Annotated in this window: 40 protein-coding genes; 33 read left to right on the top strand and 7 right to left on the bottom strand. The window is 51.2% G+C overall.

Annotated features, from left to right (window positions below; genetic code table 11):
• The first annotated feature begins 108 nt into the window (after positions 1 to 108).
• Together A3849_RS25830 and A3849_RS25825 are read left to right on the top strand one after the other, a co-directional pair.
• Positions 109 to 1,089 carry a BadF/BadG/BcrA/BcrD ATPase family protein gene (locus tag A3849_RS25830; protein WP_143191900.1) on the top strand — a complete coding sequence of 327 codons (981 nt, stop codon included), beginning with the start codon at positions 109 to 111 and terminating at the stop codon, positions 1,087 to 1,089.
• A complete protein-coding gene (locus A3849_RS25825; protein ID WP_074113962.1) occupies positions 1,086 to 2,414 on the top strand; it encodes a 6-phospho-beta-glucosidase in 1,329 nt (442 codons plus the stop codon). Before A3849_RS25830 ends, A3849_RS25825 begins: the two co-directional genes overlap by 4 nt.
• Before the next feature lie 255 nt (positions 2,415 to 2,669).
• On the opposite strand, the gene A3849_RS25820 is transcribed toward A3849_RS25825, so the two are convergent.
• Positions 2,670 to 5,012: a UvrD-helicase domain-containing protein gene (locus A3849_RS25820; protein WP_074113961.1), complete on the bottom strand. Its 2,343-nt coding sequence runs from the start codon at positions 5,010 to 5,012 to the stop codon at positions 2,670 to 2,672.
• Positions 5,013 to 5,373: 361 nt separating this feature from the next.
• Between A3849_RS25820 and A3849_RS25815 the strand changes: the two genes are divergently transcribed.
• Positions 5,374 to 5,718, top strand: coding sequence for a hypothetical protein (locus A3849_RS25815; RefSeq protein WP_256700910.1), 345 nt, complete (start codon positions 5,374 to 5,376; stop codon positions 5,716 to 5,718).
• Positions 5,719 to 5,742: 24 nt separating this feature from the next.
• Here A3849_RS25815 and A3849_RS25810 read toward each other — a convergent pair whose 3' ends face one another.
• A complete protein-coding gene (locus A3849_RS25810; protein WP_074113969.1) occupies positions 5,743 to 6,192 on the bottom strand; it encodes an Imm30 family immunity protein in 450 nt (149 codons plus the stop codon).
• Between the two features lie 212 nt (positions 6,193 to 6,404).
• Here A3849_RS25810 and A3849_RS25805 point away from each other — a divergent pair, with 212 nt between their 5' ends.
• On the top strand, positions 6,405 to 6,572 hold the full coding sequence (locus A3849_RS25805) for an aspartyl-phosphate phosphatase Spo0E family protein (RefSeq protein ID WP_074113959.1): 168 nt from the start codon (positions 6,405 to 6,407) through the stop codon (positions 6,570 to 6,572).
• 196 nt (positions 6,573 to 6,768) lie between these two features.
• Here A3849_RS25805 and A3849_RS25800 read toward each other — a convergent pair whose 3' ends face one another.
• Complete coding sequence (locus tag A3849_RS25800; protein ID WP_074113958.1) at positions 6,769 to 7,008, bottom strand: hypothetical protein; 240 nt, start codon at positions 7,006 to 7,008, stop codon at positions 6,769 to 6,771.
• Between the two features lie 159 nt (positions 7,009 to 7,167).
• Here A3849_RS25800 and A3849_RS25795 point away from each other — a divergent pair, with 159 nt between their 5' ends.
• The gene (locus A3849_RS25795) at positions 7,168 to 8,409 is read left to right on the top strand and encodes a DUF445 domain-containing protein (RefSeq protein WP_074113957.1); all 1,242 of its coding nucleotides are present in this window, start codon (positions 7,168 to 7,170) and stop codon (positions 8,407 to 8,409) included.
• A gap of 115 nt (positions 8,410 to 8,524) precedes the next feature.
• Here the strand turns inward: A3849_RS25795 and A3849_RS25790 are convergent, their stop codons facing one another.
• The 3 genes from A3849_RS25790 to A3849_RS25780 all read right to left on the bottom strand — a co-directional run bounded on the left by A3849_RS25790 (position 8,525) and on the right by A3849_RS25780 (position 11,057).
• Positions 8,525 to 8,851: a P-II family nitrogen regulator gene (locus A3849_RS25790; protein WP_074113956.1), complete on the bottom strand. Its 327-nt coding sequence runs from the start codon at positions 8,849 to 8,851 to the stop codon at positions 8,525 to 8,527.
• Between the two features lie 204 nt (positions 8,852 to 9,055).
• Positions 9,056 to 10,156, bottom strand: coding sequence for a glycosyltransferase family 4 protein (locus A3849_RS25785; protein ID WP_074113955.1), 1,101 nt, complete (start codon positions 10,154 to 10,156; stop codon positions 9,056 to 9,058).
• Between the two features lie 82 nt (positions 10,157 to 10,238).
• Positions 10,239 to 11,057 carry a hypothetical protein gene (locus A3849_RS25780; RefSeq protein ID WP_074113954.1) on the bottom strand — a complete coding sequence of 273 codons (819 nt, stop codon included), beginning with the start codon at positions 11,055 to 11,057 and terminating at the stop codon, positions 10,239 to 10,241.
• Between the two features lie 293 nt (positions 11,058 to 11,350).
• Between A3849_RS25780 and A3849_RS25775 the strand changes: the two genes are divergently transcribed.
• From A3849_RS25775 to A3849_RS25645, 27 genes are all read left to right on the top strand, one after another.
• A complete protein-coding gene (locus tag A3849_RS25775) occupies positions 11,351 to 14,893 on the top strand; it encodes a PAS domain S-box protein (RefSeq protein ID WP_074113953.1) in 3,543 nt (1,180 codons plus the stop codon).
• Positions 14,890 to 15,501 carry a C39 family peptidase gene (locus A3849_RS25770; protein WP_074113952.1) on the top strand — a complete coding sequence of 204 codons (612 nt, stop codon included), beginning with the start codon at positions 14,890 to 14,892 and terminating at the stop codon, positions 15,499 to 15,501. Before A3849_RS25775 ends, A3849_RS25770 begins: the two co-directional genes overlap by 4 nt.
• Positions 15,502 to 15,632: 131 nt before the next feature.
• Positions 15,633 to 17,591, top strand: a complete 1,959-nt coding sequence (gene pulA / locus A3849_RS25765; protein ID WP_074113951.1) for a type I pullulanase — start codon at positions 15,633 to 15,635, stop codon at positions 17,589 to 17,591.
• 207 nt (positions 17,592 to 17,798) lie between these two features.
• Positions 17,799 to 18,125, top strand: a complete 327-nt coding sequence (locus A3849_RS25760) for a PadR family transcriptional regulator (protein WP_074113950.1) — start codon at positions 17,799 to 17,801, stop codon at positions 18,123 to 18,125.
• A gap of 6 nt (positions 18,126 to 18,131) precedes the next feature.
• Positions 18,132 to 19,097, top strand: coding sequence for a permease prefix domain 1-containing protein (locus A3849_RS25755; protein WP_074113949.1), 966 nt, complete (start codon positions 18,132 to 18,134; stop codon positions 19,095 to 19,097).
• Positions 19,098 to 19,357: 260 nt separating this feature from the next.
• A complete protein-coding gene (locus tag A3849_RS25750; protein ID WP_074113948.1) occupies positions 19,358 to 20,842 on the top strand; it encodes a glutamate synthase subunit beta in 1,485 nt (494 codons plus the stop codon).
• Between the two features lie 126 nt (positions 20,843 to 20,968).
• Positions 20,969 to 21,511 (top strand): phosphodiesterase, encoded by a 543-nt coding sequence (gene yfcE / locus A3849_RS25745; RefSeq protein WP_074113947.1) that lies wholly within the window; start codon positions 20,969 to 20,971, stop codon positions 21,509 to 21,511.
• Positions 21,512 to 21,761: 250 nt separating this feature from the next.
• Complete coding sequence (locus tag A3849_RS25740; protein WP_074113946.1) at positions 21,762 to 22,793, top strand: agmatine deiminase family protein; 1,032 nt, start codon at positions 21,762 to 21,764, stop codon at positions 22,791 to 22,793.
• A gap of 22 nt (positions 22,794 to 22,815) precedes the next feature.
• Positions 22,816 to 23,691, top strand: a complete 876-nt coding sequence (gene aguB, locus A3849_RS25735; RefSeq protein WP_074113968.1) for an N-carbamoylputrescine amidase — start codon at positions 22,816 to 22,818, stop codon at positions 23,689 to 23,691.
• A 349-nt stretch (positions 23,692 to 24,040) separates the two neighbouring features.
• On the top strand, positions 24,041 to 24,799 hold the full coding sequence (locus A3849_RS25730; protein WP_372237796.1) for a transporter substrate-binding domain-containing protein: 759 nt from the start codon (positions 24,041 to 24,043) through the stop codon (positions 24,797 to 24,799).
• A 99-nt stretch (positions 24,800 to 24,898) separates the two neighbouring features.
• The gene (locus tag A3849_RS25725; RefSeq protein WP_074113945.1) at positions 24,899 to 25,546 is read left to right on the top strand and encodes an amino acid ABC transporter permease; all 648 of its coding nucleotides are present in this window, start codon (positions 24,899 to 24,901) and stop codon (positions 25,544 to 25,546) included.
• Positions 25,547 to 25,561: 15 nt separating this feature from the next.
• Complete coding sequence (locus tag A3849_RS25720) at positions 25,562 to 26,284, top strand: amino acid ABC transporter ATP-binding protein (RefSeq protein WP_074113966.1); 723 nt, start codon at positions 25,562 to 25,564, stop codon at positions 26,282 to 26,284.
• Between the two features lie 154 nt (positions 26,285 to 26,438).
• Positions 26,439 to 26,885 (top strand): tellurite resistance TerB family protein, encoded by a 447-nt coding sequence (locus A3849_RS25715; protein WP_074113944.1) that lies wholly within the window; start codon positions 26,439 to 26,441, stop codon positions 26,883 to 26,885.
• A gap of 122 nt (positions 26,886 to 27,007) precedes the next feature.
• Positions 27,008 to 27,604: a TerD family protein gene (locus A3849_RS25710; RefSeq protein WP_074086628.1), complete on the top strand. Its 597-nt coding sequence runs from the start codon at positions 27,008 to 27,010 to the stop codon at positions 27,602 to 27,604.
• 29 nt (positions 27,605 to 27,633) lie between these two features.
• Positions 27,634 to 28,209, top strand: a complete 576-nt coding sequence (locus A3849_RS25705) for a TerD family protein (RefSeq protein ID WP_074086629.1) — start codon at positions 27,634 to 27,636, stop codon at positions 28,207 to 28,209.
• A 48-nt stretch (positions 28,210 to 28,257) separates the two neighbouring features.
• Entirely contained in the window at positions 28,258 to 28,839 is a 582-nt protein-coding gene (locus A3849_RS25700; protein WP_074113943.1) for a TerD family protein, read from the top strand.
• A 72-nt stretch (positions 28,840 to 28,911) separates the two neighbouring features.
• Positions 28,912 to 30,207 (top strand): TerD family protein, encoded by a 1,296-nt coding sequence (locus tag A3849_RS25695; RefSeq protein ID WP_074113942.1) that lies wholly within the window; start codon positions 28,912 to 28,914, stop codon positions 30,205 to 30,207.
• A gap of 25 nt (positions 30,208 to 30,232) precedes the next feature.
• Complete coding sequence (locus A3849_RS25690; protein ID WP_074086632.1) at positions 30,233 to 30,976, top strand: TerC family protein; 744 nt, start codon at positions 30,233 to 30,235, stop codon at positions 30,974 to 30,976.
• A 235-nt stretch (positions 30,977 to 31,211) separates the two neighbouring features.
• Positions 31,212 to 32,420, top strand: coding sequence for an HpcH/HpaI aldolase/citrate lyase family protein (locus A3849_RS25685; RefSeq protein WP_178382801.1), 1,209 nt, complete (start codon positions 31,212 to 31,214; stop codon positions 32,418 to 32,420).
• 76 nt (positions 32,421 to 32,496) lie between these two features.
• Entirely contained in the window at positions 32,497 to 33,792 is a 1,296-nt protein-coding gene (locus tag A3849_RS25680; RefSeq protein WP_074113964.1) for a phosphoribosyltransferase family protein, read from the top strand.
• Positions 33,789 to 34,943 (top strand): cysteine protease StiP family protein, encoded by a 1,155-nt coding sequence (locus A3849_RS25675; protein ID WP_074113941.1) that lies wholly within the window; start codon positions 33,789 to 33,791, stop codon positions 34,941 to 34,943. The genes A3849_RS25680 and A3849_RS25675 overlap by 4 nt, the downstream gene beginning before the upstream one ends.
• Positions 34,940 to 35,770: an HAD family hydrolase gene (locus tag A3849_RS25670; protein WP_074113940.1), complete on the top strand. Its 831-nt coding sequence runs from the start codon at positions 34,940 to 34,942 to the stop codon at positions 35,768 to 35,770. Before A3849_RS25675 ends, A3849_RS25670 begins: the two co-directional genes overlap by 4 nt.
• Positions 35,770 to 36,840, top strand: a complete 1,071-nt coding sequence (locus A3849_RS25665) for an ATP-grasp domain-containing protein (protein WP_074113939.1) — start codon at positions 35,770 to 35,772, stop codon at positions 36,838 to 36,840. The genes A3849_RS25670 and A3849_RS25665 overlap by 1 nt, the downstream gene beginning before the upstream one ends.
• Positions 36,841 to 36,864: 24 nt before the next feature.
• Positions 36,865 to 37,563: a hypothetical protein gene (locus A3849_RS25660; RefSeq protein ID WP_074113938.1), complete on the top strand. Its 699-nt coding sequence runs from the start codon at positions 36,865 to 36,867 to the stop codon at positions 37,561 to 37,563.
• A gap of 14 nt (positions 37,564 to 37,577) precedes the next feature.
• Positions 37,578 to 38,678, top strand: a complete 1,101-nt coding sequence (locus tag A3849_RS25655) for a toxic anion resistance protein (RefSeq protein ID WP_074113937.1) — start codon at positions 37,578 to 37,580, stop codon at positions 38,676 to 38,678.
• Between the two features lie 221 nt (positions 38,679 to 38,899).
• Positions 38,900 to 41,377 (top strand): S-layer homology domain-containing protein, encoded by a 2,478-nt coding sequence (locus tag A3849_RS25650; RefSeq protein WP_074113936.1) that lies wholly within the window; start codon positions 38,900 to 38,902, stop codon positions 41,375 to 41,377.
• 335 nt (positions 41,378 to 41,712) lie between these two features.
• The gene (locus A3849_RS25645; RefSeq protein ID WP_074102268.1) at positions 41,713 to 42,519 is read left to right on the top strand and encodes a formate/nitrite transporter family protein; all 807 of its coding nucleotides are present in this window, start codon (positions 41,713 to 41,715) and stop codon (positions 42,517 to 42,519) included.
• A 189-nt stretch (positions 42,520 to 42,708) separates the two neighbouring features.
• On the opposite strand, the gene A3849_RS25640 is transcribed toward A3849_RS25645, so the two are convergent.
• Complete coding sequence (locus A3849_RS25640) at positions 42,709 to 43,155, bottom strand: rhodanese-like domain-containing protein (RefSeq protein ID WP_074113935.1); 447 nt, start codon at positions 43,153 to 43,155, stop codon at positions 42,709 to 42,711.
• 118 nt (positions 43,156 to 43,273) lie between these two features.
• Here A3849_RS25640 and A3849_RS25635 point away from each other — a divergent pair, with 118 nt between their 5' ends.
• A complete protein-coding gene (locus tag A3849_RS25635) occupies positions 43,274 to 44,143 on the top strand; it encodes a LysR family transcriptional regulator (RefSeq protein WP_074113934.1) in 870 nt (289 codons plus the stop codon).
• The last annotated feature ends 165 nt before the right edge of the window (positions 44,144 to 44,308 follow it).

The raw sequence follows: 44,308 nt of genomic DNA, 5'->3' as shown, positions 1-44,308 counted from the left end.
ATTTAAAGATATATTCGTAATTATCATTTTGACTTCTGGTAATGTATGGATATTAAATGGCAAATGAATCTGAATCTTTGTAGGAACAAACCAATCAGGGGTGAAGATATGTACGTTGCGGGTGTAGATGGCGGTGGAAGCAAGACAATCGCAATGGTAGCGGATGAATACGGTACGGTTCTGGGAGCCGCTGTGTCAGGCTGCGGCAACCATCAGATCATTGGAGCCCAGGCGGCAGTATTGAACATCCGTGGTGCTTTGTTTGGTGCACTTGCCCAGGCGGGCATTGCCAAAGAAGAGCTGGATTATGTGCAATTTGGTCTTGCGGGAGCTGACCGGCGTATCGATATGGACATTCTCTGCCCGGAAATCGGCAGGCAACTATCCCTGCGGAGCTGGGATATTGTCTGTGATACGATGGAGGGATTGCGTATCGGAAGCCCGGACAATACGGGGGTGGTTCTTGTGTGCGGAAGCAACACGAACGCAGCCGGACGCAACCGGCTAGGACAGACGGTGCAGATTGGCGGTTTTGATTCGTTGTTCGGTGACCGGGCAGGCGGTTATTATCTGGCCGCACAGGCATTAAGCAGGGCGGTACGAAGCTGGGAGGGCAGGGAGCCTTACAGCGATCTGGTGGAGCGGATCCCGCTTAGGCTCGGATTCGCGAGCTTTGAGGAGATGCTTAACCGTTACCTTGACGAGGATATATCGGCAGCGCCGCTGGAACTCTCACTGATTGTTCACGAGTCTGCAGACTCGGGCGACTGGCTCTCCCGCCAACTGCTTACGGACATGGGCAGAGAGCTTGGCATTTCAGCGGCTGCGGTAATCCGTAAGCTGGGCAGTTTCGAAGAGGCGGGCGTGCCGGTCATCCTTACTGGAAGCATACTCCAGTCCGGAAGAAATCCGCTGCTGCTGGATGCACTGGCTAAAGAGGTGGAGAGGGAATATCCATCCTGCACGTTTGTGATTCCGGAAATACCGCCTGTATTCGGCGCACTGATGCTTGCAATGGACCAGCTTGGTATACCGGTGACCCCGGATATGTTAGAGCATTTCGAGAGAGACGGAGGAATTCGCAGATGAAGAAGAAGCAGTTGAAAATCGCAGTAATTGGTGGAGGTTCCTCCTATACGCCAGAGCTTGTCGAAGGCCTAATTCGTTATCATGATGTATTTCCGGTTGCTGAGCTGTACCTGGCAGATATCGAAGCGGGAGCGGAGAAGCTGAGGATTGTAGGCGAGCTGGCACAGCGCATGATTGACGCAAGCGGTAAGCCAATCAGGCTGCATACCACTCTGAACCGGCGCGAAGCGATCTCCGGTGCGGATTTTGTGGCCACGCAGATTCGTGTGGGCATGCTGGATGCGCGCTCAAGAGATGAGAAAATCCCGCTGGCCCATCATTTGATCGGCCAGGAAACGACAGGAGCGGGCGGCTTCGCCAAGGCGCTTCGCACCATCCCGGTGATTCTTGACATCTGCCGGGATATTGAGGAATTGGCTCCGGATGCATTTATGGTCAACTTCACCAATCCGGCCGGGATCATCACTGAAGCCGTCTCCAAGTATTCCAGGGTGAAGTCTGTTGGCCTCTGCAACCTTCCGATAAGCACGAAGATGCAGATTGCTGAGCTGTATGGGGTTCCACAATCCGAAATGTTCATTGAGATGGTCGGAATCAATCACCTGAACTGGACGACCCGTGTGCTGATCGAAGGGGAAGACATGACGGAGGATTTTCTGAATAAGCTGGCCGGGGCCAAAGGTCCAACGATGGCTAACATCCCCGATCTGGAGTGGGATTCCGAATTTATTCAGTCGGTAGGCGCACTGCCTTGCGCCTACCACCGCTACTACTATATGAAAGAAGAAATGTACCGCGAGATTGCCGGACACTACCAGGAGACTGGTAGGACCCGGGCCGATGATGTAAAGGAAGTGGAAGCCGAGCTGTTCGAGATCTATAAGCAGCCGGAAGTGAACAGCAAGCCGGCTCAATTGGAGAAACGCGGCGGTGCCTACTATTCCGAAGCAGCTGTTCAACTGATGAAGTCCATTTATAATGATACGGGGGATATTCAGACTGTTAATGTGCGCAATCAGGGGATGATTCCCGATCTTCCCAACGATGTTTCCATTGAGATCAACTGTGTCATCAAATCCGACGGTCCGCATGCACTGGCCCCTAGCAAGCCGCTCCCTCCCCAGATCAGAGGTCTCCTGCAGGTCGTGAAGGCTTATGAAGAGCTAACCATTGACGCTGCGGTGAGAGGCGACTATGCTTCAGCGCTGCAGGCGCTGACCATTCACCCGCTGGTAGGCGACGAACGGATTGCCAAGGCCGTGCTGGCCGACATTCTTGAGCAGAACGCAGATTATCTGCCCCAATTCCAGGTACGGGTACTCTAGACCGGGTACCAGGCAATAAGTTACTGTCCGGCAACTCTGGAAACAGAATCTACCGTAGCGGATTGTGCAGAGTCAATCCATATAGCCCCTTTCCGCAGCGTCTGGCTGATGCGGGAAAGGGGCTATTATGCAAATATAAGGATTTATATGTTTCACGCTAAAAATCATCCTTCTATTTCTCGCTGAAACGGATTCCGTCCCTTAAAAGGACGGCGAAGCCGTTTCCACTTGTGATTAGCAGGGAGCACATCCCCGTTACACAGGGACTTCCCGGCTGCTCTTCTCCATCGGAGAGCTGCACAGCGGACATGGCTTGGAGGACAGGTGCTCCTCGGCCCCGCCTGCCTTCATCCGTGTCCAGCCCGGACAGCTGCTGCTGGTGCAATTCCAGACGGGAACCGTAAGGGTTCTTCCCCCGTGGGACCGGCCGGAGGAAGTGCATGCTGCTGCCGGGGTTCTGCTTACGGCAGCTGCGCTGGCCGGAGTGGCCGGGGCAGCAGATATGGCAGAGCGGAAGGCGGACAGCATAAATCTGGAGACCTCCGCCTTCTTGCCCCGGTGCCTCGCCGGCGAACTGATGAACAGTTCCTCGCGGGCCCGGGTTACGGCCACATAAGCCAGTCTCCGCTCCTCTTCAAGCGCGTCGAGGCCTGCTGCATTGCCAACAACAACCGTGCTGCTTTTGCTGCCCGGTGCTGTTTTTGCAGTTTTCCGGTCTTTCAGCCGCTCACCCTCCAGCGCGGAGCTATGAGGGAGAATGCCTTCGGATGCCCCAATCAGGAAGACTACCGGGAACTCCAGCCCCTTCGACTTATGAATTGTCATCAGCGCAACCCGGTTCCCTTGCTCTTTGAGGCCGGGCAGGCGGCTCTGCTCATTGCGTTCGGTCACATGATCGATGAACTCCAGGAATACCGGGAGGCTGTCGAACCGTTCCGCCGATGCTTCCAGCTCATCGAGCATTTCTTTTAGCATCTCCCGGTGGAGGGTAGCTTGATGCCGCTCATTGGCTTCGATGAAGTAGTCATAGAAGGTAGTGCGGATCTGGCGGATGGCCTGGACGGGAGTCAACTGAACCAGGCCGCGGATCAGCTCCAGCCGTTCCTTCAGCTTTGCACCTTTGAAATCCTCCATCCCCGGCAGGGACATCAGGTGAATCAGCGGCCCCTGCTTGGGCTGAACGGCTTCCATCCGGCGGATGTGGTTCATGCCTTTTTCCCGGTTCATGTACAGAGTCGGCAGGATATTCTCTATCGCAGCGAAGTTTCGCCGGTTCAGCGACAACCGCAGATGATCGAGTACCGGAGAGATCAGCCAATGCTCGTAGAGCAGCTGGCCTTCACCGTAGTCAATATAAGGAACATCGCGCAGCAGCAGCAGCTCCAGCAAAGCCCGGTTGCTGCTGGAAGCCCGGTAGAGCAGGGCGAAATCGCTGTATGCTCGAGTTCCGCCAGCCACCTCACTCAGGATATGATCCACGATTTGCTCGGCTTCCTCGTCCGCGGTCTGCGGGCGCAGGTACCGGGGCTGGCGTCCGCTGCCCTTGGCCGCTTGCAGTGTTTTGGATCTGCGCCGCCTATTATGGCGGATAATTCCGTTGCCGAGGCCGACAATCGCGGGGCCGGAGCGGTAATTAATATCAAGTGTGATGACCCTGGCACCCGGATATAACTTCTCGAATTCAAGGATGAACTCGCTGCGTGCTCCATTGAAGGAATAGATCGTCTGGTCATCGTCACCTACCACCATCAGATTATGCTGCGGGTGGGCGATCATTTTGACAAGCTCATATTGCAGCGCATTCGTATCCTGGAACTCATCAACCATTACATACAGGAACCTCATCTGCAGCTCCAGCAAAAGCGCGGGTTTCTCCCTTAGCATCCGGTAGGCGATCAGCAGCACATCATCAAAGTCGATTTTGAAATTGTCGGTCTTCCACTGCTCATAGAGCATCAGAACCGCCTTCATTTCCTGCTCAGCGGTTGACGTTTCCGGAAGATCGCTAGGCTCACCCAGGTTCATCTTGCAGGAGGAGAGCAGAGCGAGCAGGGTTTCCGGGGGATAGGCATCCTTCGGCAGCCCCAGCTCGCGCATGATCTGCTTCAGTAGAATATGCTGGCGGCGGGTCTCATTGAAAATTTCCTGCTGAAGGCCCTGACGGCGAAGGAAATAGAGGAAAAAAGAATGAAACGTGCGGGCCTGCAGGCGGGCAGCGTCACTCTCGCTGACGCCAGGCAACAGGGCGATCCGGTCGCGCATTTCTGCCGCTGCCTTATTGGAGAAGGTCAGCAGCAGCAGTTGACTCGGGGAGATTCCCCGGACGGATAACAAATACCCGGTTCTGCAGATCAGCACCGAGGTTTTGCCGGAGCCTGCCCCGGCCAGGGTCAGCAGCGGGCCCTGGTGATGCCGTACCGCAGCGATCTGCGGAGAGTTGAGCAGAATTCCGCCCTCCTCCAGCCTGCGGAAGTAAGCGCCATCGGGGTCACCGGACTTCACGATGTCACGGCTTGTCCGGGCAGAGGCGATGTTCGCCTGCGGAATACGTTCACCGGTAGCTCCCAGCGGTATATTGTGAAATAAAAGCTTGTTCATTGGATTCACCTTCGTTTATATCATTGCGGGATAAATTAAATTTTAGCCGATCTATACTATACCATCAGTTTTGTAATGTTGTCCCTGCAATCGGCGAATTGGAACAGTTCGGCTCAATTAAATCTGTTACGGGTGTCACTCCTTGGGTGCTGTGAATATTCTGGCTAGTATACGTATGCTATGCTCTGAAATCCATTACTCCAAAGGTGTGATCGTGATGAAGCCTGTCACCCGGATAAGAAAGCCGGCAGTGAAAAGGAAACACCCGGGCCTTCTGGCAGGCCCTCCAAAAACATTGCTCTACCAGAGCCCGAAGTATGGCTTCAGCATAAGGCTCCCCCGCAGCTGGAGATGCTACACAGTGGTCAGAAGCAGAACCCGGCGGCTGGAGGATGCAGAATACGCTCTGGATTTCCTTTTTAAATATAAAGGGAAAGTCTATGAATCGGCGCTCACACTGCTGGTGTTCCGGATGACTCTGAAGCAGTGGCGGGCCAAGGGCTACGATGAATCCCCGATAGTCAGACTGGCTGTGCGCAAAGGGCTGATCTACGCCTACACAGTTCCCGAAGAGCTTCCCGACGAGTTTCTGAATGCCAAAGGCGATGACTATGATTACACAAGATTCGGCAGACCGATCCGTATTCTGTCCCGCATGGTAAATGACGATGTCCCCGGAATCGTCCGAACGTTCAAGCTCCGCTGATCTTGTCCGCCAGTCCGTGGTGTTTCATTGCAATTGTCCGAGAATGGCATTCACCTTGCGCTCATAGGGCCGTGGGTTGTCCTCTTTGATCTCCTCCAGCAGGAACGCCAGCGATTTCTTGATTCTTGGGCTCATTCCGGCGGCGATATCGGCGTATTCCCTGCGGCTGATGTCGTCGTCCAGAATTCTTTGGTTCAGCACAATGGCCCAGTTACGCGCATTCTCCAGCATGTCCGGCAGGGACTCCAGCAACTGCGTGAGGTACATTTCCATTTGGTAGCTCTCCACGAAATGGACAAGTCCGAACATAATCTCTTCCTGCTCGGTATCATCATCGAAGACACGGAAGATTTGCTGGATTACTGCATCCTCTGTATCTCCAGCCAGGCCTTCCAGGGCCAGATCAAATGCCTCGCATTCCAGCTCTGTCCGCAGCAGGCGGTTATGATATAACTGGGCAATCCCAGGATACATATTCAACGTGTGATTCCCCCTTATGTTTGTGTTGTTGTTGCATTTCGGCAATCTCCCGTACATATTAACATATTAGCCTTCGGGCAGGGGAGCGCAGGGCTCCGGTCCGTTCGCCGGATATTCTGGCATTGTGCAGAGAAATAAGCGCGGTTCAATACGGGTTCCGTTTTTTGACAGCTTGTACTAAAATATTACACAGAGGAGGTGGAACTATGCAGAACAATGAAAGTGCGACACTGCATCGTGTAGAATGTGCCAGGGAGAAGCTATACCAGATGCAAAAAAAATACGGGTTATTGACACATCCTAAGGTGATTGAACAATCTGTAGCCTTGGATCACCTGCTTAATCAATACAGCACTCAAAAAACCGTTTGCTAACGGGGTGCCTTTATTAATTATGAATAGGGAGGAAGATTATGTTTATTCCAATTCTGACTGCACTGACAACGACGCAGCATCTGTTCCTTTTAATTTTGCTAACGGTGAATATTGGAGCTATATACTGCATCGTCAGATATAGAGCAGGCCGGCACTAGGACTCTCTGTATTCCCCCTGCCTCTCTTCAAAAAGATATCATCCCCCAGTGGCGCTATTCTTCGCGTGGCTCCCCGCAACAAAGTCGGCCGTTTCTTTTAGAACCGGTGCGGCGTTCTCCGTGGCAATTCGGTAGCCGGCCATCCTGATCATGAACAGGGTCCGCATCCAGCCCGTTTCCTCTTGAATATCCTCATCATTCAGCTCGAATTGTTTTTCTTCATATCCCCTGTTTATCGAGCTCCATGTATACGTTATCTTCTGTGAACCCCTCATCATACAATTCACAAATCCCGTTCATCCAGCGCATTCCCGCTCCGCCGGGAGCAATTTCTCTTCGTCCAGTAATGGAGGATTTTTCGAAAAGAGTTCTGCCGTGGTACAATATAAGGCGGACCTACAGATAGATCCATTCATTTAGGCAAGGGGGAACTGCGAATGAAATCCAGAAATTTAGCTACGATCTCGCTGGCTGTTATGGCCTGCGGTTTTTTGATTACACTCTTTTTGCCGGAAAATTTGGCCGTTATCCTGCTGAGGGGCGGCTTTGAGGCCGGACTGGTGGGGGGGATTGCCGATTGGTTCGCTGTCACTGCGCTGTTTCGTCATCCGCTTGGACTGCCCATTCCTCATACCTCACTTCTGCTGAAGAATCGGGACAAAATTATTCAATCGTTGATCTCTGCGATGGAGAACGAGCTGCTGAACAAGGCGAGTATTGAGAACAAACTTCGCAAGATCCGCATAGTGGCGCTTGGCAGCACTCTGCTAACCCGGCTGTTCGCCCGGAAAAAAGCGAGAATTGAAATGCTGGAGCAGATCAGCAGCTTTGTACAGAAACTACCGGTCACTCAGGCTGTGCCGTATATTCAGTCAGCTGCCGCCAGCTACATTCGTGAAGCCAAGCTTGGAACGGCAGCGGATACTATTATCACCAAGCTCATGAATGACGGGAAGGACGTTGCTGCCCTGGATTATGCACTGGGTGGAATCTCCGGCTGGGCGGCCCGTCCCGAGACACGGGCGATGCTGGGCAAGATCGCCAGCGAGAAATTGGCTGAAGTGAAGCTGGGCGGACTCAAGGGAATGGCTTTTCAGGCTTTTGTCGGATTTGTGGATGCCGAGATGCTGGGAGAAATGCTGCAGGGTATGGTGCAATCCGGTATCCGTGATTTCCGTGAAGAGGATAGTCCTTACCGTGACCAGATCATCCAGGAAATCCGTGTTGCTATTTTTCAACTAGTGAATGACGAGGCGCGGATCGCTGCGATTAAGGATTGGGGCCTGAATGAACTGCAGAGTGAATCCACTGCGGCGTTCCTGGAGGAACAGCTTGAAGGATTCCGCGGCAAGGCGGTTGCCCTGCTGGAAGAAGAGAAGTCAGCAGGGGGGCGCAAGCTGTTTGGACTGTATGCCATGCTGGCCCGCCGTGTCAGCAAGGAGCAGGATTGGATTCAGAGCTGGGAGGAGCGGATTCGTGCTTCCCTAATTAACTTCGTAGAAGCGAATCATTACCGGCTGGGGCTTCTGGTCAAAGAGAACCTGGATCAGATGGATGACGCCAGTCTGGTAGATATGCTGGAGGATAAGGTTGGTAAGGATCTGCAATGGATTCGGGTCAATGGCGCGGTGTGCGGCTTTGTAGTGGGGCTGGTCCTGACCGTTGTCCAGATGATCTGAACCGGAGAGCATTCGTATACAAAAAGGCAGCAAGCGGTATCCCCTGAATCAAATTCTGAACAGGGATGCGCTTTGCTGCTTTTTTCGCAGGTGCTATCATAGATGGACAAGTAGCCTATAACTGGTTCTTTCCGTTGCTGATCGTATAGGCTTCCTGCACAGGCAGCACGAATATTTTACCGTCACCGAAGGAGCCTTGTTCACCGGTTCTTGCCGTTCTCATAATAATGCTGATGACATCTTCCTTCTCATCATCCTGAATGACGATCATCAGCAGCTTCTTGGAGATTTGATCATAATGATTGGTGCCGACCTGAATCCCTTTTTGTTTGCCGCGGCCGAGCAGATCCATCTTACTGATGGAGGGGAAACCGGCAAGCAGCAGTTCAGCCATAACTGCATCCGCCTTCTCGGGTCTTACTATAGCCTTGATCATTAACATAACGATGCACCCTTTCTACAGCGAATAGTGTGTTGTAGGGGGTTGCCAATGTCTAGGTGGCCTTATAAGTGATACATTCGTATAATGGCAACGCTTACAATCTGAGTATAATATTAACTGCAGCTGTATCCTGCGAATATGATCACAAATTCTGTGTTACACATTGTCGCATAGTCAGGGAGCCGGCAGCTTTCGTGGGTTCTCCTAATTCGGCAAAAGAACACGGTACAGCTTCTCCATTGCTGCCGCCGTTTGCTGCCATCCGAAATTCTGCAGCGCGTCACTCCGCCCCTGGAGTCCTATTTTGGCTGCCAGCTGCGGCTGGCGGCCTATCTGCAGCAGGTATTTGGCGAATGGAGCTGCTTCACGGTAACGATCCACTAAATATCCGTTATGACCGGATACGATAATCTCCCGGATACCGCCGTTGTTCGAGGCGATGACCGGCAGTGCTGAGGCCATTGCCTCCACGTTGACCAGTCCGAAGGATTCATGCTGCTGGGATGGGCAGACGAAGACATCGGCGGCCTGATACAGAGCATGAATATCTTCATGGGCAATCTTGCCGATAAAGGTGACCCGCACTCCCAGGCGCCGGGACATGGCCTTAAGCTGCCGGATATACCGCGGCTTGCCATGGCCGGCGATAATCAACTGTGCCGGCAGACGTCTATTGAGCAGTCGCATGGCTCTAATTAATACGGGTACTCCCTTGCGGGGGATAATTCGTCCGACGAACAGAACGGTGAAAACAGGACCCAGGCGAAAGATCCTGCGCACCTGCTGCTTTTCCGCTTGCTCTGCGGGGAAGAACCGGGTTAAGTCGGCACCTAGTGGTATCACCCGGATGTTCCCGCCCAGACCGTGAAACCGCCGGGACAGTCTCTGCTGCAGCGAACGGCTGTTGACCGCGATAAGATCAGCCCTGGCCAGGCTGCGGGCAATCCGGGTTTCCGCCGGAACAAAGGTCAAGGAGTGGAGGAACAGGAGCACCGGTGTGAATGGATGCCTGCGCTTAACGGCGGCCATTAGCTGGGGGCGGTTGTCGACCTGTATCACATCGAAACGCTCCCCTTCAAGGTAGTCCAGCACCGAAGCAAGATAACGTGCAGGTGTACCTGAAGCTAGACGGATTATGCGCACTTGCTCCAATTCATCGGCTACGGGAAGTCCGGGAGCCCTCCGGCTTACGATGGTCACTGTATGCCGCCGGGCCAGTTCTCTGGCGATTGCCCAGATACAGATTTCCACAGAGCCATCTCCCGGTACCGGAAACTGTTCCGGCGCGATCATACAGATATGCATAGATGTAAGCCTCCTTCACTCCATAGCTGTGCCTCTTACCTAACATATGCCGATAAGCAGGCGGAAGACACATCTGTGGGGATCAGGATGTAATCTGTTTGGAGGCAGCTGTGATTACAGCGGCAACCTTTTGTTCCAGCTCGATAATCTTTTGCTTGCTGGCTGCAATCTGCCGGTGGCCGGAGAGTAATGACGTCAAGGAGCCGCCAGTCAGGGCCGGGTTCTTCTTGCGGATAGCAGATTTGAAGTCGCTCCAATCGGCAGTCAGGCGTTTGTTCAGTGAAGCGGCAACACTTTTCTGGGTCTTGATTGACGTCTGCGGACTTTCAATCCCGGCCAGGGTCTTGCGTACCGCAGCTATTTTCTTAGTCCGGATATCCTTGGCGGCTTTGAGCTGTGCCTCTTGGTCGCGGATGTCCTGGCGTGCCATCTGTACAAGGATTTTCATAGCATCGGACTGGGCGCGCAGTATAGCATTTAAGGATTTGTCCTTGAAGCCCCTGAGCAGGGAGATGCGCTTGTTCAACGCACTGTACTGATCAAAAAGCGGCTGGTAGCGGCTCTTGGTGCTGGCAACCATAGCACTAAGCCGGGTTACAGTAGCCTGGTCAATATTCTTGATTTGCTCTTTCGCGGCTATAAGCGACTGAGCGTTGTCCTCATGAAGCTTGCGGATCTGCTCCTCTCTGCTGTCATATTGCGCTGACAATGCAGACAGTTCGCTATACTGGCTCTTCAGCTTGGTTCTTGATGAAGAATCAGCAACCGCGGCAGTTAAATCAAAAGCGGCCTGAATCGAAGGGGTTAGCTCCGTTCCGGATGCTGCCGTCAGACCTGCAAATGGAAGCGATAGAAGCAGCAGCGACAGAAGGGCCAGGACAGCATGTTTGAGAGTATTCATTTTTCTCCTCCTATGTGGTCATCCGTCAGCCTGTCCCCAACAAAAAAAAGCACCCGCAGCAAAGGCTAATAAGCCTTCATTACGGGTGCTTCCGGTAACAGGTCACGAATAAATTATTAACTTAAACTATAGATGAACCTCCTATATCCGTCAATATTTACAATTTATTTGGTTCTCTTTTGAAAAAAGGGACGGCTCATTTCTTTCCTTAATTCTCTTATCGTATACTTGGGTAAATAGACAACAGTGAGTCTGCACCAGCAGCGGCTCGTGATGAGGGAGGCCTGATTGATTTGGATAACAATAACAGGGAAATTCTGGATCGAGCATTCCTGATGTCTCCGATGGGGATGGGAGTACTGTCTTCAGAAGAGGCCAAGTGGATAAAAGTTAATCCTGCTTTCTGTCAACTTCTTGGCTGCAGTGAACAGGAGTTCCTGGCTGGGGGGTTGCTGTACAATACTTCTGCTTCGCGGGAGGAAGCCCGGCAATTGCACAAGCGTCTTATAAATGAACTAGACTCTTCTGCAGCGGGCTCTCTGGTCAAGGAGAAAAGATTCCAAGCCCGTTCGGGACGTACGGTATGGCTCCTGCTTACATTCGTCAAGGCTATGGAGGGACTGGCTCACCGGCATGTTATCGTGTACGCCCAGGATATCACCGACCGCAAAATTGCCGATCAGCTGACTGTGGACAGCCGTGATTTGTATGATTTATTTATAAAAGATGAACAAACGATGATTTCCTTCACCCTGCCTGATGGAACGCTGAGTTTCATTTCTCCTTCCTCGCTGCTGCAAATCGGCTTCGCCCCTGAAGAATTAATTGGCAGGAACCGGCTGGAATTCTACCATCCTGATGATACTGAAGGAATGAATAACCAGTCTGAGGGACTCATGGAGAATAAAATCAATGTCCGCCGGCTGCGCCATAAAGAGGGGCATTACCTGTGGTTCGAATCTTCTTTTCATATTATCCGTGATGAAAACGGTGAAGTGGTACGGATCATGGGCGTTGGCCGTAATGTGAACAGCCGCAAGCTGAACGAAGAAGCCTTGGATACTGCCCAGCGGGTTGCCAAAATAGGCTCCTGGGTTTGGGATTTGTCCAAAGAAAGACTGACGTTCTCCGAAGAACTGCAGCGGATGCTCCACTATAGTACAGGGAAGAACGTGAATTATAAGACCTTCTTGTCTCTGGTGTATCCTGAGGACATGGTAATTCTGACTAAGGGAGTCGAACGGGCTGTGGAAAAAGGGGAATCCGGCGAAACCTCCTTCCGTCTGGTTCTTTCTGATGCCACAGTACTTGCAGTCCACATTCAGTGGGATGTCATGCGCGGTCCTGACGGCAAGCCTGTGCAGCTGATCGGCATGATGCAGGATATTACCGAGCGGCGGCAGATGGAGCAGCAGCTTAGAGAGAGCGAACGGAATTACCGGCTGATGTCAGAGAACTCCATCGATATGATTTCGCGTCAATCGGTAGCAGGCACCGTCTTTCTCTATTGTTCTTCTGCCAGCCGCTCCCTGCTGGGCTACGAGCCCGAAGAGATGGTAGGGACAAGTGCCTTAGATTACCTCCATCCCGATGATCTGCTGCGGTTGAAGAAGATGCTGGCCGATAGCGAGCGCTCCGGAACGATCCCTGTAGTAACCTTCCGGTACCGCCGCAAGGATGGAAGCTATGCCTGGTTTGAGACGAACAGCCGGTATATTTATGATGACCACGGCCAGATCCTGGAGATTATATCAGTCAGCCGTGATATCACCGAGCGCAAGCGTTTTGAATCCATGCTTCAGGAGAGTGAACAACGCTACAAGTCTCTCTTCGAGTATAATCCATCCGCGGTCTATTCCATGAACCTGCGCGGGGATTATCTGACAGCGAATGCCAATCTGGAGGAACTGACAGGTTATAGTCTGGATGAATTGATTGGAATGTATTTTGGACCTATTGTGCATGAGAAGGATATCGCGAAGACCTTGCATCATTTCACACTGGCCAGCCAGGGAGAGCCCCAGAGCTATGATCTGACACTGATCCATAAAGATGGGCATCTTATCGAAATCAATACCATCAACATCCCGATTATTGTCGACAGACAGGTAGTGGGTGTATTTGGGATTTCCCGTGATATCACTGAGCGTATCCGGTATACCGAGCAGATTGAGAAGCTCAGTAATGAATACACGCTGATTCTGAATGCGGTGTCTGAAGGTATATTCGGTCTGGATACCGAAGGGAGAATCACCTTCATCAATCCGGCGGGAGAGCGGATGCTGGGGTTTGAGCATAACGAAATTATGGGGCGTTCTTATCTGGAGCATATCCGGCAAACGGCGCCGGACGGGGTTCATTACCGGCCTGAAGATTCTCCCCTGATGCGGGTTATCCGGACAGGAGAGTCCCAGCGGAGTATGGATGCGGTACTGTGGCGCAAGGACGGTTCCAGCTTTCTTGCGGAGTATCAGGCAACACCTCTGTTCGACAAGGGGGAACGCAAAGGGGCGGTTGTCGTATTCAAGGACATTACCGATGAGCAGGAAATTATCCGTGCCAAGGAATCAGCCGAGAAGGCGGATCAGGCCAAATCCGAGTTTCTTGCGGTGATGAGCCATGAGCTGCGGACCCCGATGAATGGAATTATGGGAATGACAGATCTTCTGGCGGAGACGGAGCTGAATGAGGAACAACGCGGTTATGCGGAGATCATCAGCCAGAGCAGCGCTTCCCTGCTGTATATTCTCAATGAAATTCTTGATTTCAGCAAAATCGAAGCCGGTAAAATGACACTTGTTCATGAACCGGTCAGTGTGGAGTCTGTCATGGAGATGGTTACCGAGCTGTTTTCACCTAAAGCCAGAGAAAAGAGTGTCCGGCTGTCCAGCCGGATCGCGGAAGATGTTCCGGAGCTGATCATGGGTGACGCGGACCGTCTGCGCCAGGTGCTCGTGAATTTGGTGAGTAATGCGGTCAAGTTTACTGAAGAAGGGCAGGTCTCTATTGCTGTCGAAACGGAATATTGCCCGAACGCCAAGAAGCTGAACCTGAAGTTCAGTGTACGGGATACGGGAATCGGCATTCCAACCGAGAAGCAGCCACTGCTGTTTCAATCGTTCTCTCAATTGCATCCGTCGATTAACCGCAAATATGGGGGGACAGGCCTGGGACTTGCGATCTGCAAGCGGCTTGTCGAGCTAATGGGCGGAGCGATTGGAGTAGAGAGCGCAGAGGACGAAGGTTCGACTTTCTACTTCACCCTTCCCATTATTACGGATGAGGAGTGGGACGAGATTAAGGCGGAGGATAATCCGTTGTCCATTAATTCCAATGCACGGAATGGCAGTGTTGATCCTGAGTTCAATATCAACCAGAACCAGGTACAGCAGGTGGAGAATGGCAGTATACTGACAGCCGCCAGCCCCGCTCCCGCTCTGCCTGAAGCGAAGTACGGACCCCTGCGGATACTGGTTGCGGAGGATCATCCCGTCAATCAAAAGCTTATTCTGACGATGCTGGAGAAACGGGGGTATAGGGCGGATCTGGTGGAGAATGGGCAGCAGGCGCTTCAGGCCGTTCTTGAGCGTCCTTATGACCTGTTGTTTATGGATGTTCAGATGCCTGTGATGAACGGAATTACTGCGTCGGCCAGAATCAGGGAGCAGGCTCCGACTCATCACCAGCCGTTCATCATTGCGGTAACGGCTTATGCCAGACCGGAGGACCGGGAGCGGTGCCTCATGGCAGGCATGGAAGACTTCGTCAGCAAGCCGTTTCTCGCCTCAGATATTGAGCGGATACTCAGGGAACGGAAGGAAAAGATATCCCTATGACTGAGGAAAGGTCTGAATATCGGCTGGAAGTGGAACCATATACACAATGGGAGCCGGGCGTAGCATCTCCCGGCTCTGCCTGCGGACCGGCGACCATGGCCGCTTTAATCGAATATTGGCATACAAGGAGAGGCTATGGGCGTATTCCGGGTTCGGGGCATTTTGACTCCAAGGCGGCGCATATCAATTATATATACAGTCATCACGGGGGAACTCCGTTGGGGATGAGTGCGCACAGTTTGGCCAAAGGCCTTCAGGCTTATATTGGTGCTGCTCTCCCGCGTGCAGAGCGCAGGTACCCGCCGGTTTCAGTATCTGTTTTTAATGACATGTGGAGGTATAGGGCTGAGATTGACGCCGGGCGGCCGGTGGCCGTGAAGTTTGACAAGTGGTTCAGCCTCCGCTGGAGGGGGAGGTATGCCTATGATTATCACTGGGTGCTGGGAATCGGATACGATCTGACCGATACGGGAGCGGGACCTGCGCTGATTGTCCAAGACAACGGTATACGCCATAAGAATGGAGGCTTTACCCCTGGCCGGGAGCGCCGTATTCCTTATTTGCCGAATCGGGATATTCTTACCATGGTAGCGATGAACATAGAATGACGGAACCGGATATACAGCCCGTCAGACCCCCGCTCGTCCACTCTAAAAAATCCCTCTGTACAAACGTTTGCGCAAAGCGGATAATCAGGTTATAATATCCAGTTAATAAAGGGTAAAGGGGACAGATTGCTTTGTCAGTACAAAGGGAAATGGAAGAAACCATCTTTTATGGGGATCCTGCAGCTACCGGAGGCATTTCCGTATTAGACCAGGATTTTGACGAACTGTTCAGCTATAACGGAGACGATCTTGGCCTCATCTATACTTCTGCTTACTCCGCCTTTTGTCTATGGGCTCCCACGGCGCAGGAGGCGGAAGTGGTGCTGTATGACTCCTGGCAGCAGATCGCCGGCGACCGCCTGCCCATGATACGTGAGGTGAGGGGGACCTGGAGACTGACAGTTTCCGGTGATCTGGATGGCAAGCTGTATACCTATCGCGTACGTATCGGGGACCAGTGGAATGAGGCAGCGGACCCGTACGCACGTGCAGTCGGCGTAAATGGGGACAGAGCGGCAATTCTTGACCTGCGCAAGACGGATCCAGAGCGTTGGACTGAGGATAAGCCGCCTTTGGCGAGCCCTGTGGATGCAGTCATCTATGAGCTTCATCTGCGGGATTTGTCCATTCATCCGGCCAGCGGGACTGCCTACAAGGGGCAATTTCTTGGTCTCGCCGAAGGCGGAACACGGGGTCCTGGGGGGATTCAGACCGGGCTCGATCATATTGCCGATCTTGGGGTGACGCATATTCAGCTCCTGCCAGTCTATGACTTTGCCACAGAGAGCGTGGATGAAACCAAGCTGGATCAGCCGCACTATAACTGGGGGTATGATCCGAAGAATTATAACGTGCCGGAGGGCTCTTACGCGACAGACCCGTATCTGCCGGGTGTGCGTATTACCGAGCTCAAAACCATGATCCAGGCGCTGCATGACCGTGGTCTGCGCGTAATCATGGATGTGGTTTATAACCATGTGTATGACGGATACCGTGTGAATTTTACCAAGCTGGTTCCCGGTTATTATCTGCGTTACAAGCGGGACGGCAGTCTGTCGAACGGTTCGGGCTGCGGCAACGATGTCGCTTCCGAGCGTACCATGATGTCCCGGTTAATTGTGGATTCGGTTCTCTACTGGGCCACAGAATATCATATGGACGGCTTCCGGTTTGACCTGATGGGCCTCATTGATATTGACACGATGGCGGAAATCCGCCGCCGTCTGGATGAAGTCGACCCTTCGATCATGACCATCGGCGAGGGATGGATCATGGAGACCGAGCTTGCCACGGAACGGCTGGCCAATCAGAGTAACGCAGACGCACTGCCGGGAATCGGACAATTTAACGACGGTTTTCGGGACGCGGTGAAGGGCAATATTTTCAAGTATGAGGAACCAGGCTTTATCGGCGGCAGGTCGGGACTGGAACAGGCGGTGAAGACAGGCATTACAGGGGGAGTGGTGTACGGACAGACTACCGGCCAGTTTGCCGATGAACCCCGGCAGTGCGTGAATTATATGGAATGCCACGACAATCATACCTTGTGGGATAAAATCGTCCTGTCCTCTGCCGGAGTATCCGACAAGCAGCGCAGGGCGATGCACCGGCTGGCTTCAGCCATGGTGCTGACGAGCCAGGGGATTCCGTTCCTTCATGCCGGGCAGGAATTTATGCGTACCAAAGAAGGTGTGGAGAACAGCTTTAAATCACCGGTAGAGATCAATTGGCTGGACTGGGAGCGCTGCGCTGCTTATGCGGACGAGGTTGCTTACATGAAAAAGCTTATATCGCTGCGCCGGGCACATCCCGCCTTCCGCTTGCACAGTGCAGAGGAAATCCGTGCCAAGCTATTCTTCGAGAAGGCGCCTGCGGGTACAGTGGCATATACGCTTCGGGAGCATGCCGGAGGTGATGCGGCGAAGCACCTGTACGTGGTATACAATACCAATCCGGACGGATCAACGCTTTCGCTGCCGCCGCTGGGGGTATGGGAGCCGCTGTTTGGGGAGGAACTGGCAGTACTGGGGACAGAGGGGCAACTGACCGTTAAGGGTCTCGGAATGGTCGTTCTGGCTGTTCAGGCTTAACACGATTAACAACGGAATACCTAGATGAGGAACATGAAGACTGTTTTGTAGGCAGAGCCATCTGCCGACTGGACAGTCTTTTTCCTGTGATATTTCAAAAAACAGGATTACTTTTTGAAATTAGTACTACACCTGTCGTAGTAATCATGCTACAATACCATTACTACGACAGATGTAGTACGACAGATGCAGTAAGGAGGAAGGATATTGATCAGCAGCGATGTGATCCGCGGATACAACGATACATTTATTCTATATATGCTTTTGGGCGGAGAATCCTATGGCTACGAGATATCCAAGAATATCAGGAGGCTGTCGGATGAGAAATATATTATGAAGGAAACCACCCTCTATTCAGCGTTTACCCGGCTGGAGAAGAATGGGTACATCTGCTCGTTTTATAAGGATGAGACCCTTGGGAAGCGGCGTACCTACTACCGCATTACTCCGGAGGGGCTGGCGTATTACCATGACAAATGTGCGGAGTGGCTGATTACCCAGGAAGTTGTGAACAAATTTATTAAGGAGCTGTGATTAGGAATGGAAACCATCATCAGTTATTTGAACAATATGTTTGCCGCTCTCCCCAGAACCGCGCAGATGGATGGGGTCAAGCAGGACCTGCTATCGAGCATGGAAGAGAAGTACCATGAATTGAAGCAGGAAGGCAAAACCGAGAATGAAGCCGTGGGCATCGTGATTTCCGAGTTTGGCAACATTGATGAACTGGTCGAAGAGCTTGATATTCCCGCTGAAAGGGACGAGAACAAGCTTCCGATGCTTGCTCCGGAGGATACATTTAGCTATATGGCTGCCAAAAAGAGATCGGGTTTCATGGTGGGGCTAGGTGTAATGTTGTGCATTATCGGTCCCGCATTGCTGATTCTGCTGAACACTCTGAGCGGGTCCGGATTTCTTAAAGGGGTCATTTCAGAGGATGCTGCATCCATTCTTGGTGTGGTTGCTTTGCTTATACTGGTGGCATTGGCAGTGGGTCTGTTCATTTTCAGCGGCATGATGCTGGAGAAATATAAATATATGCACAAAGGCTTTAACCTGCCATATGATCTAGGGTCCGAGATTCAGCACCGCAGCAGTGCATTTGTCTCTACGTATACCTTGTCGCTCGTGATGGGCGTATGCCTGTGTGTATTAAGTCCGGTTCCGGTGATTGCATGGTCTCTGATCAATGAAGATTCTACCAGTTATGGCGTGGTCATTTTGCTTCTGCTGATTGCTTTGGCGGTCTTTCTGTTCATTTATTATGGTAATATTAAGGAGAGCTACAGCTTCTTGCTTAAGGAAGGCGAGTTTACCCGCGAAAAGAAAGAAGAAAAGCGCGTCATGGGCAACGTCGCAGCGATTATCTGGCCGGTGGCGGTCTGCATTTTTCTGATCAGCGGGTTTGTTTTTGAGAGCTGGGATATCAACTGGATCGTATTCCCAGTAACGGCGATACTGCTAGGGGTTGTCAACTCCGTGTATAGTGCGGCCAAAGAAAAATGACCTCTGACAGCCGCTTTGCCCATCTCCGAAATTTTATCTAAAAATGTGACTTTCCTCATTTAGGCTATACAGGATAAATGATAATATAGACTCATTTCAGGCGGGAAACCGCCTTGTCACAGCTTCTCGCTTTGCTGCTTTACAGTGACAAATAATCAGTCGGTGACAGAGAGTAACTGTCTTTTTGGAGCCGAATGGGGCAACAATGCCGCCTTTGGATGATTCGGCGGCCAATCAGAGAGACTCGGAGGATGACAGGTATGGGTAAAGCAACAGGATTTCTTGAATATCAGCGGCAGACTCCTGCGGAGTGCGAGCCTTTGGAACGGATTAAGAACTGGAATGAATTTTCGCAGAAGATGGACGAGGAGAAGCTGAAGGAGCAGGGCGCGCGCTGCATGGATTGCGGAACACCGTTCTGCCATGTTGGACGGCTGCTCTCCGGGATGGCCTCCGGCTGTCCGCTGCATAATCTTATTCCGGAATGGAATGATATGGTTTACCGCGGCAACTGGGAGGTTGCGCTGAAACGGCTTCACAAGACCAACAACTTTCCGGAGTTTACCGGACGTGTCTGTCCAGCACCTTGTGAAGGCGCTTGTACAGTGGGGATGAACGGCAATCCGGTCACGATCAAATCGATTGAGAAGGCCATCGTGGATAGAGGTTTTGCTGAGGGCTGGATCGTTCCCCAGCCGCCGCTCAGCCGTACCGGCAAAAAAGTCGCCGTAGTCGGCTCCGGTCCTGCAGGTCTTGCTTGTGCCGCACAGCTTAACAAAGCCGGACATAGTGTAACCGTGTATGAACGTGCGGACCGTATCGGCGGCCTGTTGACTTACGGAATTCCGAATATGAAGCTGGACAAACAAACGGTACAGCGCCGTGTGGATCTGCTGGCGGCAGAAGGTGTTACCTTCGTTACCCGGACTGAGATTGGCAGGGATATTGAAGCATCGCAGCTGAAGGAAGAGCATGATGCATTGGTGCTGTGCGGCGGCTCTACGCAGGCACGTGATCTGGCGCTGGAAGGGCGCGAGCTGCGGGGCATCCATCAGGCGATGGAATTCCTGACACTGAACACGAAGAGTCTGCTCGACTCCGGCCTCGCAGACGGGGAATACATCTCAGCAGCCGGCAAAGATGTGGTCGTTATTGGCGGCGGGGATACAGGTACGGACTGTGTCGCTACCTCCATCCGTCACGGCTGCCGCAGTGTAGTCCAACTGGAGATTATGCCGCAGGCACCGCTTACCCGCCAGGCGGGTAACCCTTGGCCGGAATGGCCGAAGGTGATGAAGGTGGATTACGGCCAGCAGGAAGCAGCGGCCTTGTATGAGGAAGATCCGCGCCGTTATCTTGTGAATACGAAGCGTTTTGTCGGTGACGACGGCGGACATGTGCAGGAACTGCATACCGTGCGCATCGAATGGACCCGGAATGAACAGGGCCGGGTGGTACCGGTAGAGGTTCCTGGCAGTGAAGAAGTCATTCAGGCACAACTTGTACTGCTTGCCCTGGGATTCACCGGACCGGAAGAAACGGTGCTGGGCCAGCTTGGGATTGAGCGGGATGACCGCTCCAATGCCAAAGCCGAGTTCGGAACGCAGGCTACCAATGTGGAAGGCGTATTTGCTGCTGGAGATATACGGCGCGGCCAGAGCCTTGTGGTATGGGCTATTAATGAAGGACGGCAGGCAGCGCGCGAGGTGGACCGTTTCCTGATGGGTTCTTCCAATCTGCCATAATTCATAATATAAGAATGTAAAGTGCAGGGCGCCCCGCGGGCGCCCGCTTTGCGTTAGGGATTCAAGGAGAGTTAAAATAATTAGATACATAGGACAATAGAAGAACAAGGAAAAGGAGAATGCATCATGAAACTGATGTTCATTTCGGATATTCACGGATCACTGCATTGGCTGGAGCAGGCACTGTTGAAGGCGGAGGAGGAGCAGCCGCACACGCTTGTTGTACTGGGCGATTTCCTGTACCACGGGCCGCGAAATCCGCTGCCGGATGGCTATGATCCCCAAGGAGTCGCTGCCAGGCTGAATGCCTACGGCAAATCACTGGTGGCCGTACGCGGCAACTGTGACGCCGAGGTCGATCAGATGCTGCTGCAGTTCCCGATGATGGGCGACTATGTGCTGATCCTTCATGAAGGCCGGAAGATCTATGCCACCCACGGACATGGCTTCAGCATCGACAATCTGCCACAGCTGACACCGGGCGATGTGTTTATTCAGGGTCACACCCATCTGCCGGTAGCGGATGTCAAGGAAGGTATCACGGTGTTGAATCCCGGCTCCATTTCGCTGCCGAAAGAGAACCACCCCAACTCCTACGGAATTCTGGAGAATGGAACTTTCATCATTAAGGACTTTGCAGGAAATATAGTGAAAAAGATCAAGCTCTAAAATACAGCCAAGCCCTGATCCCCCTGGATTTTCCCAGGGGGATTTGCTTGAAATATAAGAATTTATATGCTTCACGCTATAAATTATCCTTCTATTTCTCGCTGAAACGGATACCGTCCTTTTAAGGACGGCGTAGCCGTTTCTACTTATCCGGCAATTGAGCGCATCCTCATATTATTGTATGATGGGTAAGGAGCTTTTCCGGGACAGCCGCGCGCTCCAAATATGAATAGCAGAGGTAATTATAAGAATGTATCCCAAAGACCTAAACTATATCATGCCACCCGAATGGGAAGAGCATGAACGTACCTTTATTTCCTGGCCGGTCCAGGCTTCTATGGTGTTTCCGGACAATTATGAAGCTGTAAGCAGCGGCTATGCCGAGATTATCCGGGCTATTGCCGAGTTCGAGCCGGTAACCGTAGTAGTGAACCCGGAAGAGTTGGAGCAGGTGGATAAGCTGGCTCTGGGAGACAATGTTACATTGCTGCCGATCCGGCATAATGATGCCTGGCTGCGTGACAATGGGCCAACCTTTGTTAAGGGTGAGGATGGAACACTTGCAGGTGTGAACTGGAAGTTCAATGCCTGGGGCGGCAAATATTCACCTTGGGACCTGGATGATGAGGTGGCTCCGCAGATTCTGAAGCAGGTGCAGGTTACCCGTTACGATGCTCCGCTGGTCATGGAAGGCGGATCCATTCATACCGATGGGGAAGGAACACTTCTTACCACAGAGGAATGTCTGCTGAACAAGAATCGTAATCCGGAGCTGGACCGGAAAGAGATTGAAGAATACGTGCGTAAATATACAGGTACAGAAGCCATCATCTGGCTGAAACGCGGCCTGAGCGGTGATGAAACCGATGGGCATGTCGATAATATTGCCTGCTTCGCCGCACCTGGCAAAGTAATCATTCAGGTCTGCGATGACCCGCAGGACGAGAATTATGCAATTACCCAGGAGAACTTAAGGATTCTGGAAAAAGCCGTGGACGCCAAAGGACGGAAGCTGGAGATCATCACGATTCAGCAGCCGCCTCGTACGGATTATGAGGACAGCCGTCTGACTCTCAGCTATTTGAATTTTTATTTTGTGAACGGCGGGATTATTCTGCCGGTGTTCGGAGGAACTGCTGCGGAGACAGATAAACTTGCTGAACAGAAGCTTGCCGAACAGTTCCCGGACCGCAGAATCCGCACGGTGAATGGAATGGCCGTAATTGGCGAAGGCGGCAATGTACACTGCACCACCCAGCAGATGCCTGCCGGGAGATCATAATTTTTGCAAGGAGGACTGAATGGTGAGAAAAGTAAAAGTAGCCGCGACACAAATGAGCTGCTCCGGCGACATAGATGAGAATATCCGCAAGGCGGAAACCCTGGTTAGGGAAGCTGCAGCCCAAGGCGCGCAGATTATTCTGCTCCAGGAGCTGTTTGAAACTCCGTATTTCTGCCAGAAGGAGAAATCGGATTATTATGCCTATGCGACTGAGCTTGAGCACAACAAAGCAGTGAACCATTTCAAAGCTGTGGCAAAAGAACTGCAAGTGGTGCTGCCAATCAGCTTTTATGAAAAGAAAAACTATGCCCGTTACAACTCCCTGGCTGTGATTGATGCCGATGGCACGGTGCTGGGCAAATACCGCAAAAGCCACATCCCGGATGGCCCCGGCTATGAAGAGAAGTTCTACTTCAATCCCGGAGATACCGGCTTTAAAGTGTGGAATACCCGTTACGCCAAAATTGGTGTCGGCGTCTGCTGGGATCAATGGTACCCGGAAGCCGCACGGGTGATGAGTCTGATGGGAGCGGAGATATTGTTCTACCCTACAGCCATCGGTTCGGAGCCGCAGGACGGGTCGATTGACTCCAAAGACCACTGGCAGACCTGCATGCTGGGCCATGCGGCAGCGAATCTGATTCCTGTCGTGGCCTCCAACCGGATTGGGGAGGAAACGGATGAGGAGTCCAGCATTAACTTTTATGGCTCCTCATTTATCGCTGGCCCTCAGGGCAACAAAATTGTCGAAGCCGGGCGGGATGAAGAAACCGTATTAGTAAGTGAATTCGACCTGGACGCTTTGGAGGTTGGCCGGATTGAATGGGGGATCTTCCGCGACCGGCGTCCGGAGCTGTACCGGTTGATTGCTTCGTATGACGGGGATTTGACGTTCTAATCTGTACAACGTTAATGAAAGATAACAACGATTGATATACAGCATAGCACTGGCACCGCCGGAGATATTCACATCTCATGGCGGTGCTTTTTTTTGATAATTGTGACAGCAGTCTGAAGTGATCCTCCAGCGGACAGGCGAAGTAACAGAAAACGGAAAAGGGAGGGAATGTTACAATATAACGATATTGTGTTATAAAATATAACATGTAATAGAAAAGTTAATTGTCATCACTGCTTTAATCTGATAAAATCTCCTTAAGAATTTTACGAATAAGTGGGGGGATTGAAGGATGGGGATCAAAAGGAAATGGGCTATGTCAGCTTTGTTGTCATTCGTGGTGCTTGCGATGGTGGGCTGCGGTTCCAACAATAAGGCGGAAAGTGGCAGTGCCGGCGGGGAGACGATTAAGTTCGCCAGTGACGCGAGCTATGCACCGATGGAGTATATGGATACAGATAAGATCAAAGGATTTGACATCGATTTCATCAAGGCGGTAATGGAAGAAGCCGGCATCGGCTATACCGTTACGAACACGGGGTGGGACACTATGCTGACCAGCGTGAAGCAAGGCACGGAATACCAAGCCGGGTTGTCTTCGGTTTCTATTACAGACGAGCGGAAAGAAACCTATGATTATTCCATTCCTTATTTTGAATCCACCAACATGATTATGGTTAAGGAAGGCAGTGACATCAAGAGTGCGCTTGACCTGAAGGATAAAAAGGTTGCTGTGCAGGCGGCGACTACGGCGGATGAGTTGATGAGCGGTATTATGGGTGTCGACAACGCCAAACTTAAGCGTTTTGACAGCAACGCGGTAGCCCTGATGGAGCTGAATAAAGGCGGAGCCGATGCGGTGGTGGCAGATATCGCTATCGTCAACGAATATATCAAGAACAACCCGAAAGAGAAATTGACAGGGATCATCGATAAGGAAAACTTCGGCTCTGAATATTATGGCATTCTTTATCCTAAAGGCAGTAAATGGAAAGCCAAGCTTGATCCGGCGATCAAGAAAATTATTGAGAACGGCAAATATGCCGAAATCTACAAAACCTGGTTCGGTGAAGAGCCGGACACCCAGACCCTCTTGAAAGCAGAGTAAGCGGACGACCAATTAAGCATGCGTAATGATTGCTATTGCGCATGCTTCTTTTTTTGAACCGAAGAGAAAGATCTAAGCAGAAGAGAAGGGAAGAGTCCTATGGATTTCAGATTTGACATTATCGCTCATTATATACCGGTATTGCTAAGGGGTACGGCTTTTACGATCGGCGTATCCATTGTCTCGATTATATTTGGTTCTATTCTGGGGCTGGGCATTGGTTTTGGCAAAATGGCACCAAAAGCATATTTCCGCTGGCCGTTTCATTGTTACATCAACTTTTTCCGCGGGACCCCGTTGTATGTGCAGATTTTGATTGTCCACTTTGGGGTGATCCCGGCGTTTTACGGCAGCACCAATGTATTAATGACCTCTTTTGTGGCACTCTCCCTGAACTCAGCGGCCTATTCCGCCGAGATATTCCGCGCCGGTATCCAGTCTATTGATCCGGGGCAGCGGGAGGCGGCGGTTTCGCTCGGAATGACCAAATTTCAGGCCATGCGCTTTATCATACTGCCACAGGCTATCAAACGGATGGTTCCTGCATTCGGGAATGAATTTATTGTGCTGGTGAAAGACTCTTCCCTGCTCGCGCTGATTGCCGCACCGGAGATTATGTATTGGAGCAACACGATGAAAGGCCAGTATTTGCGGATATGGGAGCCGTATTTGACCGCCGCATTGATCTATTTCATTCTTACCTATTCCCTCAGCAAGCTGCTCAATTATATCGAACGGAAGGTGTAACCGCATATGGAGCCTATGATCTCAGTTAGACATCTGCACAAATCATTCGGGGCGCACAAGGTGCTCACGGATATCAACGTCGATATTCACATCCGGGAGGTAGTGGTGGTGATCGGGCCTTCAGGCTCGGGCAAATCGACCTTTCTGCGATGCCTGAACCTGCTGGAGCAGCCGCAAGAGGGCGACATTATTATTGAAGGCACTTCCTTGATGGCCAAAACCACCAGGATTAATGATATCCGCACAGAGCTTGGCATGGTTTTTCAGCAGTTCAATCTGTTCCCTCACAAAAAAGTAATCGAAAATATTATGCTCGCCCCGGTTCAGGTCCGCAAATGGCCTGTCGCGCAAGCCCGTCAGAAGGCACTGGAGCTGCTGGACAAGGTCGGTTTAAGGGAAAAGGCAGACGTTTATCCGGCCTCGCTCTCCGGCGGTCAAGCCCAGCGGGTGGCGATTGCCCGGGCGCTGGCCATGGAGCCCAAGATCATGCTGTTTGATGAACCCACCTCTGCACTTGATCCGGAAATGGTTGGTGAGGTGCTGGCGGTCATGAAGGATTTGGCGCGTGAAGGAATGACAATGGTGGTAGTTACACATGAGATGGGCTTTGCCCGTGAGGTGGGAGACCGCGTGCTGTTTATGGAGCAGGGTGTGGTGGTTGAGGAGGGGAACCCGGAGCAATTGTTCGGCCATCCTGCACATGAGCGTACACAAGCCTTCCTGTCCAAGGTGCTGTGAAATTCTGGCAAAGTAGAATCTTCTCGATGAATCGGTTATATTAGAAGTGTAAGCACTGGATATGGAACATTAAGTAAATGTCTGTCGAAACGGCGGAGAGGAGGCTCTGGGATATCTTTTGTTTATCATCACTTAATGATAGAAGGAGAATACGATGAGCACATTTAAAAATTGGTTGAACACCACAAAAAACGGATTGACCGAACAGGTGAAAAAGTTCAAAAATAAAGACTTCATGAACGCAGTTGTTGCGGGCTGTGCCCTGGTAGCTGCTGCCGACGGCAAGATTGAGGAATCCGAAAAGAACAAAATGGCCGGATATATGAATCTCAGCAATGAACTGAAGGTATTTGACATGAAAGATGTCATTAACCAGTTCAACTTCTATGTCAGCAATTTCGAGTTTTCTCCGGAGATTGGCAAGCAGGAAGCGCTGAAGTCCATCGCCAAATTCAGCAACAAACCAGAAATCGGACGCGTAATTGTAGGCGTATGCTCTGCAATTGGGGCGGCTGACGGTGATTTTGACGAGCAGGAAAAAGCGGTTGTGCGGAACATTTGCAGCGTACTGGGACTAAGCCCAAGCGAATTCAGCCTGTAAGCATATTACCGAAGTTCACTATAAACGGATGAAACGTATTTGTTTTTGTGTCGTATCACTGGTATAACACCCACAAGTAAGACTTACAGCTGTGATTCTTTCCGAAACGGAGGTACGTAAATTTGGCTGGTATTAATCTGGTAAAAGGTCAGAAGATTGATTTAACAAAAGGGAATGCCGGACTCTCCGGTGTTATCGTAGGGCTTGGCTGGGACCCGGCTGAGCCGGCACGCGGATTCTTTGGCGTCAAGAAGCAGGCGAACGTGGACTGCGATGCCTCGGCGCTGCTCCTGAACGAGAATGGTAAGCTGACCAACAAGCTGAATCTGGTCTGCTTTCACAACAAGCAGAACCCGAACAGCTCCGTTGTTCACTCCGGGGATAACCTGACAGGTGAGGGTGACGGAGACGATGAGCAGATCAATGTGAACCTGAAGGCAATTCCTGCCGATGTGCACAAGGTCCTGGTCGTAGTCAACATCTATGATGCCGTGAACCGCAAGCAGGATTTCGGGATGATTAAATCGGCGTATATCCGGGTTATTAATGCCACAGGCAATGCCGAGCTGATCAAGTTCAACTTGACGGACAATTACACAGGTTTTACTGCACTGATCTGCGGAGAGCTCTACCGGCATGGCGAGGAATGGAAGTTCGCAGCCATCGGCGAAGGAGCACACGCAGCACATATCAACCAATTGGCTGAGCGTTACATCTAATTCCAATATAAGAAAAGAGGTTTCTATTCATGGCGATTAATTTATCCAAGGGTCAAAAGATTGATTTGACCAAAACGAACCCGGGTTTGTCCAAAATCACAGTCGGTCTCGGCTGGGACACCAATAAATACGACGGCGGTAAAGATTTCGACTTGGACGTTTCCGTCTTTTTGACGAATGCCAGCGGCAAAGTGGATAAAGAGACCAATTTCATTTTCTTCAATAACAAACAGAACGAGAATGCTTCCGTTGTACACACTGGTGACAACCGTACAGGTGAAGGCGACGGAGACGATGAACAAATTCAGGTAGATCTGCTCAATATTCCGGCAGACGTAGATAAAGTGGCATTTACCATTACCATCTACGAAGCTGAGAGCAGAAGTCAGAATTTTGGTCAGGTTTCCCGCTCGTACGTGCGTATCGTAAATGATGCCAACAGCGAAGAATTGATTCGTTTTGACCTGGGAGAAGATTTCTCTGTTGAAACAGGCGTAGTTGTAGGCGAATTGTACCGCAACGGTGCAGAGTGGAAATTTAATGCTATCGGAAGCGGTTATAAGGACGGTCTTGCCGGTCTGACCCGCGATTACGGTCTGCAATAAATTACTGCTCCCGTAAATGAAATTATTCACGAAAGAAGGTTATTGCCAGTGACGATCAGTCTTTCCAAAGGACAGCGGATTGATCTTACCAAGACCAATCCGGGTCTGACGAAGGTAGTTGTGGGACTGGGCTGGGATACGAACAAATATAGCGGCGGCAAGGATTTTGACCTTGATGCCTCAGCCTTTCTCCTCCATGAGGACGGTAAAGCCAAAGGCGAGGATGATTTTGTTTTCTACAACAATCCATCCGGCGGTACCGGCTCTGTAACCCATACGGGAGATAACCGTACAGGGGAGGGCGATGGTGATGACGAACAGATCCTGGTTGATTTCAGCAAAGTTCCCGCCAATATTGAGCGTATCGGGATTACGGTAACTATTTATGATTATGAAGCAAGGGTTCAGAACTTTGGACAAGTCTCCAACGCATTTGTGCGCGTCGTGGATGCCTCCAGTGACCGTGAGATTCTGCGTTTCGATCTGGGCGAGGATTTCTCAACAGAAACTGCCGTTGTGTTCTGTGAATTCTACCGCAACGGGGCGGATTGGAAGTTCCAGGCGGTGGGAAGCGGTTTTGCCGGCGGCCTTAGTGCCTTGTGCAGGAACTACGGGCTCGACGCGCAATAGAAGCTTCAAGGCGGGATCATTAGCGATCCTGCCCTTTTTATACTCTTCTCCATTCATAAAGGTGGCGTAAGAATGAGCATTCAAGTGGTGAAAGGGCAGAAAGCAGATCTGACCAAAGGCAACCCTGGGCTCGATCAAATGGTAGTAGAGATCACCTGGCAAGCCCCTTCTTCAATGGAAATTGACGCCTCAGCGTTCCTCCTGGACTCTCAAGGCAAGGTGCGCGGGGACGACGACCTTATCTTTTATAATAATCCGGCTACATCTTATATCCGCTATAAGGACGTGCCGGGACAAGCCTCCGGAGGCCGCAAGCATTTCGAGGTGGAACTCGCCAAGATTCCTCCAGGCATCATGAAAATCGCATTTACGCTTACACTCTATGACGGCGAAAACCGCAAGCAGATGTTCGGGCAAATGAGTGAAGCGCATTGCCGGATTCTGAACCGGACGACGGGCTCGGAGATCCTGCGATGTAATCTTGGAAATCATTTCTCCATAGAAACGGCTGTTGTGGTAGGAGAATTATATAGATACAGCGATGAATGGAAATTCAGCGCCATTGTGGCGGGTTTTGACGGGGGGCTGCAGGCGCTTTGCAGCAACTATGGTATTGAAGTATCAGAAGAACCGCCGCCGGCCCCTCCGAAACCGGACACGCAAGGGATGCCCGTGCCGCCAGCGCCGGAGATTCCGGTTGTCCGGCCGCCGGCTGTATCCCAACCGCCTTCACAGCGGCAGGAGGCACCTCCTTCTCCGCCGCTGAATCTTAATCTGAAGAAGATTGAGCTGAAGAAAAAGGGAGATTCCATCAACTTGAAGAAATCGGCCTCCGGTCTGGGAGAGGTTCTGGTTAACCTTAACTGGAATCAGAAGCAGGGCGGGGGGCTGTTCAGCCGAAAGGGCGGCGTAGATCTGGATCTAGCCTGTCTCTATGAACTGAAGAATGGCCGCAAGGGCGTTGTTCAGGCGCTTGGCAATGCTTTTGGACATCTCCAGCAGCCTCCCTTTGTCATGCTGGATGGGGATGACCGGACAGGCTCCGTAACCTCGGGAGAAAACTTGCGTATAAACGGAAGTAAGGTTGCAGAGATCGAACGGATCTTGATTTTTGCTTTTATCTACAAGGGAGTTACCCATTGGTCTGAAGCAGATGGTGTGGTCACCATCAAACAGGGTGAAGGGCCGGATATTATCGTCAACTTGGACGAGCATAACAACCGTAAGGGAATGTGTGCCATAGCCATGATTCGGAATGTGGGGAATGAAACATTCAGTATTGAAAGGCTCGTGCAATATTTCAGCGGGCACCGTGAGATGGACCAGGCATATGGATGGGGGCTGCAATGGGTAGCGGGCAGCAAATAAACTATTTTACCGGAGGCATAAGGGGATGAACTGGTTCAGCGATTTTTTTAGGAGTATTAGTGATAACTATGGGCATTTCTTCTCGTGGAGCGATATTACAGGCACACTCTCTGACCCTGTGAGCTGGGGGATCATCGGGAGTCTGGTGCTGCTGGAAGGCCTGCTCTCCGCTGATAATGCGCTCGTGCTTGCAGTTATGGTCAAGCATTTACCGAAAGAGCAGCAGAAGAAGGCGTTGTTCTACGGGATTCTAGGGGCTTATTTATTCAGATTCCTGGCCATTGGCCTCGGAACCTATCTGATTGGATTCTGGGAGGTTAAGGTTGCAGGTGCGCTGTACCTCTTCTATATTGCCTACAAAGGATTGTTTAAAGGCGGTGGCGAGGAGGGCGAGACGAAGAACAGAGGCACCTCCTTCTGGAAGACTGTACTCCTGGTTGAATTAATGGATATTGCGTTCAGCATTGATAGTGTCATTGCTGCATTTGGTCTTAGCAATAAAGTCTGGGTGCTCTTCCTGGGCGGTATTCTCGGCGTGTTGATGATGCGCGGAGTGGCGCAGCTGTTCCTGAAGCTGATTGCCAGATTCCCTGAACTGGAGCAAACGGCGTTTCTGCTCATTGCTATTATTGCAGGCAAGATGCTGGCGGGAGCTATTGGCTATGAAATGCCACATGTGGTGTTCTTCACCATCCTGATCGCAGTGTTCGTGGGAACAATCTTGTACAGTTCCGGCAAGAAGAAAAGAGAAGCCAACCGTAAGGCTTAAGCATGTGGAAGTAAAAGAAGATCGGCAGAGTTTTATGGCGATGGGAGTGCACAGGGAAGGTGCGCCTCCCTCATCTGCCGGGTAATCGTATAGGTTATAGCATGGCCCTTTGCTTGTATTTGAGAAAGCCGGATGCCGTCCCCGAGAGGACGGCGCAGCCGGTTCTACTGCTCTTTATAAGGAGAGGTTATTTGTTGTTTAGCGCTTCTTCGTGAACCAATAAGGGGGAAAGGCCTTGAGATACTTCGATTACCTGACCAAAGAGCAAGAAATGTCCTTATTCTATTCTCCGCCTGTTAAGTTTGACTCATCTACCCCCAAGGAGCTCCTGGCATACGCGGTTGGAGCTGCCCTGTATATGCCCGCTACCCGTTCCAGTGTCGCTGAAGATATTTTGAAGCTCAAGGCTTCAGGTCTGGTAACGGTGATTATGGATCTGGAGGATGCGATTGGCGATGGTGAGGTTGATTTTGCCGAGGAGTCTGTCGTAAGACACCTTGCCTTCCTGTCCGCGTATGCCGATAATGAGCCTGATTTACGGAACAGTCTTCCACTGCTGTTCATCCGTGTACGCAATCCGGAGCAGCTGCAGCAGCTGATTTTCCGGCTGGGCACCCTGATTACCATGGTGACCGGCTTTGTTTTCCCGAAATTCACCTTAGAGAACGGTGTGGAATATTTCGAAGCGATCGCTGATTATAACAGCTCCCGCAGCTATTCGGCGCCTGTGCTGTACGGTATGCCGATCTTGGAGAGCGCACCGGTTATTTACCGGGAAAGCCGGCTGGATACCCTGCTTGGAATCCGCGCTTTATTGGGAGAATACCGTGACTATGTGCTGAATGTCCGCATTGGGGCTACGGATTTCTCTAGCCTGTTCGGGTTGCGGCGCAGTCCGGATATCAGCATTTATGATCTGACACCAATCCGAGACTGCATCTCGGATATTATCAATGTGTTCGGCCGGGTGGAGGAAGGTTACGTCATCTCGGGACCGGTGTGGGAATACTTCGGGAGTAAGGAACACCGGGTGCTGCGTCCGCAGCTCAGGCAGACTCCTTTTGAAGACACCTACGGCAAACAGGGCCGCGAAATCCGTGAATCCTATATTACCAGGTCGGTGGATGGTCTTTTCCGTGAAGTGCTTTTGGATAAGGAAAACGGAATCGTCGGCAAAACAATCATTCACCCCTCCCACCTTAGACCTGTACAGGCTATGTATACCGTCATGCATGAGGAGTATGTGGATGCCCTGAGTATTGTGGAGAGCAATGATGGCAGCCGTGGTGTGTTCAAAAGCGAATACTACAACAAGATGAATGAAATTAAGCCGCATTTGAACTGGGCAAAACGTATCTTATTACGATCTCAAATATACGGGGTGTTACATGAACAACAGCATTTTGTCGGATTATTGCCCGAGAACGAATACACACACGTTTAATATCGTCGAAAACCTGCAGGTCAAGGTGACTGAAACCTCCAATCCTTTTCATATGCCGGTTGAAACTTTATTCTCCATGGCAGCCCGCATCAACAAAAAACGTTCGTTCCTCTTTGTCAGCAAGGTGCTCGGTAAGCATATTCCTGTCAATCCATATACCCCGCTGCTCAGCGGAGCTGCGTTGGCACTCTTACTCTATCGGGAGATGAATGGAGAAGCTGCGTATAACTCGATGATGGACAGGCTTCTGGATCAAGCGGTTCAAGGCATGATTCATCCGGAGTATGCGGAGGCAGCTTATCATGATTTGCTCGAAGCCCGGCTGGTTCTTCCTGAGCGTGTTTTATTCATCGGCTTTGCCGAAACGGCAACGGCTCTGGGCCATAGTATGTACAACATTTTTGCTGCGGGTGCATCCTATATTCATACTACCCGCGAAGACATTCCGCAGCTTGCATCGGTGGTCAGCTTTGAGGAAGAACATTCTCATGCGGTTGATCATTTATGCTATGCCCTGAATGCTGAACTGCTGTCCGGGGAAGAACCGATTGTGCTGGTGGACGATGAGATTACTACCGGCAATACAGCGATCAATACCATCCGTGATATCCAGTCCAAGTTTCCGCGCAAGGAATATGTGGTTGCTTCACTGCTCGATTGGCGCAGCGACTCCAATATTCAGGCGTACCGTAATCTGGAGCAGGAGCTGGGCATCCGCATTCGGGCGTTAAGTTTGCTGCAGGGAACAATTGAAGTCACAGGCACCCCTCAGCTGAACCTGGTGGAATCGGGTTCCCACACTTCCGCTGCTACTGAAGCTCCTGTGATTATCACGTATGTACAGGATGGTCTGGAACGGCTGAATGTGACCTCCGCAGATTCGTTAGGAGAAATTAACGCTTCACCCTATCTAAGACAGAGTGGCCGTTTTGGATTGGAATCGCAGGATAACAGGCAGCTGGATCAAGGGATAGCCCAGGTAGCGTTACAGCTTCGCGCCCTGCGTGAAGGGGCAAATGCGCTTGTGCTTGGCGTTGGCGAGTTCATGTACCTGCCTATGAGGATTGCAGCGGAGATGGGTGAAGGGGTCAAATATCAATCCTCCACCCGCAGCCCGATTCATCCCGACCGGCGTCCGGATTATGGTGTACACAGCGCAGCGGCGTATCCTTCGGCTGGCGATCCCGGAATTTCGAATTATATTTATAATGTGGATCCGGGCCGGTATGATGATATTTTTGTGCTTCTTGAGCGTGATGTGCCCCGCCGGAGGATGGAACCGATGACGGATATTCTGAAGCGGCTGGCAGGGAACAAGGTGCATCTAATCATACTTGCCCCGGATACGGAAGAGGGAGGCTTGGTCGGATGAAGGGAACAGAACTTGATGAGCATATGAATAGAAGAATCGCGCCGCCCGTACCGCTGGGCAGTTATCCCCCGTCCGATGTTACATTCCTGCTTAAGGATCTCAGCAATGTGTCCTTGGAGCGCCCGACCGCTGAACGGGAAGAGGCGATCCAGTCCGGTGTACATTATTCTGAAATGCTCCCGGTTGAATACCAGCCGACAGCCCAGTATATTGAACTGTTCCATGAGACACTTCAGCAATCGGCGGAGAAGGTGGCGTTGGAAGTTGCTATTGTCTCCGAAATGATTGTAGCTCAGCGGGGGACTGAGGGTACTGTGCTGGTGTCCCTGGCGAGAGCGGGCACTCCCATTGGAGTGTTGATTAAGCGATATATCGCTGAGCGTTACGGGGTGGAGCTGCCCCATTACAGCATTTCAATTATCCGGGGCAAAGGCATTGACGAGAATGCCATTCTCTATATGCTACAGCAGCACGGAACGGATGCGAAGCTGCAGTTTATTGACGGCTGGACCGGCAAAGGCGCTATCCGCCGGGTATTGATAGAGGCATGCAGCAGTATGTATAAGAAATATGGAATTATTCTTAGCGATGATCTGGCAGTGCTTGCCGATCCGGGGCATTGCTCGGGGACGTTTGGGACCCGGGAGGACTATCTGGTTCCGAGTGCGTGTCTGAACTCTACGGTGTCCGGGCTGATGAGCCGTACGGTTCTGCGTGGCGACCTCATTGGACCGGAGGAGTTCCATGGTGCCAAATTTTACAAGGAGTGGCTGGAGACGGATCTCTCGAATGTGTTCATTGAGGCGATTACACCCTATTATCCTTCGGTGATAGAGGAAGCCCAGGACGTTGCAGCAGGCATGCTGGCTTCTCCTCCTGAGATTTCCTGGCAGGGACTGCGGGATATTCAGAGTATTCAGGAAGCCTTCGGCATAGCGGATATTAATCTGGTGAAGCCGGGGGTTGGCGAGACTACACGCGTGCTGCTGCGCAGAGTACCGTGGAAAATTCTTGTCGATACTATGGACAACCCGAATCTTCGTCATATTCTGCTGCTGGCGGAGGACCGCGGCGTTCCGGTCGAGGTTTTCCCCGGCCTTACTTATTCCTGTTGCGGGATTATCAAGCCGCTGAAAGGGGAACGCGAATGATCTATGCCAGCGATCTGGACCGCACCCTGATCTACTCCCCCAGTGCGATTGGCGTTCCCGAGGATTCCCCGGGCCTTGTTCCGGCTGAGGTGATCGACGGGAGGACGGCATCCTATATTTCGCTGCATGCCCTGGATCTGCTTAAGGAGCTTGCAGCCAAAATAATTTTTATGCCGGTAACGACACGGACGGTGGCACAGTACAGACGGATTAACCTGTTCCAGAACACGGTTATTCCCGATTACGCAGTAACCAGTAATGGCGGAAATATTCTGGTGAACGGGGTTGTGGATCAAGAGTGGCGGGCAACGATAGGCAGGCTGGTGGAACAGGGGTCAGCGGCGGCTGAGGAAGCCGGAAGGCTTGTACGGTCTGTGGTCCGGGCAGAATGGACCATCAGTGAGCGTTATTGCGACGAGCTGTTTTACACCTTTGTCGTTCATCGTGATTTGCTTCCCTTGGATGAAATCACAAGGCTGGCGGAACATTTGGACGGTATGGGCTGGAAGGTTTCGCTGCAGGGCCGTAAGCTGTACGTAGTCCCTGAGGCAGTCAACAAAAGTGATGCAATTATCCATGTGCGGCGTACCGTTCACTCTGAGCCCATGGTGGCTTCAGGCGATTCCCTGCTGGACAAAAGCCTGCTGGCGAGCGCTGATTACGCGATAGCCCCTTGCCATGGAGAAATATTTGCCGAGCAGCAGGCAGGTCTAGTAAAATTAGATTATCCCTTTACGAAGAAGGCCGGTGTATTTGCCGGGGATGAGATTATGGAATATGTACAGAAGCTGTACAACAATTTGACAGCACTAGGAGTTGGGCCATAATGAAAAAGGTAAACATTTATTTTAACCGGTGGTTTTCCGTAGCCTTTCATTATATGAACCTCATCCGCAACAATGAGGATGGCATCCCTGTTCAAATCTTCGCCACCCATCCCGATATCCGGCATATGTCGCTGCAAGGCGCTGATGTTGCCGGAACCGAGCCTATACTTGAAGGGATCGAATATGTGCAGTTTTGTGTGGATTTCTGCCGCAGCAATGAGATTGATATTTTTATTCCGCGGCTGCACATGCTGGACATTGCCTTACATGCTTCTATGTTCGATGCCATAGGTACCAAAGTGCTTGTCTGCCGTGATCTGGACCTGCTGGAGAAGATTATGGACAAGGGCAAGTTTTATGAGAGTGTCAAAGAGAGCGGAATCATGACGATTCCGGATTACCATGTGGTTAGCACTGCGGAGCAATTCCAGGCAGCATATGAGGATCTTACAGCCAAAGGGCATCAGGTTTGCTTCAAGCCGACTGAAACCGAGGGCGGGCTTGGCTTCCGCATCATTGATAATACCCGCAATCCTTTGCAGGAGCTTTTTGGCCATGTCACGCCTTACATATCTTTTGAAGATGCACACCGCATCCTCTCCAGTGTGGATTCTTTTCCGAATCTGATGGTGATGGAGCTTCTTGAAGGCTTGGAGTACAGCATAGACTGTCTGGCCGACGAGAACGGAAGACTGCTTGCGGCGGTGCCGCGCCGTAAGGCAGGCGGGCGTCTGCGGCTGATGGAGCATATCCCGGAGCTGGAGCAAATTGCTTCACGCGTGGCCGAGTCTTACCGGATTCCATTTAATTTCAATATCCAAATGAAATACAGCGGCACGATTCCCAAGTTGCTTGAGATTAACCCCCGGATGTCCGGGGGGCTGCATATCTCCTGCCTGTCGGGAATTAACTTCCCTTACCTGGCGGTCAAAAGCGCACTGGGCGGCGAAGTTCAACCGGCGGGATTCGCCGGCAATGTGCTGGCCAGTCATGTGGAACAGCCGCTGATCATGAGAATAAACGGCGAGTCCGTAGTTACGGATGCCGTGAACCTGAGCGGCAGTTCATAAGCTTGCTCACAAGAGGTGAGAACAATGCAATTAAAAGGAAAAGTATTATTGTACGGTGGAGCCGGCTATATCGTTGCCTTGCTGACGAGTGCTTTTATACCTGAGATGGTCTCACTGCTGCTGCCGGTGGCCGGTGCAGGCGTCGCGATTATAGGCCGCAAACAGCGGAGCAATCTGCCTGCAGAGGTACTTCCGGCTGGACAGGGGGAAGAAGTGCCTTCACCTGCAGCCCGTAGCCTTGAGGCGGTCAGCACTTCCAGCGGGTCTGCCGCCGCAAATGGACAAGCCTATGCCGGACGCGAGAGAGCCGGGATTCAGATCGGAGCCGAATTCGCTCCGGTGGTGGAGTATCTCAGTATTTTGGAGGATATGATTATTTCTGAAGGGCAGAAGGATACGCTCGATAATGAGATTGTCGAGAAGTCGCTGGCGCTCTTTGCCAGACTGCAGCGCATCATTCCTTTGCTGCAGGAGCTGGGTAACGGGGAGATTAATCATACCGTCCGCAGGCTGGTGCTGAAGGATCTCAATGGTGTAATCAATCCGTTTCTGCGTTTGGGTGGTGAAGCCAAAACAAGAAACCGGAGAATGCTGCTGAACGGTCTGCGTGATGTCGATACCAAGATTTCGGATATCGCCTCGACGATCGAGCATAAAGACCTGATGGAACTTCAGACCAAGGCGGAACTGATTCATCAGCGTTACAGCAGTTCCGAATTATAGGAGGAGGGAAACCCATGTCCACGCAGTTGATTGAGCTCAAAAAAGAAGATGAGCAGAAGGTTGCCCTGGAGGCCTCTCAGCTCATTGAGAAGGTCGCCAAGACAGATACCGTTGCCCTGGATTCCTTAATGGATGATATCGGCAAGCTGGGAGTGAAGACGCAGGAGAAGGCGGGGCAGACCCTGAAGCTGCTGGACCGGCCGGTGAATGATCTGATGTCCGGCAAACGTGTAGAAGTGCCGAATATGATTATGAAGCTGCGCAATGAGTGCGAGACACTCCAGCAGAGCAAGAACGTCAGCTTTTTTGGCAAAATGCTCCGCAAGAGTCCGCTCAAGAATTACGTATACAAGTATCAGTCTGTCCGTACGAATATTGACGCGATTATAACCGGCTTGCGTGACGGACGCGATACGCTCGAAGAGAGCATCGTCAATATGCGCCAGCTCAAACGCACCTCTATGGAGGAGATTTACAACCTGCAGACCAAAATCGCCTTCGGCAACAAGCTGAAGGAGCTGTTCGAGGCTGAAATCGCCAAACCCGAAAATGAGTTCCGCAAGGCATATCTGGAACGCGGGCTTCGTAAGGTTATGGTCCGAATCCAGTCTATGACCGAAATGATTCTCCTCTACAACCAGGCGATTGCCGCTACGGATATCATCAACGACAACAACGATAAGCTGATCGATTCCGTAAATAACGCGATTGATAAGACATCGAATCTGATCACGGTCTCGGCGATGATTGCCATGTCTCTGGCCGACCAGGAGAATGTCATCTCTGCCGTGGAAGCGACGAATAAGACCATTGAAGATCAATTCAAGGAGAACGCGCGTCTGTTGCGTACCACTACGGAGAAAACGACAGAACTGCTCTCCAAGCCTTCTATGTCGCTCGAAGCTGTTAATCAGGCTATTGGCGATCTGTTGAGCGCTTTGGATACCTCTGAACAATCCAACCGCCGGATCATTGAGAGCTGCCAGGATTATACGTCCAAAATGACAACCATCAATACGCAGCTGAACAACCGCCTCGGATTGAATGAAGGCTCACAGCCGCAGGCCTTGAAGCAGGCGGACACCGACAGCGGGCTTAGTAACTTTTTGAACTAAGGATTATAGGAAAAAAAGATATACACGTATTGCGACAAGCCTGCTGAGTACTCGGTGGGCTTTTTGGTGTGGGCACTATGTTAAATATATTAATTTACTATTATTTTTATATGGGATAATATGAAATTGTTTACATTCATTTATTTGGTAATTAATGCGGTAGAGGGACTCCGACTTGCTTATTGGTCTGAGAAGAACATACATACGGGAGGTTATTATTGATGGGCAGGAAGTTACAAGGGCTTTTAGCGGGGGTATTGGGAATAAGTATGCTTCTAGGCTCGATGGGAGCGGCAGGAGCCGAGGGTACCAAAGATTACGAAGGGCACTGGGCGCAGAAGACCATAGAACAATGGCTCAGCAGTGGCAACTTGAAAGGGTTCCAGGATGGTTCGGTCAAGCCTAACCAGAGCATTACAAGAGCAGAATTTATGACCTTGGTGAACCGGTCTTTTGGATTCTCGGAGATTGCCAAGGTCAGCTTTTCCGATGTGGCTTCCTCCAGCTGGATTTCCAGTGAAGTAGCGAAGGCGGTCGCAGCCGGATATATCCAAGGCTTTAACAATGAGATGCGGCCTAATGATTCAATAAACCGTCAGGAAGCAGCTGTTATGATTAGCAAGCTTCTTAAGCTTGAGCTGGGAGCTACGGACAATTTGAAAGTATTTAATGATGCCGGTCAGATTGCCGTTTGGGCCAAAACCAGTGTAGCTGCAGCAGTCAAGGCAGGACTCCTTAAGGGATATCCCAACGGAAGCTTCGCTCCTGTTCAGGCCCTTACCCGTGCCGAGTCATTGACACTGATTGATCATGCGGCAGAGGTTGTCCAACCTGCATCAACCTCAACTCCTGCTGTGACCCCCTCCCCATCCCCGACTGCAACTGCGACAGCAGCAGTTGGTGGCGGTGGCGCTGGTACTGGCGGCGGCGGCGGTGCAGCCCCAACTGCAGTGCCAACTGTAGCTCCAACTTCAGCTCCAACTGCAGCCCCAGCTACAACACCAACCCCAACACCGAACTTGCCTGTGAGCGATATCCCGATTTTGAACGTTCATATTTCCGCTTCTCCGAATGCTAAAGTAACGAATGCCGTTTACCTGGAATTTGACTACAGTGCAGTACCAACAACAGCTATCGATTACAACACATATGCTACTTACTATGTTACTGCCACACCAATTACCTCCAGAGATCTTAAGTGGGAGCTTGGAACAAGAAGATCTGTCATTACTCTGCCTTCTTACCTATATTTAGCTACTACGCATGTTGGGGTGAATGTACCAAGCCAGTATGTCCCTGCGGGCGGGGATTATTATGTAACAGTTGTTTTCAGAAAACAAGACCAGGCTGTGGGCTACTACTCACAAAAAATAAATCTGCAGCCGTCTCATGTCTCCTCTCCCGGAAATCTTGTAAAACTGGAGAGCGGTGTTGCGATTGAACAAAGAAAGCAGACGTTCAATATTAACATTAACGGCGGGGATCATTACTCAGACGTTATTGATGTTACGTATGCTTTGGAAAAGCAAAATGGCAAGGCTGTGTACTACACCATTTCTCCTAGATACATTTCGAATATCGATAATAAATATGAGGTTGATGATATCGTCACCTTCTCGCGAAACCTATACACTGATAAAGTGGTCAGGGTGATTGATACAAATTATCCTGTTAGTGAGCGTACTGATCAAATTCCGCTGGCGTTTGAGTCACTCCAAAACAACAATACTTATAATGAACAAGAGTATACTATTATTTTTTATGACAAGGATTTGCAGGCGCTTAGCTATTACCAAGGAAAAGTGAACCTGAGCAATGAATTAGCGATTGATGCAGCCAATAAGAGAATTGATGACATTCAAGGCTACCCGGCACTGGATGTGGAGAGTGCTATTATAAAAGCATCACGGGCGTATTCCGCACTTACTGATGCACAGAAGGCCTTCATTAGCCAGAGCAGAACGACAAAGCTTGAAACGGCTCTGGATCAGCTTGAAACGATGAAACACTCCGGCCCGCTGGGAAATAGCCTTTCGCTGGTTTCTGGTTCAATCTCTAACCCATCCATGAAGTTCAACGGCACCACGTTATCGGCATATTCAGCGGAATTCCCATATAACATACGCAATGAGGTTGCAACTGAATCGTTCTATATTACGGACAATCCGGTTACTTCGGAAGATTTGGCAGTGCCGAGTAAATACGGCAAACTGCCATACTCCGGCATGAACTATCTTCCTGTGGCGGGATTGACAGGGAATCATTATGTAACGGTTGTGTTTTACGATAAAAATGGTAACCCGCTGCGTTACTTAACACAGCAAAAAGATTTTACGATCACTATTCCGACATGGGACGGATCAGCGGTTGAGGTTCATGAGGGCCTAACCCTGGAGCGGGGATATAGCAATGGCAGCCGTTCTGATTATGTCATCTTCGAGAATTATGTGAAGGCTCATCCCGAAGCGGTATATGTAACGGCCAACTCCAAATCAGATTTTGGAATGAATCAGAGCTTTACGCCAGAACATGCAGTACAGCAATTGAATGAATATGGTAGGACTAGCAGCTATCCATTCTTTCGAATGTCCTATGTAACGAATGAAGCTCTAACAGGTATGACCGAAGACTATATTATCGTTTTCTATGATAAGAATTTTAAAGCCATCAGCTATTACCTGGGAAGCTTGGCCGATTAATCAAGGAGTGAAACCCGATCATAATCCACCGCTCCCCCACATAAGTTGTCACTGAGGCGGCATATGGAGGAAGTGGGGATAAGCGGATGATTCTGGGGTGTTTGATACTTGTGCTTATCGTCGTAGCCAGCAGTGAGAAGGCAGAGGCTATTGTCAGGTTGAATGATCCGGGCGATGACTGTTAGGGCAGCAGTGTTAGGGTTCTCCGATTAGAATCCAAAAAATTTAAGATATTCCGTGGTTCAAGCGATTTCCAGCGGTTTATTGGGTATAATAACCCAGAGGCTGTCTTGTGCCTCATATCGCTGAAAATACGAAGCTAATGCGGAGGTCACATGGAGAACGAGGCACTGCTGCAGGTTGAGAAGCTGGCTCTGAAGAAACAGAAGATTTACAAGCAAAGTATTTTCCGTTATATCGCCAGGGCAATGCTGGCCAGTATGTTCATTGGCTTCGGTGTCATCGTAGCGTTCAAGACCGGTAACTTTTTCTACATGGAGCATTCGCCGATGACGTATCCGATGGCAGCGATTACGTTTGGAGCAGCCATCATTCTGATCTCGTATGGCGGAGGCGATTTATTCACCGGAGACACCTTTTATTACACGTATGCCGCCTTAAGACGCAAAATGCAGTGGACCGAGGTTGTGCGGATGTGGGTCATGAGCTACATCGGCAATATTCTCGGGGCCACAGCATTTGCACTGCTGATTTTTTTGACGGGGTTATTCTATGACTCCAGTGTGAACGGATTTCTGCTGAATGTGGTGGCGCACAAGATGGAAGCCCCAACGATGCAATTGTTCTTCCGGGCAATTCTTTGTAACTGGCTGGTATGTCTGGCCTTTTTTGTCCCTATGTCTATGAAAAGCGATGGAGCCAAAATGTTCGCGATGGTTCTGTTCGTCTTCTGCTTCTTCATTTCCGGCTATGAACACAGTATCGCCAATATGTGTACGTTTGCGATTGCACTCGTGCTGGATCATCCCGGTACGATCTCCTGGGGAGGTGTTCTCCACAATCTGGTGCCGGTTACTTTGGGAAATCTGATCGGAGGCGGCGTGCTGATGGGCGTAATGTATTATTATGTGAACAAGCCGTTTCTGGATGAGCAGCATGACGAGCCTAAGGATACGCACTAAGAAAAGAGGTACAGCCACATGATTAGCGGCTCTGCAGTGTGCCGATAACCGGCCCCATCGAATCGGCATCAGCCAAAGCCTAAGTCTCAAGCAAGCCCGCTTCCGCCTAACCGTGGAGGACGGGCTTGTTTGTTGTTAAATAATTTCCGCCAAAAAATAGACTGTCATCCAAATTGGCGAATACCGCACTTATTCCTGCTGCGTATTCCAGTATAGGGGCGCTTTCTCGCCAAGCGTGCCTTCCAGTGCTCCGCCTTCTTTGCGCCAGTACTCAATACCTCCGAGCATTTCCTTCACCGGATAGCCTTGGGCAGCCAGTCTGGTAGCGGCTTTGCTGGCTCCATTGCAGGCAGGGCCCCAGCAGTAGAGTACCAGGACCTCTCCAGGGGAGAGCTCCGGGGAGCCACTAGTAAGTCGGCCCGAAGGCAGGGACACAGCTCCGGGCAGGTGGGCTTCCCCGTAGGAGCGGGTGTCGCGGACATCCACCAGCGTAAACCCGGTGATGCCCTCACGCAGATCAAACGCCACATCAGCCACATCGGTTTCAAAGGAACCCTTAGCTGTAAAATAACTCAGCGCTGCTGCAGGATCGGCTGCGGGCACAGCCAGTACCTGTGATTTAGGTGTAATGTTCATTAAGATCCCTCCTCTGGGATATCGTGCTGGCTATATTGTATAATGGATCTATAATTGTAGTTATCTATAGTGCTTGATAATAACTATCGAAATTTTCGATAGTTCGGGAGAAATTACGATGGAACTCACCTATTTGCGGACCTTTTGTGAAGTAGTATCCAGCGGAAGTTACACACGGGCGGCAGAGAAGTTAGGCTACGCCCAATCAAGCGTAACTGCGCAAGTGGCCAAGCTTGAGGAAATGTACGGTGCGATTCTGCTCGAGCGTTCGGGACGAGGGATGATTCCGACCTTTGCGGGGAATAATCTTCTGCCGTATGCCCGGCAAATGCTGGCGCTCAGCGAAGAGGCCAAGGGAATGATTGCAGGCGGAGACCGGGGTGTATTGAATATCGGGGCGATAGAGACCCTTGCGGCCTATTATCTGCCACACCGGCTGCACCGCTATAGATTACGGTATCCCGAGGTGCAGCTTCGTGTTCAGCCCGGCTCGGAGGACGGGATTATTGCGGCGGTTAAAGATAAATCAGCAGATTTCGGACTGATCTTTGATGTGACGTATAGGTCCGATGAGATTATCGCACTGCCGCTGCGCCAAGAGCCGTTGTATGTAGTCATCCATCCGGAGCATAGGTTTGCCAAAGAAGCGGAGGTTGCTTCCAATCAGCTGGCTAACGAGCCGTTAGTACTGACGGAGGATACATGTACTTACCGCAGGCAGTTAGTGCACGAGCTCAAGGCAGCGGGTATTACACCGCGTATAGACATGGAATTCGGAAATCTTGAGGGAATCAAGCAGGCGGTGCGGCATCAGTGGGGGACAGCCTTCTTGCCGCGCTATGCCATTGAGGAGGAACTGAGCACGGGTGTTTTAACCGGAATTCCCTTGACCGGGAAGCAAGAGAAGTTTTACATTCAGCTCATATACCGCAAGGAGCGCAAGCTATCCCCGGCCTTTGAACACTTTATTGCAGAGATGCAGCGGTAACGGTTCTTGAGGTACAACTGCATTCCGGCAAAAAAAACGCCTCCGGCCAGAAATGGGCTGGAGGCGTTTCGAATAGATCAGCTATATGTCTACCATTTGGAGCCGCCAGAGGAGTTTCTGCCGGATTTGCCTCCCCCGCCGCCCCAGGAAGAGCCCCCGGAGGAA

This window comes from Paenibacillus sp. P46E (assembly GCF_001909095.1).
GTDB lineage: Bacteria > Bacillota > Bacilli > Paenibacillales > Paenibacillaceae > Paenibacillus_AQ > Paenibacillus_AQ helianthi.
Note: the sequence above shows the minus strand (reverse complement) of the source record. Positions and strands in the feature narration are given on the sequence as shown.

Coding starts and splice junctions, on each gene's coding strand:
- A3849_RS25780 (WP_074113954.1), bottom strand. CDS start 11,057: ATGAATACTCTCAAACATGCTGTCCTGGCCCTTCTGTCGCTGCTGCTT.
- A3849_RS25650 (WP_074113936.1), top strand. CDS start 38,900: ATGGGCAGGAAGTTACAAGGGCTTTTAGCGGGGGTATTGGGAATAAGT.
- A3849_RS25670 (WP_074113940.1), top strand. CDS start 34,940: ATGATCTATGCCAGCGATCTGGACCGCACCCTGATCTACTCCCCCAGT.
- A3849_RS25675 (WP_074113941.1), top strand. CDS start 33,789: ATGAAGGGAACAGAACTTGATGAGCATATGAATAGAAGAATCGCGCCG.
- A3849_RS25770 (WP_074113952.1), top strand. CDS start 14,890: ATGACTGAGGAAAGGTCTGAATATCGGCTGGAAGTGGAACCATATACA.
- A3849_RS25785 (WP_074113955.1), bottom strand. CDS start 10,156: ATGCATATCTGTATGATCGCGCCGGAACAGTTTCCGGTACCGGGAGAT.
- A3849_RS25705 (WP_074086629.1), top strand. CDS start 27,634: ATGGCGATTAATTTATCCAAGGGTCAAAAGATTGATTTGACCAAAACG.
- A3849_RS25755 (WP_074113949.1), top strand. CDS start 18,132: ATGGAAACCATCATCAGTTATTTGAACAATATGTTTGCCGCTCTCCCC.
- A3849_RS25725 (WP_074113945.1), top strand. CDS start 24,899: ATGGATTTCAGATTTGACATTATCGCTCATTATATACCGGTATTGCTA.
- A3849_RS25825 (WP_074113962.1), top strand. CDS start 1,086: ATGAAGAAGAAGCAGTTGAAAATCGCAGTAATTGGTGGAGGTTCCTCC.
- A3849_RS25740 (WP_074113946.1), top strand. CDS start 21,762: ATGTATCCCAAAGACCTAAACTATATCATGCCACCCGAATGGGAAGAG.
- A3849_RS25635 (WP_074113934.1), top strand. CDS start 43,274: ATGGAACTCACCTATTTGCGGACCTTTTGTGAAGTAGTATCCAGCGGA.
- A3849_RS25680 (WP_074113964.1), top strand. CDS start 32,497: ATGGCAGCCCGCATCAACAAAAAACGTTCGTTCCTCTTTGTCAGCAAG.
- A3849_RS25715 (WP_074113944.1), top strand. CDS start 26,439: ATGAGCACATTTAAAAATTGGTTGAACACCACAAAAAACGGATTGACC.
- yfcE (WP_074113947.1), top strand. CDS start 20,969: ATGAAACTGATGTTCATTTCGGATATTCACGGATCACTGCATTGGCTG.
- A3849_RS25640 (WP_074113935.1), bottom strand. CDS start 43,155: ATGAACATTACACCTAAATCACAGGTACTGGCTGTGCCCGCAGCCGAT.
- A3849_RS25830 (WP_143191900.1), top strand. CDS start 109: ATGTACGTTGCGGGTGTAGATGGCGGTGGAAGCAAGACAATCGCAATG.
- A3849_RS25660 (WP_074113938.1), top strand. CDS start 36,865: ATGCAATTAAAAGGAAAAGTATTATTGTACGGTGGAGCCGGCTATATC.
- A3849_RS25730 (WP_372237796.1), top strand. CDS start 24,041: ATGGTGGGCTGCGGTTCCAACAATAAGGCGGAAAGTGGCAGTGCCGGC.
- A3849_RS25810 (WP_074113969.1), bottom strand. CDS start 6,192: ATGTATCCTGGGATTGCCCAGTTATATCATAACCGCCTGCTGCGGACA.
- A3849_RS25820 (WP_074113961.1), bottom strand. CDS start 5,012: ATGAACAAGCTTTTATTTCACAATATACCGCTGGGAGCTACCGGTGAA.
- A3849_RS25645 (WP_074102268.1), top strand. CDS start 41,713: ATGGAGAACGAGGCACTGCTGCAGGTTGAGAAGCTGGCTCTGAAGAAA.
- A3849_RS25690 (WP_074086632.1), top strand. CDS start 30,233: ATGAACTGGTTCAGCGATTTTTTTAGGAGTATTAGTGATAACTATGGG.
- A3849_RS25695 (WP_074113942.1), top strand. CDS start 28,912: ATGAGCATTCAAGTGGTGAAAGGGCAGAAAGCAGATCTGACCAAAGGC.
- A3849_RS25655 (WP_074113937.1), top strand. CDS start 37,578: ATGTCCACGCAGTTGATTGAGCTCAAAAAAGAAGATGAGCAGAAGGTT.
- A3849_RS25750 (WP_074113948.1), top strand. CDS start 19,358: ATGGGTAAAGCAACAGGATTTCTTGAATATCAGCGGCAGACTCCTGCG.
- A3849_RS25805 (WP_074113959.1), top strand. CDS start 6,405: ATGCAGAACAATGAAAGTGCGACACTGCATCGTGTAGAATGTGCCAGG.
- A3849_RS25665 (WP_074113939.1), top strand. CDS start 35,770: ATGAAAAAGGTAAACATTTATTTTAACCGGTGGTTTTCCGTAGCCTTT.
- A3849_RS25790 (WP_074113956.1), bottom strand. CDS start 8,851: ATGTTAATGATCAAGGCTATAGTAAGACCCGAGAAGGCGGATGCAGTT.
- A3849_RS25795 (WP_074113957.1), top strand. CDS start 7,168: ATGAAATCCAGAAATTTAGCTACGATCTCGCTGGCTGTTATGGCCTGC.
- A3849_RS25720 (WP_074113966.1), top strand. CDS start 25,562: ATGATCTCAGTTAGACATCTGCACAAATCATTCGGGGCGCACAAGGTG.
- A3849_RS25800 (WP_074113958.1), bottom strand. CDS start 7,008: ATGATGAGGGGTTCACAGAAGATAACGTATACATGGAGCTCGATAAAC.